Annotated in this window: 46 protein-coding genes, 1 rRNA gene and 1 pseudogene (1 of these 48 running past the window's edge); 27 read left to right on the top strand and 21 right to left on the bottom strand. The window is 63.4% G+C overall.

Features of this window, described 5'->3' with window-relative positions:
- From ACERK3_15615 to ACERK3_15575, 9 genes and pseudogenes are all read right to left on the bottom strand, one after another.
- Positions 1-1,051 carry the 5' end (the start) of a TIGR04283 family arsenosugar biosynthesis glycosyltransferase gene (locus ACERK3_15615; protein MFA9479714.1) on the bottom strand. 1,100 nt of this gene lie to the left of the window's left edge, so the window shows 1,051 of its 2,151 coding nt (coding positions 1-1,051); its start codon is at positions 1,049-1,051; the stop codon falls past the left edge of the window.
- Between the two features lies 1 nt (position 1,052).
- Positions 1,053-2,165 carry an FAD-dependent oxidoreductase gene (locus ACERK3_15610; GenBank protein MFA9479713.1) on the bottom strand — a complete coding sequence of 371 codons (1,113 nt, stop codon included), beginning with the start codon at positions 2,163-2,165 and terminating at the stop codon, positions 1,053-1,055.
- A 99-nt stretch (positions 2,166-2,264) separates the two neighbouring features.
- Positions 2,265-3,785 carry a mercuric reductase gene (locus tag ACERK3_15605; GenBank protein MFA9479712.1) on the bottom strand — a complete coding sequence of 507 codons (1,521 nt, stop codon included), beginning with the start codon at positions 3,783-3,785 and terminating at the stop codon, positions 2,265-2,267.
- 327 nt (positions 3,786-4,112) lie between these two features.
- Positions 4,113-4,460: pseudogene (locus ACERK3_15600) on the bottom strand (TVP38/TMEM64 family protein).
- A 308-nt stretch (positions 4,461-4,768) separates the two neighbouring features.
- Entirely contained in the window at positions 4,769-5,407 is a 639-nt protein-coding gene (locus tag ACERK3_15595) for a peroxiredoxin-like family protein (GenBank protein MFA9479711.1), read from the bottom strand.
- 56 nt (positions 5,408-5,463) lie between these two features.
- Positions 5,464-6,444 (bottom strand): arsenosugar biosynthesis radical SAM (seleno)protein ArsS, encoded by a 981-nt coding sequence (gene arsS / locus ACERK3_15590; protein ID MFA9479710.1) that lies wholly within the window; start codon positions 6,442-6,444, stop codon positions 5,464-5,466.
- Positions 6,445-6,632: 188 nt separating this feature from the next.
- Positions 6,633-8,156: a hypothetical protein gene (locus ACERK3_15585; protein ID MFA9479709.1), complete on the bottom strand. Its 1,524-nt coding sequence runs from the start codon at positions 8,154-8,156 to the stop codon at positions 6,633-6,635.
- A 9-nt stretch (positions 8,157-8,165) separates the two neighbouring features.
- The gene (locus ACERK3_15580) at positions 8,166-9,440 is read right to left on the bottom strand and encodes an aminotransferase class I/II-fold pyridoxal phosphate-dependent enzyme (protein ID MFA9479708.1); all 1,275 of its coding nucleotides are present in this window, start codon (positions 9,438-9,440) and stop codon (positions 8,166-8,168) included.
- 21 nt (positions 9,441-9,461) lie between these two features.
- Positions 9,462-9,803 (bottom strand): HU family DNA-binding protein, encoded by a 342-nt coding sequence (locus ACERK3_15575; protein ID MFA9479707.1) that lies wholly within the window; start codon positions 9,801-9,803, stop codon positions 9,462-9,464.
- Positions 9,804-10,150: 347 nt separating this feature from the next.
- On the opposite strand from ACERK3_15575, the gene def reads away from it, so the two are divergent.
- Both def and asnB read left to right on the top strand, forming a co-directional pair.
- Positions 10,151-10,663, top strand: coding sequence for a peptide deformylase (def, locus tag ACERK3_15570; protein ID MFA9479706.1), 513 nt, complete (start codon positions 10,151-10,153; stop codon positions 10,661-10,663).
- A 142-nt stretch (positions 10,664-10,805) separates the two neighbouring features.
- Positions 10,806-12,719 carry an asparagine synthase (glutamine-hydrolyzing) gene (asnB, locus tag ACERK3_15565; protein MFA9479705.1) on the top strand — a complete coding sequence of 638 codons (1,914 nt, stop codon included), beginning with the start codon at positions 10,806-10,808 and terminating at the stop codon, positions 12,717-12,719.
- A 338-nt stretch (positions 12,720-13,057) separates the two neighbouring features.
- Here asnB and ACERK3_15560 read toward each other — a convergent pair whose 3' ends face one another.
- Positions 13,058-13,549 carry a hypothetical protein gene (locus ACERK3_15560; protein ID MFA9479704.1) on the bottom strand — a complete coding sequence of 164 codons (492 nt, stop codon included), beginning with the start codon at positions 13,547-13,549 and terminating at the stop codon, positions 13,058-13,060.
- A 240-nt stretch (positions 13,550-13,789) separates the two neighbouring features.
- Positions 13,790-14,065 carry a hypothetical protein gene (locus ACERK3_15555; GenBank protein ID MFA9479703.1) on the bottom strand — a complete coding sequence of 92 codons (276 nt, stop codon included), beginning with the start codon at positions 14,063-14,065 and terminating at the stop codon, positions 13,790-13,792.
- Positions 14,066-14,656: 591 nt separating this feature from the next.
- Here ACERK3_15555 and ACERK3_15550 point away from each other — a divergent pair.
- From ACERK3_15550 to ACERK3_15530, 5 genes are all read left to right on the top strand, one after another.
- On the top strand, positions 14,657-15,304 hold the full coding sequence (locus ACERK3_15550; GenBank protein ID MFA9479702.1) for a redoxin domain-containing protein: 648 nt from the start codon (positions 14,657-14,659) through the stop codon (positions 15,302-15,304).
- Between the two features lie 304 nt (positions 15,305-15,608).
- Positions 15,609-17,492, top strand: coding sequence for a signal peptide peptidase SppA (gene sppA / locus ACERK3_15545; GenBank protein ID MFA9479701.1), 1,884 nt, complete (start codon positions 15,609-15,611; stop codon positions 17,490-17,492).
- A gap of 83 nt (positions 17,493-17,575) precedes the next feature.
- Positions 17,576-18,409 carry a 2-C-methyl-D-erythritol 4-phosphate cytidylyltransferase gene (locus ACERK3_15540; protein MFA9479700.1) on the top strand — a complete coding sequence of 278 codons (834 nt, stop codon included), beginning with the start codon at positions 17,576-17,578 and terminating at the stop codon, positions 18,407-18,409.
- A 313-nt stretch (positions 18,410-18,722) separates the two neighbouring features.
- Positions 18,723-19,376 (top strand): YsnF/AvaK domain-containing protein, encoded by a 654-nt coding sequence (locus ACERK3_15535; GenBank protein ID MFA9479699.1) that lies wholly within the window; start codon positions 18,723-18,725, stop codon positions 19,374-19,376.
- Positions 19,377-19,427: 51 nt separating this feature from the next.
- Positions 19,428-20,375, top strand: coding sequence for a YsnF/AvaK domain-containing protein (locus tag ACERK3_15530; protein MFA9479698.1), 948 nt, complete (start codon positions 19,428-19,430; stop codon positions 20,373-20,375).
- A gap of 76 nt (positions 20,376-20,451) precedes the next feature.
- Here the strand turns inward: ACERK3_15530 and ACERK3_15525 are convergent, their stop codons facing one another.
- The 3 genes from ACERK3_15525 to ACERK3_15515 all read right to left on the bottom strand — a co-directional run bounded on the left by ACERK3_15525 (position 20,452) and on the right by ACERK3_15515 (position 24,778).
- Positions 20,452-22,497, bottom strand: coding sequence for an alpha-amylase family glycosyl hydrolase (locus ACERK3_15525; GenBank protein ID MFA9479697.1), 2,046 nt, complete (start codon positions 22,495-22,497; stop codon positions 20,452-20,454).
- Between the two features lie 69 nt (positions 22,498-22,566).
- Positions 22,567-22,872, bottom strand: a complete 306-nt coding sequence (locus tag ACERK3_15520) for a hypothetical protein (protein MFA9479696.1) — start codon at positions 22,870-22,872, stop codon at positions 22,567-22,569.
- A gap of 395 nt (positions 22,873-23,267) precedes the next feature.
- A 16S ribosomal RNA gene (locus tag ACERK3_15515) occupies positions 23,268-24,778 on the bottom strand.
- An 877-nt stretch (positions 24,779-25,655) separates the two neighbouring features.
- Between ACERK3_15515 and ACERK3_15510 the strand changes: the two genes are divergently transcribed.
- Both ACERK3_15510 and ACERK3_15505 read left to right on the top strand, forming a co-directional pair.
- The gene (locus ACERK3_15510; GenBank protein MFA9479695.1) at positions 25,656-26,747 is read left to right on the top strand and encodes a sugar kinase; all 1,092 of its coding nucleotides are present in this window, start codon (positions 25,656-25,658) and stop codon (positions 26,745-26,747) included.
- 120 nt (positions 26,748-26,867) lie between these two features.
- Positions 26,868-28,388 carry a glycosyltransferase family 39 protein gene (locus ACERK3_15505; protein MFA9479694.1) on the top strand — a complete coding sequence of 507 codons (1,521 nt, stop codon included), beginning with the start codon at positions 26,868-26,870 and terminating at the stop codon, positions 28,386-28,388.
- On the opposite strand, the gene lpxA is transcribed toward ACERK3_15505, so the two are convergent.
- Entirely contained in the window at positions 28,342-29,151 is an 810-nt protein-coding gene (gene lpxA, locus ACERK3_15500; protein MFA9479693.1) for an acyl-ACP--UDP-N-acetylglucosamine O-acyltransferase, read from the bottom strand. The two genes, ACERK3_15505 and lpxA, sit on opposite strands and share 47 nt — an antisense overlap.
- A gap of 62 nt (positions 29,152-29,213) precedes the next feature.
- Here lpxA and lipB point away from each other — a divergent pair, with 62 nt between their 5' ends.
- From lipB to ACERK3_15475, 5 genes are all read left to right on the top strand, one after another.
- Positions 29,214-29,933 (top strand): lipoyl(octanoyl) transferase LipB, encoded by a 720-nt coding sequence (gene lipB, locus ACERK3_15495; protein MFA9479692.1) that lies wholly within the window; start codon positions 29,214-29,216, stop codon positions 29,931-29,933.
- Positions 29,934-30,092: 159 nt separating this feature from the next.
- Entirely contained in the window at positions 30,093-31,787 is a 1,695-nt protein-coding gene (locus ACERK3_15490) for an LptF/LptG family permease (GenBank protein MFA9479691.1), read from the top strand.
- 237 nt (positions 31,788-32,024) lie between these two features.
- Entirely contained in the window at positions 32,025-32,939 is a 915-nt protein-coding gene (gene murB / locus ACERK3_15485; protein MFA9479690.1) for a UDP-N-acetylmuramate dehydrogenase, read from the top strand.
- Positions 32,940-33,055: 116 nt separating this feature from the next.
- A complete protein-coding gene (gene uvrA, locus ACERK3_15480) occupies positions 33,056-36,028 on the top strand; it encodes an excinuclease ABC subunit UvrA (protein MFA9479689.1) in 2,973 nt (990 codons plus the stop codon).
- A gap of 26 nt (positions 36,029-36,054) precedes the next feature.
- Entirely contained in the window at positions 36,055-36,540 is a 486-nt protein-coding gene (locus ACERK3_15475) for a pyridoxamine 5'-phosphate oxidase family protein (protein MFA9479688.1), read from the top strand.
- Between the two features lie 96 nt (positions 36,541-36,636).
- Here ACERK3_15475 and topA read toward each other — a convergent pair whose 3' ends face one another.
- Together topA and miaA are read right to left on the bottom strand one after the other, a co-directional pair.
- Positions 36,637-39,477 carry a type I DNA topoisomerase gene (topA, locus tag ACERK3_15470; protein MFA9479687.1) on the bottom strand — a complete coding sequence of 947 codons (2,841 nt, stop codon included), beginning with the start codon at positions 39,475-39,477 and terminating at the stop codon, positions 36,637-36,639.
- A 349-nt stretch (positions 39,478-39,826) separates the two neighbouring features.
- On the bottom strand, positions 39,827-40,804 hold the full coding sequence (gene miaA, locus ACERK3_15465; GenBank protein MFA9479686.1) for a tRNA (adenosine(37)-N6)-dimethylallyltransferase MiaA: 978 nt from the start codon (positions 40,802-40,804) through the stop codon (positions 39,827-39,829).
- Between the two features lie 250 nt (positions 40,805-41,054).
- Between miaA and ACERK3_15460 the strand changes: the two genes are divergently transcribed.
- The 3 genes from ACERK3_15460 (at position 41,055) to ACERK3_15450 (ending at position 45,209) form a co-directional block, all read left to right on the top strand.
- Positions 41,055-44,015 carry an aconitate hydratase gene (locus tag ACERK3_15460; protein MFA9479685.1) on the top strand — a complete coding sequence of 987 codons (2,961 nt, stop codon included), beginning with the start codon at positions 41,055-41,057 and terminating at the stop codon, positions 44,013-44,015.
- Positions 44,016-44,057: 42 nt separating this feature from the next.
- A complete protein-coding gene (locus tag ACERK3_15455; GenBank protein ID MFA9479684.1) occupies positions 44,058-44,354 on the top strand; it encodes a hypothetical protein in 297 nt (98 codons plus the stop codon).
- Between the two features lie 261 nt (positions 44,355-44,615).
- Positions 44,616-45,209, top strand: coding sequence for a hypothetical protein (locus ACERK3_15450; GenBank protein ID MFA9479683.1), 594 nt, complete (start codon positions 44,616-44,618; stop codon positions 45,207-45,209).
- 8 nt (positions 45,210-45,217) lie between these two features.
- On the opposite strand, the gene pyrF is transcribed toward ACERK3_15450, so the two are convergent.
- A complete protein-coding gene (pyrF, locus tag ACERK3_15445; protein MFA9479682.1) occupies positions 45,218-46,102 on the bottom strand; it encodes an orotidine-5'-phosphate decarboxylase in 885 nt (294 codons plus the stop codon).
- Positions 46,103-46,193: 91 nt separating this feature from the next.
- Positions 46,194-47,255: a FecCD family ABC transporter permease gene (locus ACERK3_15440; protein ID MFA9479681.1), complete on the bottom strand. Its 1,062-nt coding sequence runs from the start codon at positions 47,253-47,255 to the stop codon at positions 46,194-46,196.
- A gap of 254 nt (positions 47,256-47,509) precedes the next feature.
- On the opposite strand from ACERK3_15440, the gene ACERK3_15435 reads away from it, so the two are divergent.
- A complete protein-coding gene (locus tag ACERK3_15435) occupies positions 47,510-49,000 on the top strand; it encodes a flagellin (GenBank protein MFA9479680.1) in 1,491 nt (496 codons plus the stop codon).
- Positions 49,001-49,166: 166 nt separating this feature from the next.
- Here the strand turns inward: ACERK3_15435 and ACERK3_15430 are convergent, their stop codons facing one another.
- On the bottom strand, positions 49,167-49,640 hold the full coding sequence (locus ACERK3_15430) for a TrmH family RNA methyltransferase (GenBank protein ID MFA9479679.1): 474 nt from the start codon (positions 49,638-49,640) through the stop codon (positions 49,167-49,169).
- Between the two features lie 116 nt (positions 49,641-49,756).
- Between ACERK3_15430 and ACERK3_15425 the strand changes: the two genes are divergently transcribed.
- Genes ACERK3_15425 through ACERK3_15385 form a run of 9 tightly spaced genes read left to right on the top strand, consistent with a single transcriptional unit; the run spans position 49,757 to position 57,000 of the window.
- The gene (locus ACERK3_15425) at positions 49,757-50,038 is read left to right on the top strand and encodes a monovalent cation/H+ antiporter complex subunit F (protein ID MFA9479678.1); all 282 of its coding nucleotides are present in this window, start codon (positions 49,757-49,759) and stop codon (positions 50,036-50,038) included.
- 2 nt (positions 50,039-50,040) lie between these two features.
- A complete protein-coding gene (locus tag ACERK3_15420; GenBank protein ID MFA9479677.1) occupies positions 50,041-50,346 on the top strand; it encodes a cation:proton antiporter in 306 nt (101 codons plus the stop codon).
- Between the two features lie 7 nt (positions 50,347-50,353).
- Positions 50,354-50,599 carry a Na(+)/H(+) antiporter subunit B gene (locus ACERK3_15415; protein ID MFA9479676.1) on the top strand — a complete coding sequence of 82 codons (246 nt, stop codon included), beginning with the start codon at positions 50,354-50,356 and terminating at the stop codon, positions 50,597-50,599.
- Positions 50,596-51,363 carry an MnhB domain-containing protein gene (locus tag ACERK3_15410; protein ID MFA9479675.1) on the top strand — a complete coding sequence of 256 codons (768 nt, stop codon included), beginning with the start codon at positions 50,596-50,598 and terminating at the stop codon, positions 51,361-51,363. Before ACERK3_15415 ends, ACERK3_15410 begins: the two co-directional genes overlap by 4 nt.
- On the top strand, positions 51,360-51,671 hold the full coding sequence (locus ACERK3_15405; protein ID MFA9479674.1) for an NADH-quinone oxidoreductase subunit K: 312 nt from the start codon (positions 51,360-51,362) through the stop codon (positions 51,669-51,671). Before ACERK3_15410 ends, ACERK3_15405 begins: the two co-directional genes overlap by 4 nt.
- Positions 51,668-53,188: a complex I subunit 5 family protein gene (locus tag ACERK3_15400; protein ID MFA9479673.1), complete on the top strand. Its 1,521-nt coding sequence runs from the start codon at positions 51,668-51,670 to the stop codon at positions 53,186-53,188. The genes ACERK3_15405 and ACERK3_15400 overlap by 4 nt, the downstream gene beginning before the upstream one ends.
- Positions 53,185-54,684, top strand: coding sequence for a complex I subunit 5 family protein (locus tag ACERK3_15395; protein ID MFA9479672.1), 1,500 nt, complete (start codon positions 53,185-53,187; stop codon positions 54,682-54,684). The genes ACERK3_15400 and ACERK3_15395 overlap by 4 nt, the downstream gene beginning before the upstream one ends.
- Positions 54,685-54,742: 58 nt before the next feature.
- Positions 54,743-56,518, top strand: a complete 1,776-nt coding sequence (locus ACERK3_15390) for a complex I subunit 5 family protein (protein MFA9479671.1) — start codon at positions 54,743-54,745, stop codon at positions 56,516-56,518.
- On the top strand, positions 56,518-57,000 hold the full coding sequence (locus ACERK3_15385) for a Na+/H+ antiporter subunit E (protein MFA9479670.1): 483 nt from the start codon (positions 56,518-56,520) through the stop codon (positions 56,998-57,000). Before ACERK3_15390 ends, ACERK3_15385 begins: the two co-directional genes overlap by 1 nt.
- A 222-nt stretch (positions 57,001-57,222) precedes the next feature.
- Here ACERK3_15385 and ACERK3_15380 read toward each other — a convergent pair.
- A partial coding sequence (locus tag ACERK3_15380) for a tyrosine-type recombinase/integrase (protein MFA9479669.1) occupies positions 57,223-57,671 on the bottom strand: 449 nt, incomplete at its 5' end.

Below are 57,671 nucleotides of genomic sequence, written 5' to 3'. Positions count from 1 at the left end.
CGATCGCATGATGCAGGCGGTCGCCGAGCGTGCCGTCGCATTGCGGGCGATAGTGCAGATCGTGGCCGAACTGTTGAGCCATGCGCTGGCGATCGCCGCCGGCGAAGCAGACCTGCACCGATCGGCCGGGGCGACATGCCCAGCGTCGAGCAGCGTCGAGCGTGCGATGGGTCATCTGCAACTGCAAGCGAGCGGCACGCTCGGGGCCGAGCGCGGGGATCAGCCGCGTCTTGGTCTTGCCAGGCTCGGGGTAGCGTGTGAACACGAGCAGCGTTTCGCGCTGGGCGACCTGCGTACGTCGGCGGCATGCCTCACGGCCGATGGTGGTGAGTATCTTCGTGCCCGCACCGATGATGCCGTGGATCGTGCCGGAGACTTTGGAGGTGCCGATGCGTCTGCGGTAACTCACCGGCACTTCGCGTATGCGGTAGCCCATGCGCAGGGCGCGTGCCTGCATCTGCACGGTCCAGCCGTAGTCGAGGTCGCTCATGTCCAGCGCTTGCAGGGCGTCGAAGCGGATGGCGCGGAACTGGCCAAGATCGGTGCAGGGTGTGTGCCAGAGACGGCGGATCAGCAGGCTTGTCAGGGCGTTGCCGAAGCGCTGCGGCAGCGAGAGCGACTCGGGCCGGGCATTGCTGAGCACGCGTGAGCCGATGACGAGGTCAGCTTCATCGGCCGCGATCGGCTCGACGAGCGTGTTCATCTCGCTCGGGTCATTGCTGCAGTCGGCGTTGAGAAACACTACCACGTCCGGCATACTCACCCCTGGAAGCGCTGCCGGGGACGCTCTCGGAAGTGCCGCCAACCCGCGCAGGCAGGCCGCGCCATAACCGCGACGCGGTTCGCGCACCACCGTCGCACCGTGTTCGCGAGCCACGTCGGCGGTGTCGTCGATCGAGCCGTTGTCCACGACGATGATCTGACTTACCCAATCGGGGATCGCGTCCAGGACGTGACCGATCGCCTCGGCCTCGTTCAGCGCGGGCATGATGACTGCCACGTCGAATAGCGTGAGCCGGTCGTGCAGGTTTTTGCCCTCGGTTCGGCTCATATCACTTCACCCGATAACGCTTGAGAAACTTTTGATCGAGACGGTTTTTCCATCGCATGCACCATCGGCCATGGGCGTAAAACGAGCCCCATCTCGCCAGTGCAGTATCGTCGCCGAGGTTAAGGATCGACAGCCAGCGTCGCTGCGGACGGTAGGGCTGCAGCGGGCTATCTTCGAAACTGGCGATCAGGTTGTGCAGCAGGATCGGAGCTTGTCGCACACCGAACACACCCAGCGGGGGCAGCGGACGGGGCTCAAAGTCGATGCAATCGCCGACACCGAACACATGCGGGTCGGCAGGTGATTGCAGCGATGGCCCGACTTGGAGTCCGCCGCGTTCGCCCAGCGGCAGGCCGAGCGATGCCAGCCACGTGGGGGGCTTTAGTCCCGTAGCAAGCACGGTCAGATCGCTTGGCCAACGGCGGCCGGCGTCATCGCGCACGCAGTCAGGTTGTATGGCAGCAATCCGCGTTCGCAGTTCAAACAATGCACCGTAGCGGGTCAGTACGCATGTCATGCGCCGCGATGCGCCGGCAGGGGCGTCGGGCATCAATCGCGCCGCCGAGCTAAACACATGCAATTGAAGTGTGGTCGAGAGGCGGCGGGCCAGTCCGAGCAGATTGGCTGCGATCTCACACCCGGTTGCGCCACCGCCGACGACCGTTACGCGCAATGGGCGATCACCTGTCAGTCGATGTTCCAGATGGCTGCGCAGCCGCGAAAGGTTTTCGATTGGCTTGACCGTCCATGCATGTTCCGTGCCCACGATTCCGTGGGTCGCCACCTCGCTGCCGACGTTGAATGAGAGTCTGTCGAACGGGACCTGTTTTTCGTCATCCAGCATGACGTGCCGCCGTTGCAGATCGATCGACGTCACGCGGCCGCGGATGAATTGGCCGGTCGGCTCGACCAGCGGTTGCGGGTCGAGCGTGTCTTCGTCGGCCGTGTACTGTCCGCCGAGCATGCCTGTCGCCAGACCGGAGTACCAGAACGCGCCGGGATCAATGAGCGTCAAACGAATGCCACGTTGTGCCAGGGCCGACGCCTGCTCCGCCAGGTGCAGGTGTGCATGGCCCGCGCCGACAGCCACGAGTTGCCTGGTGGGCCTGCTCATGCTCGCACCTCGGTGCTCAACGTTCGAAGCCCCAGGAGATGTCCCCATGCAGAGCCGTCCCCCTTGTTCATAGGGGCCGTAAACAGCCCCACTACCACGTTATCGCCGCCACGATAGCAGCGTTTGGAGCAGGCCATTCACGCGCGGCGTCAATCGTGTGCGGTTGTACGCGTCGGCCGCCTTCTTGATCACCTCCGCCTGCGTCGGATAGCAGTGGATCGTCTTCGCGATCGCGCCCAGGCCCAGCCCGGCGGTCATCGCAAGCGTCAGCTCGCTGATCATCTCGCCGGCATGTCGGGCGACCAGCATCGCACCGAGGATACGGTCGCTGCCTCTTTTCAGATGCACCTTGAGCAGGCCATCGGTTTCACCATCAAGGATGGCGCGGTCGACGTCGCTCATCTCAATCGTGATGGTGTGCACGTCGATGCCCTGTGCCTTCGCTTCGTGCTCGTACAGACCGACGTGGGCGATCTCCGGGTCGGTGTAGGTGCACCAGGGGATGGTCAAGGCACTCGCCTTCGCCCGGCCGAAGAACAGGGCATTCTGAATCACGATGCGGGCCATCGCATCAGCGGCGTGGGTGAACTTGAACTTCGAGCACACGTCGCCAGCGGCGTAGATGTGCTTGTTGGTGGTCTGAAGGTAGTCGTTCACCTCCACGCCTTGTCGCTTGTCGAACTTCACGCCCGCCGCTTCGAGGCCCAGCCCATCGACGTTCGGCTGCCGACCGATGCCCAGCAGAATCTCGTCCACGCGCACGTCATGCTCTTTGCCATCGCAGTTGAGCGTGAGCACCTTGTCCTTGCCATCGCGACGCACCTGCACCGCCTTGCCGCCGCAGATGATTTCGATGCCGTCGGCCCGCAACTGCTTTTCGACAAGCTTTGCCGCATCGGCGTCTTCGCGTGTGAGAATCTGTTTTTCCGCCTCGACGAGCGTGACCCTGCTGCCGAGCCGGGCGAACGCCTGCGCGAGTTCGCAGCCGATGGGTCCGGCGCCGATCACCGCCAGGCGTTTGGGCAACTCGGTCAGTGAAAACACCGTCTCGTTGGTCAGGTAGCCCACGTCGGCGAGGCCTTCGATGGGCAACTCGGCGGCGCGTGCGCCGGTGGCGATCACGGCCCGGGCGAAGGTCAGCGTCTGCTCACCCACACGCACATGGTTGCCATCCTGGAACTCGGCATCGCCAAGATAAACGTCGATGCCCAAGTCGCGGAATCGCTCAGCCGAGTCGGTCGGCGCAATGCCCGCCCGCAGCTTGCGCATGCGCAGCATCACCGCCGCGAAGTCGGCCGTGGGTTCACCGTCTACCTTCACGCCGAACCGATGCGCGTTGCGTGTGTCATGCACCGCACGGGCACAGCGAATCAATGCCTTGCTCGGCACGCAGCCGACGTTCAGACAGTCACCGCCGAGCATGCCACGTTCGATCAACGCTACTTTCGCGCCCATGCCCGCAGCGCCCGCCGCCGTGACCAGGCCAGCCGTGCCCGCGCCGATGACCACAAGGTTGTATCGGCCGCGCCTTCCGGAGGGTGGTGTGGGGTTCACCCAGTCGGTCGGCTGCACATGCGATCGCAGTGCCCGGTTGTGCTCATCCAACGGGCGCAACGGCAGGCTCACGCTCGCGTCGCCGCCGCCTTCGGCGGGCTGCCGTGTCCTGCCCGCCTTCACTGCGGCGGTGTCGTTAACGGCAGGTTCCCCTGATCTTTCAGCGCCGAGTGGTAATGCAGGTATTCGATCCGCGGCGCTGTCTATCTCTACAATCTCCCGCGCCCCGCCTTGCTGCTGGGCAATCGCTCGCCGCGCGATTCTGGTGATGTACACCGTCATCACGACCGTCGCTGCGAGCCCCACCGCCAGCAATAGCCATTGCCCCATGCCACGCTCCGCCCCCGCTCCCGCCGCTGCCTCCAGCCCGGCGCGCCCGGCGTAGCCGAGGTAGACATACAAAAACGTACCCGGCAGCATGGCCAGCCAACTCGCCACCACCGCCGGCCAGAAACGGATCGCCGTCAAGCCATACAGATAGTTCTGCAAGTTGAACGGCACCGCCGGCGACAGTCGCAGCAGCGCCACAATCTTCCACCCGCCTTCGCCCACCGCCCGGTCCACCGCCGCGAACTTGGGATAGCTTTGCACCTTCTTCGCCACCGCGTCGCGAGCCAGATAGCGGGCGATCAGGAATGCCGCCGCCACACCAAGCGTTGAGCCGATCGAGACGCTGACCGTGCCCCACAGCAAACCGAACAGCGCCCCGGCCGTGACGGTGAGTATCCAGCCCGGCAGCATGAACACGGTGAAGACGATGTACAGCGCGATGAACGCGATCGGCCCCCATATGCCCGCGCCTTCGATCCATGGCGAGATCACCTGGACGCCCTGTTCCACCGGCAGCAGCCGGGCCAGCAGCAGCAGGCAGAGCACGATCACTAAGAACGAGCCGAGCTTCAACCAGTTGGTCACGCGCGGCGAGCGCAGCGTTGCGAGCAGGCCTGTGCCGCGATGGTGGGCCACGGCGTTGCGAGATCCGTCATGATCGAGATTAGATGCATGTTCAACCATGCTTTGGGTCTTTGCTGCCAGGCGATGTACTTCAATCAATTGCTCATTCGGCCGGCCGCCTCGATCAGCGCCTCCGGGCTCAGGCGCTCGCGGTAGTCCGCATCCCAGTGTGCGAAGCGAATCATGCCGTCGCGATCGACCAGGTAGATCGCTGGCACGGGCAGCAGGTGATGCGACTGGCCGGACGCGTCCTCCAGATCGATGCCGAAGCCGTGGTATTGTTCGACCGTCTCATCCGCGACGCGGAACGCCACACCGAACGCCTTTGCCAATGCCATGTCGCTGTCGGACAGCAAGCGGTAGCCATGCCCGGCTTCGTTCGGGTTCTCGCGCAGCACGGCCGGCCGATCGGGGCTGATTGCAAGCACCGCAATGCCCATCTCCTCGATTGCCTGTTCCGCTTCCATAAGGTGGCCGAGCTGAACATTGCAGTACGGACACCAGCCGCCGCGATAGAAGATCAACATCGTCGGCTGCTGGCGATACTGCTCCGCCAGATCCACCAGATCATCGTCCGCCGTTCGCAGCACAGCAACGGGGGCCGGTTGGCCTTCGGTCAACGGCTGCACATCCTCCGCCCGCTCAGGTACGGGCGGCGAATCATTCACCGCAACACGCTCCGCGCCGTTCTCGCAGGCCGCCATTGTCATCAACGCCATAATTACCAGTGCCATCGTCATTCTGTGTGTCACACCTATAAGTCCTTTGTGTTTGTTGTGAGTCTGAGGATTCACGCCAGCGCCCCGCCACACGACGAGCCACAGCCGGCCGTGCAGGCGAAGCAGTGCTCGCCGGTGGCGATGCGCCGCTGCATGAAACGCGTCGGCTCGAAGTCCCGCACATGTCGCAGCGTCCCCGTCATCGGCAGGCCCAACGCGTAGTTGAAGTCGCAATCGAACATCGTGCCATCATGTCCCACGTGCAACTGGTGTCGGCACATCAGCCCCTCCAGCGTCTGCGGATTGAACGCATCACGGAGCAGTTGCTGGTACGCCTCGGCCTTGCCGTCGCGAGCCAGGTCGTGCAGGAACCGGCCGATGGCGATGTTGGTGATCGCGTAGAGATTGTTGAAGCGAATGTCGAACTGATCGAACAGCGCCACGCGGTACGCCTTTTCAAGCTTCTTCTGTTCCGGCGGGAGGGTCGGGCCAAGCGGGTTGTAGACCAGGTCGAGCACCTTGTCCGAGTTGCTGCCATAACCGATACGGTTCAACCGCTGAATCACTTCGATACTGTCGCGGTAGACATGCCTGCCCCTTTGCTTGTCCACGTTGTTAGGCAGATAGCAGGGCAACGACGCGACCAGATGCACACCGCGATCTGCGTAGAACTGCGGCAGGTCTTTGTAGCCGTCGACGAGCATGATCGTCAGATTCGTACGCACCATGACGGCCAGCTTCTGTTTGATCGCCGCGTCGACGAAGTCGCAAAACCGCGGGTGCATCTCCGGCGCACCGCCGGTGATGTCCAGCGTCTGCGCTCCGGCCATGCGCGCCGCTGCCAGCACGTCCAGCATCGTCTGCCAGCTCATCTGCTCCGTGCGCTTGGGGGAACTCTCCACGTGACAGTGATGACAGGCGAGGTTGCACTTCAGGCCAACGTTCACCTGCACCGTTTCGATCGATCGCCCCGTCAGCGGCTCGCCCGCGGCCTGGTCGACGTATTGGTCGAAGCCGGTTTGGCCTTGGATTGTCAATGGAATATTTGCCATGGGAATATTTGCTTGCTCATCTCTCATTGCCTTCGCTTACGTGTCGGTTTAGCCCTATTCATCATTTATCGTAGAAGGCACGTTGGTCCGACGCTGCACTATCGCCGAAATGGGGTGTGTGCGGCTCCTCCTCACAAGGTAGTGTCGCAACGCGGCTGATTATTCCCCTCGCTTTGACAGATTCGTGGTCACTGGGCGTTTGCGCCTTCGTTAGCGGCTGGCCAGGCGTCGGCTGAACGGATGAGGTGCAGCAGATGGGCGGCCAGATCGTCGGCCGAGCGGCGTCGACGGGCGCGGGGGAGATCGGTGCGGCCGGCGGCGAAGCTGCGCAGCAGGCGATTGGTCAGGTAGGAATCGAAGTTGACGCTTCGGGCGATGCTGAATTGTTCGATGGCGTCGGAGAGGACGGGGTGGCCTTGTTCGAGCAACTCGATGAGGCGAGCGGCGGGGGGCTCGGTTTCGCTGATCAGGTGTCGGCGGGCGACGGATAGCAGCAGCGGACGATGGGCGCGAAGCAATGTGGAGCGGATGTCGCGGGCGTTGGCGAGGCAGTGGTCGAAGGCGTCGAGGTCGCGGCCGCGCGGTTCGTGGCGGTGCAGCGCGTCGCGGATGCGGCAGGCTTTGTACTTGAGGTAGTTGTAGCGGATCAACAGGGAACGCACGTCGGCAGTGGCCAGCGACGGGTTTGTAAAGTCGGCGTGCAGCGCGGCGGGCAGGTCGGCGAGGTTGGGAGCGAGAGCAGTCGGGGCGGCGATGTGCTTTGCTTCGGCGTGGGAGGGGGGCGTGTCGGCGGTCGGGCGACGGAGGATGACGGCGTCGGCGTCTTCGCGGTCGAAGATGGGCGAGGCGACGTAGTCGAAGTGAAGTCGGCGAAGCTCGGCGGCGCGTTGCTGGTGAATCGCGCGGTAAATGGTGGCGCGCGTGCGGTGGAAGCGGCGAGTGAGCTTGCGGACGGGGACGTTCATGCGATAGGCCCGTGCGATGACGCGGCGCTGGCGTGGTGTGAGTGGGCCGGTGCGGTCGGTGAAGATGGGGTTGTCGGGTTGGGCGCGGTCGTGCTTGTCGAGGATGAGGCGGATGGTTTCGAGTGCTCGGCCGGTGCGGCGGGCGAGGTGGGTAGCGACCTGGTTGAACGAGACATCGCGGGCCTCGGCGAGGCGACGAGCGCGCGTGATGATGGCCTGCCTAGCGTCGGGGTCGATTTGGGTGAAGGCGGCGGCGCGTTCGATGCGGTGGTCGTGGTCTTGTTGGAAGTGGTCGAGCGCGGCGCGGGGGATGACGATCTGCTTGCGGTCGGCCTGGGGGCGGGGCATCCATCGCCAGCGGAGGCCGAGCTTACGCCAGCGCGCGATGGTGCGGGGGTTGACGTTGAGACGGTCGGCTAGCTGGTCGACGGTTTCGCATGGGTCGTTGTCGTCGGCGGGCATGTCGACGGATCGGCTGAGCTGGTCGATGATCAGGCGGAGGTCGGGTTGAATGGCTTCGCCGACGAGGAGCAGCGAATCGTTGTCGGCGCGGGTTTCGGGGCGGTAGCCGGTGAGGCGGTAGATGATGAAATCAAGCGGGTAGGTGCGCTGCGGGGCGAGTTCGTCGTGGAGGCGTTCGGCGCGGCGGACCTGTTCGATGCGACGGTTCGGCGGAGCGAAGGCGAGCTGGCGTGCGAGATCGCTCAACGAGGCGCAGCGGTAGGGCTGGGTGAGGCGACGACTCATGGGGAAAGTTTAACGGGCGAGGGCGGTGATGAGGTTTTCAATGTCCGTGTCGGTAAGGTCGGCGCGGAGGCTGAGGCGGACGCGGGCGGTGTTGGGCGCGACGGTGGGGGGGCGGATGGCGACGGCGAGGTAGCCAGCTTGCTGGAGATGGCTTGCGAGGGCGAGGGCGCGCTCGGCAGTGCCGACCTGGAGGGGGATGATGGGCGTCGGGTAGTCGGTGGTCGGCAGGGGCCAACCTTGGCCTTGCAACGCGGTGCGGAGGCGGGCGGAGAGGTCAGCGAGCCGGTGGCGTCGCTCGGGCTCGTCGCGGATGACATCGAGCGCGGCGGCGATGGTGTCGGCCTGGGCGGGGGGGACGCCGGTGGTGTAGATGAAGGCGCGGGCACGGTTGATGAGGGTGTCGATGATGGGGGCCGGTGCGGTGACAATGCCGCCGAGCGAGCCGAGGGCTTTGCTGGCGGTGGAGATGATGATGGGGATGCGGTGGGCGACGTGCTGGGCTTCGGCGAGGCCTGTGCCGGTCTGGCCGAGGACGCCCGTGCCATGGGCCTCGTCGACGATGAGGATGGCGTCGTAGCGGTCTGCGAGGTCGCAGAGAGCGGGGAGGTCCGCGGTATCGCCGTCCATGGAAAAGACGGAGTCGGTGACGATGAAACGGCGAGGAGGGCGGGGGTGGGAATTTGGAATTTCGGATTTCGGATTTCGGATTTCGGATTTGGGAGTTGGGGTTTGCTGGTGGCGGGCGAGGAGGCGGGTGAGCTTTTCGTGGTGGAGATGAGGGTAGGTGCGGACGTCGGCGGGGGTGGCGCGGGCAGCGTCGATGAGGCTGGCGTGGGTGAGCTTGTCGATGGCGATCAGGTCGCCCTGGCCTGCGAGAGTGGAGAGCACAGCGAGGTTGGCGGTGTAGCCCGTGGGGAAGAGGAGGGAATTGTAATTGCTGATTGCTGATTGCTGATTGCTGATTGAGAAGCCGGGGGGGGCGGTGGGGTGTTTGAAGGCGGAGAAGCGTTGTTCGAGGGATTGGTGGGGGGTGAGGTGGCCGGTGACGAGTCGGCTGGCGGTGGCGCCGGTGCCGTAGCGGTTGATGGCGTCGATGGCGGCTTGCTTGAGGTGCGGGTGCTGGCTGAGTGCGAGATAGTCGTTGGCAGCGAGGTTGATCAGGGGCTTGCCGTCGAGGTGGACGATGCGGCCGACGGCGGGGCGGGGGGTGAGTCGGCGGCGCAAAGATCGCGCGTCGAGTTGATCGAGGTCATCACGCAGTTCGCTTAGCAGTTGTTCGAGCATGAGCAGGCGACGGGCGTGGCGTCACACGCCGGTCTCGGCCTGGCCGTCGAGGGTGGGCGACATACTGGAGGCATCCTCATCGTCGGTGAGGGTCTGCTTCATCAGTCGGCCGACTTTGAACTTGACGGTTCGCTTGGGCGGGACCCAGACTTCCTGCAGGGTCTTGGGGTTCTGGGCTTTGCGGGCACGGCGTTGCTTGACCTCGAAGACGCCGAAGTCTCGGAATTCGAGGCGATTGCCTTTGCCCAACTCGACGATGATGGAGTCGAGAAAGCTTTGGACGACTTTTTTGACCACAACGCGCTTTTCGCCGGTGGCATCGGCGATCTGGTCAATGAGTTCTTTTTTGGTGATTGTGGCCATTCTGAGTGGAGCCCCTCGTTGACGGGTTCAACAGCGAAATTGGTAGGGCGATCCCCCGTGGATCACTCGCATGCAGGCCTGGACTCAAAAATTCGATCAGGCGAACGAAACGGATGCACAACGCGGATCAACACGAATCATGTGGGGCCGCCTCCTCCGGGTGACGACGAATCAGTCATTAAGTATGCCAATCAACCGGGTTGCGGTCAAGCCCCAAATCCTGCTGCAAGACGGAATTAACCCAGACTGGCCGATTAGTGGGCTTGGAGGCATATTGCGGGCGAGACCTGGCAGGACGGCGGCTAGGCTGCTTGTCGGCTCGGCGGTGTGAGCCTAATATTCGCGTTATGCCTGTTGACGCCAGCCAACTTGTGATCGTCCAATATCCGGACCCGGTGCTCCGTTGCAAGGCCAAGCCCATTGCTTCGGTCACGGACGAGGTGCGGGCGGTTGCAACGAAGATGATCGAACTGATGCACGAAGCCCGCGGCGTCGGCCTGGCTGCGCCGCAGGTGGGGCTGAGTTGGCGGATGTTCGTCGCCAACGTCACCGGCGAGCCGGGCGAGGACCAGGTTTTCATCAACCCCGTGCTCCGCGAGCCCGGCCGGGCGAGCGAGCCGCACGACGAAGGCTGCTTGAGCATTCCCAACGTCACCGCCGAGGTCACTCGGCCGACGAGCATCACCATCGACGCGATCAATGAGCAGGGCGAGCCTTTCACCCTCACCGCCGCCGGCCTGCCCGCCCGCGTCTGGCAGCACGAGACCGACCACCTCAACGGCGTCCTCATCCTCGACCGCATGACCCCGGCGGACCGGATGGCCAACAAGCGGGCGATCCGAGAGCTGGAACGAGCTTGATGAAAGGCAGGGTTTCTGGTTTCTCGTTTTTGGTTTCTCGTTTTCGGAACCGGCGTTGCGGGCGTTAAACTGCCCCGGTCCACCGCGATCCGCTGATCGTAAAAACCAGAAACGAGAAACCACAGACCAGAAACCCTTGCTCATGTGCGGCATTGCAGGCATAGTTCAGTTTGATGATCGGCCGACGCCGATGGGGCGCGTCGAAGCGATGCGTCGCCACCTGCGACATCGCGGGCCCGACGGCGACGGTGTGAGCCAGCACGACCGATGCGCGCTGGCTCACACCCGCCTCTCGATCATCGACCTGCTCAGCGGCAGTCAGCCGATGCACCTGCCCGGCCTGCCGAACGCCGACGGCGAGCCGCCGCCCAAACACAGCTCCGCCGGGCCGCTGCACCTGGTGTTCAACGGCGAAATCTACAACCACCGCGACCTGCGTCAAAAGCTTGAACGTCGAGGCCACACCTTCGCCTCCGACCATTCCGACACGGAAGTGCTGCTGCTGGGCTATCGGCAGTGGGGCGATCAACTACCGAAACACCTGCATGGCATGTTCGCGTTCGCCATCTGGGACGAACAGGCACGCACGCTGCTGCTCGCCCGCGACCGTGTGGGGAAGAAGCCACTTTACTTTCAGCAGCAGGGCAAGACGTTCGCGTTCGCCAGTCTCGTCGCCACGCTGCTGGCGGGCGACACCGCCGAGCCGACGATCGACCCGCTGGCGATGCTCACGTTCCTGCGCTTCGGCTACCCGTTCGCGCAGTCGATGATCGCGGGCATCGAAGAACTGCCCCCGGCGCATTGCATGACCGTCGACGCGAAGGGGCGACGTCAACTCGACCGCTACTGGCGTCCGCCGCCCGTGTCGCGAACGAGCACCGCGTTGGGCGCGGTCGACGCACTGGAAGAAGTCATCGACGAAGCGGTGCGCAGTCGCCTCGAAGCAGACGTTCCGCTGGGCTGCTTTCTCTCCGGTGGGATCGACTCGTCCATCATCGCAGCGCTGGGCCAGCGCTGCCTGCAACAGCGCGGCGACGGACCGCTGAAAACCTTCAGCGTCGCGATGCCCGCCATCGGCTATGACGAGTCGTCACACGCCCGCACGGTGGCCGAGCATCTCGGCACGGAACATACCGTGCTTCAGGCGAAGGCCGACGACGCGATGGCCGACCTCGAACGCCTCATGGCCGTCGCGGGCGAGCCCACTGCCGACAGTTCCATCCTGCCCACGCACTGGCTTTGCCGTGTCACACGCGAACACGTCAAGGCGGCGTTGTCCGGCGACGGCGGTGACGAACTGTTCGGCGGCTATGACCGCTATCGCGCGCTGCGCCTGCTCGCAACGCATCGGCCCTGGTTGCGTGCGTTGCCGACGTCACTGTTGCATACCACGAATGCGAAGAGTCGACGTACTGCATTGCGTCGGCTCATCGAGGCCGGGCGTGCGGGGGCGAGCCCGGCTACGCAGTATCAGCAAATGGTGCATCTGTTCACCGAAGCGCAGATTCGCGAATTGGGCATGGTCGGTGTAAGCGAACTGGCCAGTGCCGGGACACCTGCCGTGCCTGATTGGACGAACGAAGGCGACGCCGTGCACGCGGCGATGCGCTGGGACCTGACGCATTACCTGCCGTTTGAAGTGTTGCGGAAGGTGGACCGCGCGTCGATGGCGGTGGCGTTGGAAGTGCGTTGCCCCTTGCTGGATACGCAGGTGTGCGATCTGGCCGGGCATCTGCCGCCGCGCGTGCTGATGCCCGGCGGTCAACCCAAGGGGTTGTTGCGTCAACTGGCGCGGTGGTATCTGCCCGCGTCGATCGTGGGTCGGCGGAAGCAGGGCTTCGCTGTGCCGATCGGCAACTGGTTCCGCACGCACTTGCGCGACGCGTTGGCCGACCGGCTGACGGCCGGCGACCTCAGTCGGCTTGGCGTCAGCGAAACGGAGGCTCGGCGGTACTTTGATGAGCACCTCGCCGAGCGTGCCGATCATACGCATCGCCTGTTCGCGCTGCTTCAGTTGGCGTTGTGGCGTCGCTGGCTTGATGCGGAAAAAATTTGACTCGGCGAAGCGGTCAATGGTGTTTTCACCTATCGCGAAAACGTCCTTCGAGTCGATGAAGCGGTCAATGGTGTTTTCACCTATCGCGAAAACGTCCTTCGAGTCGATATAGTTGAATAAGAACAACCCGCGACCTGTCAACACTTTCTACGAGCAGGCCTGATGCCGGGGTAGGCCATACCTGCGAGTCGACTTCGGGCAGCGCGTCGCGGGTTATTTTATTGCCTTCATCTGCTTGTGTGCAGAAGCAGCGGCTACAGGTCAGATTAAGAGCGCAAAGAAAAACGGCGGACCGTTGCCGGCCCGCCGTCGGTAGATTCACATTGTCGTCGACAGGTTTACTGGCCAACGCCCATGTCAGGCACCATCGGCTCAGGTGCTTCTTCACCGTCGTTAAGCTTCTCAAGAAGGTTTTCGGTCACGTCCTGCGGCTCGATGCCCTCGGCCGTGTACACGACTTCCAAAGCGATCACGTCCACGCCGGTTTCCTCGGCGACCTCGGGCAGCGCTTCGTCGAGCGCCGACTCGTACGTGCCGATGATGTTCTGCTGCGCCTCCTGAAGCCGCTGCTGAAGCTGCATCATCTGCTCCTGGTTGCCCTCCTGCTGGGCCTGCTGAGCTTCCATCTGCAGTTCCTGGAATTCCTGCATCAGCTCCCCGAGAGCATGGTAGCCGCTGAAGACCAGATCCTGCTGGTATGTGCCGATGCGCAGGCCTTCGCCTTCCTGGGCCTGGCTATGGTTGGCTGTGGTCATTACCGTGGCGCCAGCTGCCAGTGCGACAGCCACCATGCCACCAAACAGACCACGCCGAATCTTTGAGCTTGTCATAACGATTCATCCTTTCCGAGACGATAAAAAAAACGGGAACATGGCCGTGCCGTGACGACCTTCGCGATGCACGTGCCCGGCTGATGAGACATCGCACTGGCGACCCCTCTGCACGCCGGGCATGTTGGACCATAGGTTCGTCAACCGGCCTAAGCAAGCAAAATGCCCAGCGACCGACGTGGCCCGTCAACGCCGAGCCCCGTGCGACAGGCCCGACAGACGTCCATTCATCGACGGGCCTCAGTAGGCGCCGCCACCAGCGTTGTCACCGTCGTCACCCTCTTCGGGGTCCGGCAGAGCGGGCTGATCGTTCATGCCCTGATCCTGCGTCGCCGGCTCTTCCGCGGGCGGTGCGCCGAGCGGATCGGGATCTTGAGCCCCGTTCTGCTCTTCAACCGCTGGCGGCGGCGGCAGATCCGGCTCGCCCATGCCCTCGTCGCAGCCAGACAAAGCCCCGGCTGCGCCGAACAACATGGCTACGGCGCCACCCGCGAATAGTTTGCTAACCTTCATCATCAACACTCCTTGCGATCACCGCCCGAGTCATTCGAAACCCACGCGGCTTCGAAATCCCGGGCCTACCCTCAAATTCGACGGCCGAATCATGGCACTGCCAGAAGCGGTGGGCTTCATACGCGAACACTCCCCGCCGCACCGCTCCGAGTTTCAGCCGCCCTTGTTCAACCCATACCCATACGAGTCGAGGAGGTTCGGCCGATTTATAAAAAGTCGGACTAATCGCCGGTATTAAGGAATAAGTCTGCAAACATCCCCCTGACAAACAACCGCGCCCGGCACATCGACGTCAATGATCACTATGGAGAAAAACGCCCATTGTCACCCCAATCCGCCCAAAGCATCATCCGACAGGCCTGCTCACGGCGTACTTTTATGTCGGCCCATGCGGCCGAGCGCGATACCATAGAGATTCTCAACGGGGAACGTAATCACGCAAAGTCCGGAATAACGCTCGGCGGGCGCGGGTTGGCCATTACAGACAGGCGGGGCGTTCCCACCACTCTCGTGTTGATGTCGGCCGTATTGTTACGGTCGACGATTTCAGAACAAGGTTGCTTCGGCAGCCATGCAGCCAAGGAGATCTCGGCAATGCTAAGCAAGACCAAGACATGGACAGGCCTCACAGCAATCGCAGCAGCAACCGCGCTGGCCTTCAGCGCAGCGCCCGCCTTCGCGGAAGACGGACCCAAGGCCGTCGTCGGCGAAAGCGCACCGCAATTCGAACTGCCTGACCTCGACGGCGAACATCACAGCCTCAGCGACTACGAAGGGCAGATCGTCGTGCTTCATTGGCAGGGCATCGAATGCCCGTGGGAGATTGACCAGTATCAGACGATCCTGTCGGGCATCTACCGCGACTACCAGTCGCACACCGATGACGAAGGCAATCAGCGCATCGTCTTCCTCAGCATCAACTCCAACCACACCGAGCCGGTCGAAGCCATCCGCGAGTACGTCGAACAATGGGACGTGCCTTACCCCACGCTCAAGGATGAAGGTAACGAAATCGCTGACATCTACGGCGCTCGCACGACGCCGCACATCTTCATCATCGATGAAGAGCAGACCCTTCGCTACAAGGGCCACCCCGAAACCACCCCCGTCGCCCTCGCCGACGTCGGCCAGGGTGAAGATCAGTATCTCGTCGATGCCCTCGACGCACTGCTCGCCGGCGAAGAAATCGAAGTGACCGATACGGTCAGCCGAGGTTGCAGCATCAAGCGCGTGAGTCGCTGACACGCAGCGATGCCGCTTGATCGCAAAGCATGACACATTGACTCAGGGCCCGCGACACACGTCGCGGGCCCTGTTTTATGCGCCGCCCTATGACGGCAACACGGATTGAGACGTGCAACATTTAGCCGCGGTGCTCGCACCGCGCTCTTCCTCGCTCTCCCGCACGCAGGTGGGAGCGCACTCGTCACAATAAAACACGCGACAGATCATGCCGTCGCGCTTATGCTTGTATGAGCTTCCGTCGGCTGTACAACCGTTGACCTGCCGGACCAATTTCGCCCGCAAGCACCATGGGATTGCGAACATGATGACATACCACTTTGCCTACCCACGCCCGAGCGTCCGCCGTCTGTCCGGTTCATTGGCATGGCTCGCCTTGTGCCTGCTCGCGTTTACGCCGACGTTTGCCGACGACGCTCCCGACGCACCTGCACCGGACGCCGTGCCTGAGGCAGCGCCCGACGAAGCGCCCGAGGCAGTGCAAAGTCGAGAACTGGTCGGCTGGCTGGAACTGTCCGGCCAACTGCGTGACGGCCCGCCGCCATTCGCCTGGGTTGGCGAAGATGAAGCAGGCCCATCGCTCCAACGCGTGCTTCGTCAACTCGAACGCGTCACCACGCAAGACAACTACCAGGGACTGGTGATCTACTTCGACCGCCCCGAACTGTCGCTGACGCAGATCAATGCGATCAGCCAGGGCATTCGTCGCGTGCGTGAAGCGGGTAAGCAGGTGCTCACCTTTGCCGAGTCCTACACGATGCTCGACTACCTGCTCGCTGCGCAGGCGGACATGGTGTTGTTGCAGCATCGCGGCGCGGTCGAGTTGTCCGGCCTGTCGATGGAAGAGATCTACCTCGCCGGCCTGCTGGACAAGGTCGGCGTCAAGGCCGACGTGATGCAGGTCGGCCAGTTCAAAGGCGCGGACGAGCCGCTCACCCGCCAGGCGCCCAGTGAAGCGTGGGATGAAAACATCAGTTCGCTGCTCGACGACCTTTACGACCAGTTGCTTGATCGCATCGCGACCGGCCGCGAGTTGGATCGCGATGAGGTCGAAGCGATCCTCCGTGACTCGTGGGCGCTGTCCGACCGCGACTACGTCGAACGCGGCGTGGTTGACCGCCTGACCGACCGCGACCTGCTCGACGTCACCGAAGCGCAGTTCGGCGAGCAGTTCGCTTACGACGACCTCATGGGTCGGCGGTCGCAGACGTCGCGACAGGCAGACAACCCGTTCGCGTTCTTCCGCATGTTGCTTCAAGAGCGTCGGCCAACGACGCGTCGCGACGCGATCGCCGTCGTGCGAGCCGTGGGCCCGGTGACCAGCGGCGAGTCGAGCTATGGCAGCGGCCTGTTCAGCTCTGACGCGATCGGTAGCCGAACGATTGTCAAAACACTTGGCGAAATTCGAGACAACGACGACATTAAGGCGGCCGTGGTGCACATCAACTCGCCCGGCGGCTCGGCGCTGGCCAGCGAGGTGATCTGGCAGGCGATGCGCGACCTGGCCGAGCATAAGCCTGTGTTCGCCAGCATCGACGGTCTCGCCGCGTCGGGCGGTTACTACATCGCCGCCGGTGCGGACGAGGTATACGTTGCGCCGCAATCAATCCTCGGCTCGATCGGTGTGGTCGGCGGCAAGATCGTGCTCGGCGATCTCTATGAAAAAGTGGGGCTGGACGTGCACCGCCGCAGTCGCGGGCCGTTGGCGGACATGTTCAATAGTGTCGAGCCGTTTACCGATGAGCAGCGCGACGCGGTGCGATCGGGGCTGGAGCGGATCTACGATCAGTTCATCGACCGCGTTGAGATCGGCCGGGGCGATCGCCTGGCCGACGTCGAAGCGGTCGCGGAAGGTCGGCTGTTCACGGGTCGACAGTCGGTCGACAACGGCCTGGCTGACGAGCTTGGCGGGCTCGGCGACGCCATCGCCGCCGCTGCGCAACGGGCCGGGCTCGACGAAGGGCAGTACGACATCATTCACCTGCCGCCGCCGATGAGCCTTGGCCAGTTCATCGACGATCTGTTCGGCGTGACCGCGCCGACGCAGCAGGCCGCGCTAATGCGACTCGGCCAGCAACTGCTCGGCCCCGAGGCGTGGGGCTCGGTGCAGTCGGTGATGCAGGGGCTCATGCTGTTGCGCGACGAGCCGGCGGTGACGCTGATGCCCTACGTCATCATCATTCGTTAAAATCCTTCAGCGAAAATCAGTGACGCAGCGCGCCGCTTCCGCCGCCGCGCGGTACAGCCAACGTTGTCCGAGATGGAGTCTCCATGAAAACGGCAGTCATACTTCCGGCCGCGGGGGCGGGCCGACGGTTTAACGACGACACGCAGGCCGGGCAAGCTTCGAAGGTCGAGCTGGAATTGGCGGGTAAGCCGGTGTTCTTGCGGTCGATCGACCTGTTCCTGCGACGGGACGAGGTCAGTGACGTGTTGCTGGCGGTCGCACCAGACAAGGTGGACGCGTTCACAGCGCGGTGGGGCGATACGCTGCGGTTTCATGGCGTGCGGATCGTGCCCGGCGGCACGGTCGAGCGGTGGGAGACGGTCACGAAAGCGCTGGCGGAAGTGCCGGCCCATTGCACGCATGTTGCGGTGCACGACGCGGCTCGGCCGATGGCCAGCGATGCGCTGATTGATCGCATCTTCACCGCCGCGGCGAAGCATGACGCCGTCGTGCCGGGGCTGGCGGTGACGAGCACGCTCAAGCGTGTTGAGGCGGCGGCGGTCGATGACGAGCCGGAGGCCGACCCGTTGGACGCGATCTTCGGCGATGTTGGCAAGCCGACGCAGCCCACCTTGCAACAGGTCGTTGAGACCGTGCCACGGGCGGGGCTTGTCGCGGTGCAGACGCCGCAGGTTTTTACGGTCGACCTCCTCCGGCGGGCCTACGCGCCGATCATCGACGGCAAGCTCGACCCGGCCGGCGTGACGGACGACGCGAGCCTCGTCGAAGCATTGGGCGAGCGGGTGTACGTCGTCGAGGGCGACGCCGGCAACATGAAGCTGACGCGGCGGGAAGACGTGCCGCTGTTCGAAGCGATCATTGCCAGGCGTGACGCCGACGAACAGGCGGAGCGCAGCCGACGGGCGCTGCGCGGGTAAGCACGACGTTTAGCACGACAACGCGGCTTTGATCCCGCCCCCTCATTTAGCCGCGGGCCTTGGCCCGCGCGTTTGGTCCACAGAGCCGAAGAACGCGGTGCGAGCACCGCGGCTAAATGTTGCAAGTGTGAAACGCGTTGTCGAGTTAGCGTCCATGTCTGCAATTGATTTGGAAAACCCCATCGCGGGTGGGGTGTTCACCCGGTCCAAAACCAGCCATACCACGGCGAAAGGTGAAACCTTCGGGTGGTGGCGTTGTCCTAGACTTCTCAAAGCAGCCATCAGGTTGTTTGACGTCTTCAGGTGAACTGCCATGACGCAGCATGATCCCATTATCGTGGTCGGCCGAGGCAACATGCGAGGGCGCATCGTCGCCGAGCACGTCGGCCAGCGGCCGGCTGACGATCGGGTGATGGTGCGACTCGACCGCGGCGGGCAGTTGAGTGTGCACCCGCACGAGCTTCGTCGGCAGGCGGACGGCACGTACCGATTGGGCATGGCGGACGAGCCATCGTCAACGTTGGCAGGCGAACCGCACGGCGAACGCGATCAGCAGCGCATCGAACTGGCAGAGGAACGGCTACACGTCGGCAAACGGCGGGTCGAGGGCAAGGTTCGCGTGCATGTGAGTGTGGAGGAGCGGGAAGAAACGGTGGACGTACCGCTACGACAGGATGTGGTGCGCGTTGAACGTGTGCCGATCAATCGCGAGGTGGAAAGCCCGCCGAGCGTGCGGGAAGAGGAAGGCGTGTTGATCGTGCCGGTGGTGGAAGAAGTGGTGGAAGTGAACAAGAAACTGATGCTGCGCGAAGAGGTTCGTTTGATCCGCGAGCAGACGCAGTCACACCAGCCGCAGGAGGTGACGTTGCGCCGCGAACAGGCGCATGTACATCGCGAGGACGACCGGGGCGAGCGATCGCCCGGCGACGGCGAACGGTCGGCCTCGCGTCCGGAACACGACCATTAACCCCGAACGGCCCGGCGGCGCTCTGGCGCTGTCGAGCGGGAGCAGAAGACCATGGCGATTAACATTATTGGATTGTTTGACTCGGCCGACCGTGCCCGGACCGTGCGCGACGAATTGTTGCAGGCCGGCTTTGACCGCAGCGAAGTGACGCTGTCGCAGCAAGGCGGCGAAGCGGGCCGAGCGGCGGAAGAGCCGAGCTTCTGGGACCAGGTCAAGGAAATGCTCGGCATGGAGGAAGCCTCCTATTACGAGGAAGGCTCGCGGCGAGGCGGGACGATCGTGTCAGTGAATACGAGCGAAGACCGCGAACAGGCCGCGGTGGACATTATCGAACGCCATCGGCCGATGGATGTGGATGTTGAAGCGGAGCGTTGGCGTCAGGAAGGCTGGGCCGGCTCGCCGCCGTCCGGACAGGGTCAACAACAGACGGGCAAACACAAACAGCAGAGCAAGGAGCAGGGCGAACAGAGCGTGCCGCTGCCCGAGGAAGAGCTTCGCGTGGGCAAGCGTCGCGTGACCAAGGGTGGTGTGCGCGTCTACACGCGTGTGACGGAGCATCCGGTGCAGAAGGATGTGGAGTTGACGGACGAGAATGTCGACGTGCATCGCCGGGAGGTGGACAAGCCGGCTGGTAAAGATGCGTTCCGCGAACGAACGATCGAAGCGGAAGAAACGCGCGAAGAGCCCGTGGTCGAAAAGGAAGCTCGCACGCGTGAGGAGATCGTGCTGGACAAAGATAAGAAGAAGCACACGGAGACGGTGGAGGACACGGTCCGCCGAACTGAGGCGGAAATCGAAGGCGGTGGGGTCGGCGAGGGCGCGTCGGACCAGGCGTATCAGTTCGGCAAGGAACTGGCGAACGATACGCGTTACAGCGGCCGAGCGTTTGAGACAATTGAGCCGGAAGCCCGCGAAGCGTTCGAGCGTCGCAACATCGGCGACTGGTCGCGCGACCGCGACAAGGTACGCCAGGCCTACGAGCGATCGCGCGCGGCGTGATGTGATTGATCGTGTGTGTGAACGACGAAGCCCACGGCTTGAATCCGTGGGCTTCTTTTTTTGGGAGGGACGATCCTCAGGTCACCGGGGCGATCACCTGGGCGGTGCGGGTCGGCAGATAGAGTTGGACCGACTGCGATCGGCCGAACATCTCGACGTCCTGCTTCGGATAGACCGCGTCGGCTTGGAGGCGAGCATGGCCGCCGAAGGCTGACGCATCCGTGTCGAGCACGAGCTTGTAGTCGGCCGAGTCGGGCACGGGGATGCGGTAGTCTGTGTACGACCGCGTCGGATGCAGATTCACCGCGAACACCAGCGGGCCGCGACGATAAATGAGGACTTTGTCGTCTTCGTTGACAGCGAGCTGTTCGATGAACTTGTCAGGCAGGATGGCGAACTGCTTGTCGAGCTGCTGCATCGCACGATCGAATTCGTTGAGGTCGCTATAGCGCAGCTCTTCATTGTCCGCGAGCGACCACTGCCGGCGGGCATGCTGGTAGGAAAAGCCGTTGCCTTCGCGGGGGAAGTCGACCCACTCGGGGTGGCCGAACTCGTTGCCGATGAAATTCAGCCAGGCTTCGCCGGCGAGGGAAAAGCTCAGCAAGCGGATGATCTTGTGCAGCGCGATGCCGCGGTCGATGACGATGTTGTCGCTGGCCTTGCCCATATGCCAGTACATCTCTTTGTCCATGAGCCAGAAGGCGATCGTCTTGTCGCCGACGAGTGCCTGGTCATGACTTTCCGCGTAGCCGACGTGTTTTTCGTCGTGTCGGCGGTTCATGAGGATGTGGTAAATCTGGTTGAGATTCCAGTCCTCATCCTGCTTTTCTTTCAGCAGCTTGATCCAGTTGTCGGGCACGCCCATGGCCAGGCGGTAGTCGAAGCCGAGGCCGCCTTCTTTGACGGGGCGAGCCATGCCCACCATGCCGGAGACGTCTTCAGAGATGGTGATGACGTCGGGGCGCAGCTTCTGGGCGAGCTGGTTGGCGATCTGGAGGTAAGCGACAGCGTCGTCGTCGATGTTGTCGCCGAAGTAGTCGTCGTAGCTGTTGAAGTCAGCGCCGAGGCCGTGGTCGAGGTAAATCATGCTCGTGACGCCGTCGAAGCGGAAGCCATCGAACTTGAATTCGTCGAGCCAGTAGCGGACGTTGGAAAGGAGGAATCGATTGACTTCGTACTTGTTGTAGTCGAAGAGCTTGGAGTCCCATGCGGGGTGTTCACCGCGCGGCCCGCCGTGGAAATACTGGTGGTCCGTGCCGTCGAAGCGGTTGAGCCCTTCGTTGATGTTTTTGACGGCGTGGGAATGGACGACGTCGAGCAGGACGCGGATGCCAAGGCCGTGTGCGGTGTCGATGAGTTTTTTCAGGTCGTCTGGCGTGCCGAATCGTGACGAGACCGCGAAGAAGCTGGAGACGTGGTAGCCGAACGAGCCGTAGTAGGGGTGCTCCTGGATCGCCATGAGCTGGATGGCGTTGTAGCCGAGGTTGGCGATGCGGGGCAGGACGTTTTCTGTGAATTCGTTGAACGAGCCGACGCGTGATTCTTCGGTGGCCATGCCGATATGTGCTTCGTAGATGCGCAGGCCGGCGTCGAGCTTGGGGGTTTTGTTTTTGAAGCGGTAGGGGGTGGGCGGTTGCCAGTATTGGGCGGTGAAGCCGTGCGTTTCGGGGTCCTGGATGACACGGCGGACGTAGGCGGGGATGCGGTCGTGCTCGCCGGCCTCGGAGACGACGTGGACCTTGAGCAGGCTTTCGTGGGTGAGGCGGTCAGCGTATTCGCTGTCAGGCAGAAAAAGATGCCAGACGCCGTATTCGTCGCGCTGCATCGGGTTGGCGTCGCGGTCCCAGTTGTTGAAATCGCCGATGAGGGCGAGATGTTGTGCGCCGGGCGCCCACTCGCGATACCAGACGCCGGGCTTGCCTTCATGCTCGCCGCGGTTGAGGCCGAAGTAGGTATGACCCTTGCTGACTTCGTCGCGGATATTGTTCATCCCGCCGAGCTGTTCGAGGCGGCGCTGGAGGTGTTGATAGCGTTGGTGGAGCTTTTCGCGATGCGGCTCCAGCCAGGGATCGCGGTCGGCGAGGCCGGTGCCGGCGAGTTTGCGCTTGGTGGTGCGTGACAAAGATGGCCCCTTGGGAGAAACGTGAAAGGTTGGGAAAAAGGCGACAGCGAGCGAGGAAAGCGGCAATGGTCAGTCGCGCATCTGCTCGGGGGGCGGGGGGCCCTGGTGCCAGTGGCCGTGGCCGGGGGCGGTTTCGTGCCAGTAGCGATTGTTTTCTTCGTCGTGGTAGTAGGGTTCGGGTGTTTCGCCCCCGGGAAAGGTGGAGGCTTCGTGGCCGGTATTGTCGTGGCGTTGGGGAGTGGGCCCGGACTGGCCGAGGTTCCAGCCGACAAAGATGAGCACAAGGATGGCGACGACGGCGAGGATCTGTGCGCCGCGTCTGGACCAGTCGGTCTGCGGCGTCTGTCTGGACGAATCGGAATCGCGTTGACTCATGTAGAACGGCTCGTTTCGTTTGGCAAAGGAGTGTTTGCAGTTGGCGAAAGGCATAGTAGACGCGTTGGTTGTGTCGCGTCAACGGGAATTACATGAAGCTGGGAGTCGCGTTGATCAAATAAAAAAGCCCCATGCGTGTGCATGGGGCTTTCGTAAAGTCATGATCAGCCGGTGATCGTTGACATGTGAACAGTTGGGTTGTGAGCACTTCACGCCGTGTTACCACGCCGTTATTACCCGGTGCTAAATTTTCCAAGCCGCCCTTGGCTCTTAATGGAAGATTCAACGTTGGGCACGAGGTTGTGTTGACGGACACGTTAGAGATCTCTCTCCTGACCGGGGTTAATTCGTTCGTGAAAACGATCCGGCGTTACGTGTTCTAAGTAATCCCTTAGAAAGGAGGTGATCCAGCCGCAGGTTCCCCTACGGCTACCTTGTTACGACTTCGTCCCAGTCACCGAGCTCACCGTCGGCACCACTGAATCGTGGCGACTTCGGGTGCTCCCGGCTTCCATGACGTGACGGGCGGTGTGTACAAGGCTCAGGAACACATTCACCGCGGCATTGCTGATCCGCGATTACTAGCGATTCCACCTTCATGTGGTCGAGTTGCAGACCACAATCCGAACTGGGGCACGGTTTTTGCGATTTGCTCCACCTTACGGTATCGCTTCGCTTTGTCCGTACCATTGTAGCACGTGTGCAGCCCAGGGCATAAAGGCCATGATGACTTGACGTCGTCCCCACCTTCCTCCGGTTTGACACCGGCAGTCCCGTTAGAGTCCTCAGCATAACCTGTTAGCAACTAACGGCAAGGGTTTCGCTCGTTAAGGGACTTAACCCGACACTTCACAGCACGAGCTGACGACAGCCATGCAGCACCTGTGTACGTTCCACGCAAGCGCGTCACTTCCTTTTCGGGAAGCTAATCCGTACATGTCAAGCCCTGGATAAGGTTCTTCGCGTTGCTTCGAATTAAGCCACATGCTCCACCGCTTGTGTGAGCCCCCGTCAATTCCTTTGAGTTTTAGCCTTGCGACCGTACTCCCCAGGCGGTGTGCTTAATGCTTTCGCTGCGGCCGAGATGGCGTCAAAACCTCCTCGACCTAGCACACATCGTTTAGGGCATGGACTACCGGGGTATCTAATCCCGTTCGCTACCCATGCTTTCGTGCCTGAGCGTCAGCGCCGACCCAGTCGCCTGTCTTCACCTTTGGCGTTCCGCTAGATATCTACGCATTTCACCGCTCCACCTAGCGTTCCGACGACCTCTGTCGGGCTCAAGACCTGTAGTTTGCCAAGCAATTCCACGGTTGAGCCGTGGGATTTCACAAGACACTTACAGGTCCGCCTGCGCACCCTTTAAGCCCAGTGATTCCGATTAACGCTCGGGCCCTTCGTATTACCGCGGCTGCTGGCACGAAGTTAGCCGGCCCTTCCTTTGGAACCGATCATATCTTTCTAGTTCCTGACAGAAGTTTACACTCCGAGGAGCTTCATCCTTCACGCGGCATTGCTCCCTCAAGCTTTCGCTCATTGGGGAATATTCGTTGCTGCAGCCTCCCGTAGGAGTCCGGGCAGTGTCTCAGTCCCGATGCGGCGGGTCATGCTCTCACACCCGCTACCCGTCTTAGCCTTGGTAAGCCGTTACCTTACCAACAAGCTGATAGGACGTTTCCCGATCCCAAGGCGCCGGAACTTTGCCCACAGAGCCATGCGGCTTAGTGGGATCATCAGGTATTAATCCAGGTTTCCCTGGGCTATCCCTGGCCTCGGGGCACGTTAGAAACGCATTACTCGCCCGTTCGCCACTCTACTCCTGGCCGAAGCCAGTTTCGCGTTCGACTTGCATGCTTTAACCATGCCGCCAGCGTTCAATCTGAGCCAGGATCAAACTCTTCAATTGAGTATTGGTGATTCGGGCCGCAAGCGACCCGTCTCTTTCAATAGAAGGTTGACCTGTTACCTCGACTTACGTCGAGGCCGGTCACGACCATCAAAACAGCAAGCTGCTTTCATGGCCGCCTCCGTGGTCGGCTAAGATCCACGGAGTTTTAGTAGGCTCTCATCCATCGATTGGTTTAATTTGGGCAATTCCAATCTTCACAAGGATGCTAACCAATCGCCGGGCTGTGAAAACCGGCGATGTGGATTTTACGCACCCACCATCTGTGAAAACGGTGGAGTGCGAGCACATCCTCGCGTGCTCCCAACTGTTCACATGTCAAAGATCAGCCGGCTTCAAACAAAACGCCGGTCGGCCTTATCGGGCCGGCCTCACTCCGTTGCGGTTGCCCGCCGTTGTGAGGGCCGCGTATCGTAGACACCTTATTTTCGGTGTCAACCCTGTGAGCCGCTTTCGCGACATTTTTTTGCAGGGGGTGAGTTGCCGTCTGGGACGGCCCTCGTTCAACGCGAAGAGCCAATGTATCTGGACCCCGCTCTCCCGTCAAGCCGGGGGGGCGGCAATCCGCTCGAATCCACCTGCTTTTACCCGCTTTTCACCTCCGTCAGACGAGTCTGCGGGAGGTTCGGCGGTTATTAAGCCAATACTAAAACGCAGGTTAAATTAATACGCTGTCAGGGGGCGAAGGGTCGCTAAAAAATTAGAGAGGTTCACAAGTTTTCCACATTCGGGGCGGGGCGGTGCCGAAAGGTGGTGGAATAAGGTTTGTCAGGAGTGGCAAGGTTTCGGGGGCGTTTTGACGGGATGCGGCGAATCGGCACAATGACGGGTCGATTTCCCCCTTTTACAACTTGTGCCCGAAGGAGGCCGTAGGAAGATGGCGCTGAACATTCGCAATGCATCGGACTGTGAACTGGACCTGGTGTCGCTTGGTGAGTGCATGGTGCGTCTGAGCCCGCCTGGGGCGGGGCGTATCGAGTTCGCCAACCTCATGGAGGTGTGGGTCGGCGGGGGCGAGTACAACGTCGCCTACGCGCTGTCGCGGCTGGGGCTGCGGACCGGGTGGGTCGGCGGGCTGGTGGACAACCCGGTGGGCAAGATCATCCTCAACCACGCCAATTCGCAGAATCTGGATACGCAGCATGTGGTGACGCTGCCTTACGACGGCGTCGGCCGGGACGCCCGCATCGGGCTGAACTTCACCGAGGTGGGCGTGGGCCCGCGGTCGGCGGTGACGCTATACGACCGCGGCCACTCGGCGACAAGCAAGATGAAGCCCGGCGATGTCGACTGGAAAAAGCTGTTCAAAGACCGCGGCGTTCGCTGGCTGCACTCCGGCGGCATCTTCACCTGCCTCAGCGACTCGACCCGCCAGGTCGCGGCGGAGGCGCTCAAGGCCGCACACGATGCGGGCACGATCGTCTCCTACGACCTGAACTTCCGCGGCAAGCTGTGGTCCAGCGAAGAAGCGATCAAGACCACGAAGCCTCTCGTGCAGTACATCGACTGCCTCATCGGCAACGAGGAAGATTTCCAGAAAGTGCTCGGCTACGAGATCGAGGGCACGGACGAAAACCTCAAAGAATTGCCCATCGAAAGCTACAAAAAGATGGTCCGCCAGGTCGCGAAAGACTACCCGAACCTCAAGGTCATCGGCACGACCTTGCGCGAAGTCGTCTCGGCCAGCGAAAACAACTGGTCCGCCATCCTGTACTGGGCGGAAGACGACAAGTTCTATCACGGCCCGGACTTTGAACGGCTGATCCTCGAAGACCGCGTCGGCGGCGGCGACGGCTTCGCATCGGGCTTCGCCTACGCGTTCCTCGCTGGCAAGAGCCCGCAGGAAGCGGTGAACCTGGGCACGGCCCACGGTGCACTGCTGCAGAGCACACGCGGCGACACCAGCCAGATCACGCTCAAAGAACTCGAGCACGTCGCCGCCGGCGGCGGTGCACGCATCGTGCGGTGAAACGCACGGTCGTGGCGATGACAAAGTGATGCTTGCATGAACAGCCCCCGGCGAATCGCCGGGGGTTTTTGTTGGGCGGAGCGGTGGCGCGCCCTCCGGGGCGGGCGCTAAACGTGGGTGATGCTTGACCGGGCGCGGCTGCGCACGCTAGAACCCCCGGCGTGGGCGTTGTGGGGTGTGTTGATGATTGGGTTGTTGACGAAGTGGACGCGCTCGCCGTTGGCGTGGGTGGTTGTGCTGGTGGCGCTGGCTACGCTGGCAGACCTATGGGTGCTCAGCGGACGGTGGATGTACGTGCGGGGCTACGAGGTGGAGTGGATCGCCCGCGGACTTGCAGGCGGGCATGGGTTCAGCTTCCCTGGCAATCATCAGTGGTTGTTTGCTCACGAGACGGGGGACCCGGAGCAGTATTTTGCGACGGCCTGGCAAGCGCCGCTGTATCCGGCGTGGGTGGCGTTGTGGCTGCGGTTGCTGGGCGAAGGCGGGTTGCTGGTGGTGATGGTGGGGCAGGTGCTCGCGGTGCGGGCGACGTGTGTGCTGGTGTATGTGCTGGGGCGTCGGCTGTTCACGCCGACGGTGGGGCTGGCGGGGGCGGCGGTGCTGACGCTGCTGCCGCATTCGCATGTGATGGGCACGGGGCAGGTCGGCAGCGCGGCGGCGGCGGGGTTGCTGGTGACGTTGTCGGCGTTGATGGGGTTGTGGTGCATGGATCGGCCGAGCGTTCGGCGGGCGGCGGTGTGGGGGGCGCTGCTGGGGGTGACGGCGCTGGTGTATGCGGGAACGCAGCTGCTCGCGCCCGCGGCGGCGGTGGTGTTGCTGTGGCGTGGGTGGGGCGGGGGGCGAGCGGGTGAGCGAGGCGATGGCGATCGCAGTCGGTGGGCGTGGCGGCCGGCGTTTGCGCTGGCGGCGGCGACGGTGCTGGTGGTGTCGCCTTGGACATTGCGGAACTACGCGACGTTCGGCGAGCTGGTACCGGTGCGCAATGGGCTGGGGCAGATCGTGCACATGGGCAATCCGATGGTGGTGCAGACCTATCGGCCGGGCGTGCGGTTTACAGACGCACCGACGGCCGCGCCGCCTTGGCGTGCCGCGTCGCTGGCGGAGGCGCTGGATCGCGTGCGTCGTGACGAGCAGGCTCGGGCTGAATTGACGGCCCATGCCCGGGCGGTGGTGGAGCAGGAAGCGCCGCCTGAGTATGCGACGATGAACGAAGCGCAGCGAGACGCGCTGTACACCGCGCAGAGCAAGCGGTTCATGCTCAGCTATCCGCTGCTGACGGCCGAGCTGAGCGTGCGGAAGTTGACGGGGTTTTTCTGGAGCAACTGGCGGCTGCCGGGGGCGGTCATGGTGCTGGCGCTGGCGGGGCTGCTGCTCGTGCGGTGGGATGCGCGGGTGTGGTTGATGGTGGCGTGGGTGGCGGTGTTTGCGTTGCCTTACGCGGTGACGTTTCCGTGGTTTTACCGCTATCGCTATCCGGTGGAACCGTTGGTGGCGGTGTTCGCGGGGGTGGCGGTGGTGGCGGCGGTGTGGGGTGTGGCGGCATGGACGGCGGCGGCGCTGGATCGGCTTGAGGGTGAGCGGGCAGCGCGGCCGACTACTGCAGTTCCGGGTCGTCTTTCCGCCAGTAGCCGTAGGGCGTGATGCCGCGTTTGCTGGCTTTGATGAAGTCGGCGAACTCGCGGACGAGCGGATCGTCGGCGATTGTCATCTCGATTTTTTCGATGGCGACGGGTTTGGTGTGACCCTGTCGGTAGAAGATGCGGAAGGCTTCGCGGAGCGGCGCGACGTGTTCGCGGAGGCCCGCCCGTCGGAGGCCGACGATGTTGAGTCCGCCGACGCGTTTGCGGTGTGAGACGGTGCAGAAGGGGGGGATGTCGTGTGAGATGCCGGTGTTGCCTGCGATCATGGTCAGGCGGCCGATGCGGGAGAACTGGTGGACGCCGACGTTGCCTGAGATGATGGCGTGGTCGTGGACTTCGACGTGTCCGCCGAGCATCGAGCCGTTGACGATCATGACATGGTCGTCGACGCGGCAGTCGTGGCCGACGTGTGCGTGGACCATGAAGAAGGCGTGGTTGCCGATGGTGGTGGGGTGGTCGTCGTTGGTGGCGCGGTGGATGGTGACGTGTTCGCGGATGATGTTGTCATCGCCGAGGCGGACGCCCGCGCCGGGGTGGTCGGGGTTGTACTTGAGGTCCTGCCCCGGATAGCCGAGGCAGGCGCCGGGGTAGATGATGTTGCGTTCGCCTGCGATGAACGGGCCCTGGATGTAGACGCCTGCGACGAGGCGCGTGCCCGCACCGAGGCGGACGTCGCCGTTGAGCACGCAGCCTGGGCCGACGACCACGTCGTCAGCGAGTTGGGCCTGTGGGTCAACATGAGCGGTCGGGTGGATGTCGGGCAAGGGTGCACTCCGGGGGCCTGGGGCTGGCTGCCAATTTGTGCAGCTATGATAGGGTTTCGCTCATGACATGCGACGCCGGTCCAACTTCGATGCAGGTGCGCGACCTCGGGCAGATCAGCTACGCCGAGGCGCTTTCGCTGCAGCGCGAGCTGAATGAGGCGGTCATCGCGGGCGACGCCCCCCCGACGTTGCTGCTGCTGGAACATGATCCGGTGATCACGATAAGTCGGCGAAAGTCGGCCCGCGAGCACCTGCTCGCCTCGCCCGACCGTCTGGCGGCCATGGGCATCGACGTGCAGGAAACCGACCGCGGCGGCGACATCACCTACCACGGCCCGGGGCAACTGGTCGCCTACCCCATCCTCCCGCTTCAGCGATACAACCTGAATCTCAGCCGATACATGCGGCTGCTCGAACAGATTGTCATCGACACGCTGCTTCGCTTCAACATCGCCGCCCACCGCGTCCCCGGCGACACCGGCGTATGGGTCCCCACAACCCCCAAGCCCCAAGCCCCACCCCCGCCCATGGAGGCCAAAATCTGCGCCCTCGGCGTCCGCATCCGCAAGCACGTCACCATGCACGGCCTCGCCCTGAACGTCACCGCCAACCTCGACCACTTCGCCACCATCGTCCCCTGCGGCCTGGTCGGTCGACCCGTCACCAGCCTCCACCAACTGCTCGCCGACGCCACACCGCCCATGGCCGAAGTCAAAGCCGCGCTGACCCAAACCTTCCACCACCACCTTGCCGAGCCAATCGAGCCAACCGCGCCAAAGTAGGGCAGGGCTCGCCCTGCCTTGGTCGCGTGCCATGACAACGGCAGGGCAAGCCCTGCCCTACAAACTCGAAACCAGAATCGTGAAACTCGAACGTCGAAGCCAGAAACGCGAAACTTCTCCGCGTGTTCGGCAGTAAGTAGATAAACTGGCCACCTTGCCATGCCCTGGACGTTGTACCGTTACATCCTCGTTGAGCTGTTGAAGCTGCTGGCGATCACCACGGCTGTGCTGGTGACGGTCATCAGCTTCGCCGCGGCGGTCAAGCCGTTGTCGGAGGGGTTGCTGAGCCCGGCGGCGCTGGTGCGGTTCGTGGGCTTCTCCGCGCCGACGATGATCGTGTTCGCCCTGCCCTTCGCGGCCGCGTTTGCCAGTACGCTGACGTTTATCCGCATGGCGGCGGACAACGAAGTGCTCGCCTGCTCCGCCAGCGGGCTCAGCTACCGCTCGGTGCTCCTGCCGCCGATCATCCTCGGCGTCGCGATGACGATGGGCCTGTTTTTCACCGCCAACTACGTCATTCCCTACTTCTACGCCCAGGCTCGCCAGACCATCGAGCACGACATCGTCACCCTGCTGGTCAACGACCTGAACTCCGGCAAGGCGTTTGACCGCTTTCCCGATCGCGATCTGGTCGTCTTCGCCGACCGCGCCGGCGAGCGCCCGCCGCCCGTGTTGCCCGAAGCGGACATCCAGCCGACGCGCCTTATCGAGCTCGCCGGCGTCGCGGTGGGGCAGCTCGACCACGCCAGCCGACTGCGCATGGACATCACCGCACAGCGGGCCAACATCCTCCTCTTCCATCAGTCCGACCAGAGTTGGGCGACGATCGCCCTGCGCGACGCCCGCTACTTCGACCCGACACGCGGTACGCTCGGCGAAGACGAGGCGGTCAACATCGGCCCGCTCAAGCTGCCCAACCCCTTCCGCGATCGCCCGAAGATGTTCTCCCTGCCGCAGCTGCGACAGATCGAGCAGCAGCCCGCCCTCTACGACCGCGTCCGCGAAGAGCGCGACAGCCTCATCAACGCTCTCTCGGGTGAACGACTGCGCCAACTGGTCCGCAGCTCGCTCGAAAACGACCACACGGGCAACACCGTCATCCTCGCCTCCACCGGCTACGGCGGGTACTTCGCCCTCCGCGCCCCCGACGTGCGGCCCGGCGGCACGACAATCCGCATGCGAGCCGACGGCGACGATCCAGTCACCGTCGAGTTCGCGCCCGCCTACGAGCCCGGCGGCGTGTGGGCGCCCACCCGCCGATACGAAGCGCAGCAGGCCACGCTCGGCGTCGAGCAGATCTCGCCCGAGCGCGATCCGAACCTGCGCGTCGAGCTCACCGAGGTTCGCGTGTACGACGCCCGGCTGGGCGGCCGAAGTACGGAACACTCGGCCATGACGCTGCCACGCCTGCTCTGGCCCGAGCCCGTACTGGCAGACGACCCGCGACAGATCGGCCTCGAACCGCTGATCAACCTCGCCCGCCAGCCCGGCTACCGTGACGCGCCCGGCGTCGAAACCGCCTCGGACAATCTGCAAAACCGCACCGTTCGGCTGATGTACCAGATCACCGCGCTCATCCACGACCGCGCCGCCTCGGCGGTGGCCTGCCTGCTGCTCACCGTGCTCGGCTCGGTGCTCAGCATCCACCTCAAGGGGCAGATGACGCTGGTGGTCTACTTCTGGAGCTTCCTGCTCGCGATCATCACGATCCTGCTGATTTACGCCGGCGAAAACGTCGCCACCTCCCGCCCGAGCCCCGCCTACCTCTACATGGGCCTCGGCCTGCTCTGGAGCGGCAACGTCCTCCTCGCGGTCATCACCGGCTGGGTCTACTGCCGACTCGCACGCAACTGAGATTTCGCTCGTCCCCAGTAGCCCCCGGCGGAAGCCGGGGGTTGGTTTGGAGTGGGAAGCAGGGGCGCGTACGACCTCGGCATGCAAACCCCGGCTTCCGCCGGGGGCTATGGGACGCTCACGTGATCGACGCGGTGGCTTCGAAGTTAACGAGGCGATTCAACGTGGTACGTCCCGGCAGCCGATAGCAATTCAGATGCCCTTCCTTGTCGTGCCCGCCCAAAGGACCTGCTCGTAATGACCAAGCTCGTGACCGACGATCTGCTGGCAGACCTCAACATCGCCCACGAACGCAACGTGCCGCTGGGCCCGAAGACGTGGTACGGCGTAGGCGGCCCCGCCGAGGTGCTCGCCACCCCCGCGTCCATCGCCCAACTCGGCGAACTGGCGGTCCGTTGCCATGAGGCAAACGTGCCGCTGCGCGTGCTCGGCAGCGGTGCGAACCTGCTCGTGTCCGATGAAGGCGTGCCCGGCGTGGTCGTGCAACTCAGTGAGCCGGCGTTTACGAACGTCGAGCGCGAGGGCACGATGCTCCGCGTCGGTGCGGGGGCCGACCTGTTCAAGCTCGTGCTCGACTCGACCCGGGAGGGGCTCGCCGGCCTGGAAACCGTGGCGGGCATCCCGGCGAGCGTCGGCGGAGCGGTTCGGATGAACGCCGGGGGAGCCTACGGCGACATCGGCTCCAGCGTCAGCCGAGTGCAGGTCATGTCAGGCAACGGACAGGTCTACTACCGCGACCGCGCCGACCTGGTGTTCAGCTATCGCAAGACGAACATCGTCGCGCCGCTAATCCTTCAGGTCGAGTTCGCGTTGGAAGAGGACGACCCTGAAACGCTGATGAAGCGGGTGAAGGAAATTTTCTTCTACAAGAAAAACAGTCAGCCGATGGGCGCTGCCTCCGCCGGCTGCGCGTTCAAGAATCCGCCCGCCGAGGCCGCCGACGGCGCGGGGGCCGGCAAGCTCATCGACCAGGCCGGGCTCAAGGGCTACCGCCACGGCCGGGCTCACGTTTCCGAGGTGCACGCCAATTTCATCGCCGCTGACGAGGGCGCTACCGCCGCCGACGTGCTCGCGGTGATCAGCCACGTCCAGCAGACGGTTCGCGAGCGTTTCGACGTCGAGCTCGAACGCGAAGTCGTCGTGTGGCCGTGAGACGAAGGGCGATTCGCGGATTAAACCGGCGGGCCTGTTGCCGCTGATTTCATCGGCTATCATACTCGTACGAAACCCTAACCGACCTACCCCACCCCCGGTTGCGTACGACTGCCATGGCCCTGACAACGATCTCCATCCGCAATGCCCGTGAGCACAACCTCAAGGGCATGGACATTGACATTCCGCGCGACAAACTCGTGGTCATCACGGGGCTGTCCGGCAGCGGCAAATCCACCCTCGCCTTCGACACGATCTACGCCGAGGGACAGCGCAAGTACATCGAATCGCTGTCGGCGTACGCGCGGCAGTTTCTCGATCAACTGCAAAAGCCCGACGTCGAATCGATCGAAGGCCTCCCGCCGACGATCGCCATCGAGCAGCGCTCCGCCAGCCACAACCCGCGCTCCACCGTCGCGACGACGACAGAGATCTACGACTACCTCCGCCTGCTGTTCGCTCGCGTCGGCCAGCCTCGCTGCTGGCATGTCGACGAAAAGGGCAAGACCTGCGGCCAGCCCATCGCCAGCCAGTCGGCCACGCAGATCGTCGACCAGGTGCTCAGCCTGCCCGAGGGTACGAAGCTCATGGTCATGGCCCCGCTGGTCCGCGGCAAGAAAGGCCACCACAAAGAAGTCTTCGAGGCCATGACCCGCCAGGGCTTCGTCCGCGCTCGCGTCGACGGCGAGGTGATGGACCTGCGCGAAATCAGCCAGAGCAAAGCCGGCACGCCCTTCACCACGAAAAAAGCACGCTACCAGGCGCATACCATCGAAGCCGTGATCGACCGCATCGTCGTCCGCGAAGAAGGCCCCGCCGAGGGCAACGGCGAGCCATCGGGCCTGCGATCGCGCATCGCCGACTCAGTCGAGCTTGCCTTGAAGCTTGCCGAAGGCCTCGTGCTCATCAGCTCTCAACCACCGTCGGGGGCCGGCAACGCGAAGGCCGGTTCGTGGCAGGATCAACTCTTCAGCGAAAAGTACGCCTGCCCGGAGCATCCTGAATGCAGTCTGGAAGACCTTGAGCCGAGGCTGTTCTCGTTCAACTCGCCTTACGGCGCATGCCCGAGTTGCGGCGGGTTGGGCACGATTCTTGAGTTCGACCCCGAGTTGATCGTCGCGAACGGCGAGCTGTCGCTGGCCGACGGCGCGATCGAAGCCTGGCGGAAGAACGGCAAGCGGATGAACATCTACTACAACCGCGTCATCCGCCAGTTCTGCCGCGATTTCGATGTCAGCCCGCAGACCCCGTTCAAGAAGCTCGGCAAGGCCGTGACACGCATCCTCATGCACGGCACGTCGCCGCGCGATGAAGCGAAATATGACGCGCACTTCGAGGGCGTCGTGCCCAGCCTTCAGCGGCGCTTCGAAAACACCGACAGCGAATTCGTCAAGGCCCGCCTGCACAACTACCTCTCCGAAGCACCTTGCGAAACATGTCACGGCGCCCGCCTGCGCACCGAAGCGCTGCATGTGTTCATCGAGGGCGACGCCCACGGCGTGACGCCGTGGGCGTCAAAGGGCTATTACAACATTCACGACGTCACCTCGATGACCATCGAGCAGGCCGGCGCGTTCTTTGACGCGCTCAAACTCAACAAAGAGCACACCACCATCGCAGCGCCGATCCTCAAGGAAATCCGCGCCCGCCTCGGCTTCATGCTCTCCGTCGGGCTCGGCTACCTCAACCTCAACCGCGCGACCGGCACTCTCTCCGGCGGCGAGGGCCAACGCATCCGACTCGCCACGCAAGTCGGCTCGGGCCTCGTCGGCTGCTGCTACGTGCTCGACGAGCCAACCATCGGACTGCACCAGCGCGACAACGACCGACTTATCGCTACGCTCCGACACCTCACCGACATCGGCAACACCGTCATCGTCGTCGAGCACGACGAAGACACCATCCGCGCAGCCGACCACCTGATCGACATCGGCCCCGGCCCCGGCAGGCACGGCGGCGAAGTCGTCGCCCAGGGCACGCTTGCCCAGGTCATGAAGCACCGCACATCGCTCACCGCCGCCTACCTCAGCGGCCGCACTGAGATCGTCGTGCCCGAACCACGGCGTGAGCTGAACCACGACAACCCGCTGAGCATCAAAGGCGCTCGCGAGAACAATCTAAAAAACGTCGACATCGACTTCCCGCTCGGCGGCCTCGTGCTCGTCACCGGCGTGTCCGGCTCGGGCAAGTCCACCCTCGTTAATCAGATTCTCTTCCGCGCCGCCCGCCGTGCGTTGCTCGCCTCACGCGACAAGCCCGGTGCACACGACAAGCTCGACGGCATTGAAAACATCGAGCGCATTATTGATGTCGATCAATCGCCCATCGGCCGAACGCCGCGCTCTAACCCTGCCACCTACACCGGCGTGTTCGATCTCATCCGCGACTTGTTCACCAAGACGAAAGAATCCAAGATCCGCGGCTACAAGCCCGGCCGATTCTCCTTCAACGTCAAGGGCGGCCGCTGCGAATCCTGCCAGGGGCAGGGCACGAAAAAAATCGAGATGCACTTCCTCCCCGACGTTTATGTCGAATGCGAAGTGTGCAAAGGCAAACGCTACAACCGCGAAACGCTCGAAATCACCTACCGCGGCAAAAACATCTCCGACGTGCTCGACATGACCGTCGAAGATGCGCTCGCGTTCTTCGAGAACTTCCCCGACGTGAAGCGACTGCTCACGGCATTAAATGACGTCGGCCTCAGCTATGTGCAACTCGGACAGGCGTCCACCACCCTCTCCGGCGGCGAGGCGCAGCGCGTCAAGCTCGCCACCGAGCTGGGCAAGCGATCCACCGGCCACACGCTCTACATCCTCGACGAACCCACGACCGGCCTGCACTTCGCCGACGTTGAAAAGTTGCTCACCGTGCTGCACCGCCTCGCCGACGCGGGCAACACCATCGTCGTCATCGAACACAACATCGACGTCATCAAATGTGCCGACTGGGTCATCGACCTCGGCCCCGAAGGCGGCGACCGCGGCGGCGAGATCGTCGTCGCCGGCACGCCCGAACAGCTTGCCGACCATGAAGCTTCTTACACCGGCGCGTTTCTGCGCAAGTACCTCCCGCAGTCGGCCAAGGTGTGATAAGCTTTCAGCCAGGGTCCAAAATCATGGTTGAAACACAATTGTCGTTGCATTTTCCACCGGCCATCGCACGCCAGGTGGCTACGTTCCTACACCACGCCCGTACCGCCAGCCTCGCCACCGTTGGCGAGCAGGGCGACCCGCACGCCGCCAATGTCCAGTTCGCACATGATGATGACTTGCGGTTTTACTGGGTCTCCAGCCCGAAGTCGGGCCATAGTCGCAACCTTGCCGCTCGGCCGAACGTCGCGGTAACGGTCTACGGCCACGACGATCGGCCGATGAATATTCACGGCCTTCAAATGCGCGGCCGAGCCGTGCTCGTCGAAGCCGATCTTGATCGTCATCGTGCCTGGAACGCATTTGTAGACAAGTTCGCCGACCTCGCGGAAAACCCGCGCTTCCGCGAGTTGATTGAGTCGCAACAGTTCTATCGTTTTCAGCCAACGTGGGTCCGCTGGATCGACAACCGCCGCGGCTTCGGCTTCAAGGTTGAGGCAGAACTCAAATAATTAGCCGCGAAGCACAGCGGAGCGTGCCACGTAGATATACACTCACGAACCGCGCTCCGCTTTGCTTCGCGGCTAACTTAATCTGCATTGGTGCTGTCACGCCGCGTCGGAACTGGGCGCGTCTTCGAGTTGGCCGTCACTACTTGAGTCGTCTTCGCCTTCGCCGGCGATCTTCGGCAGGTAGCCTTCCGGTACCACTTCACCATTGACCGTGCGAATGACGGGGCGCGGGTTCTGCTTTTCGTGCTCGGCCCAGATTTTTTCCAGCTCGGCCTGCTTGTCTTCCTCAAGCGTGCTGAAGCCCACACGACCGCGACATTTCGGGAACGTCGAGCAGCTTAGCCACAGCCCGCGCTTCGACTCGCGAAGGTACAGGGGCGAGTCGCACTTCGGGCAGGGCACGTCGGTCGTGTAAGGCTCGGTCTTGGGCAGGATGACCGTCTGCTTCTTCGGGTCGAGCTTGACGATGCCTTTGCACTGCGGGTAGTTGACGCAGCCGAGGAACGCGCCGAATCGGCCGGTGCGCTTGGTCATCTCGCCGCCACACTCAGGGCAGGCGATGTCGGAAAGCTGCGGCTCCATCGGCTTGCCGTCGCGGTCGATCGGCGCGGCGTAGTCGCAGGTTTCCATCTCGTCGCTGATCTGCTGAAACTTCTTCTTCTCTTCCGCGTTGAGCTTGGTCCAGCCGATCTTTGTGCTGCCGTCTTCGCTGACGATCTTCGGCCGAGCTTTGCCCTTGGCTTTATAGAGCAGGTACTTGCCCGGCTGATCGTGCACCTTCACTTCGACGGGCGGCACGTTGAAACGCGTGCACGAGAGGAATCGACCGTTCTTGCCGAAGCGGTACTCCGTCGCCGCGCCGCACTTGGGGCATTTGTAGGGCGCGGGCATCGACGCGGCCTTGGCGTGTTGCAGTTGATCGTGGGCTTTTTCGAGTTTCTCGCGGAACGGGCCATAGAACTCGCGAAGCATTTTCCGCCAGTCGTGGCGTTCATCTTCGATATGGTCGAGCTCGGCTTCCATCTCGCGGGTGTACGCGACGTCCATCACTTTGGGGAACGCTTCAACGAGCATGTCGGTGACGACCATGCCCAGGTCGGTGGCCATGAGTCGCCGATCGCGCGGCGCGACCGAGGTGACGTACTCGCGGTCCTGGATTGTCTGGATGATCGCGGCGTAAGTCGACGGCCGACCGATGCCCTCTTCTTCGAGCTTCTTTTGAAGCGAGGCTTCGGTGTAGCGGGCCGGCGGGCTGGTGAAGTGCTGCGTCGGGTCGATGACGATCGGCGCGAGCGGCTGCTGCTCTTCCAGCTCCGGCAGCACGACGTCATCGCCAGTGGGCACGCCCATGACTTTATAGAAGCCGTCGAAGACGAGCTTGCGGCCGGTGGCTTTGAAGCGGGCGAGGTCCGAGGCGTCACTCTTCGCCTTGGCGGCGATCATGATGGTGGTCGAGTCCCACTGCGCGGGCGTCATCTGGCAGGCGACGAAGCGACGCCAGATGAGGTCGTAGAGCTTGTACTGCTCATCGTTGAGCGCGCTGCGGATCGACTGCGGTGTGAGCGTGACGTCGGTGGGGCGGATGGCTTCGTGAGCTTCCTGTGCCGACTTGTTGCTGGAGCTGTAGAAGTTGGGCTTTTCGGGAAGGTATTGCTCGCCGTGCGTATCGCTGACGAACTTGCGGGCCATGTTCAGCGCGTCGCCTGACAGGTGTGTCGAGTCGGTACGCATGTAGGTGATCAGGCCCGTCTGCCCGCGAGCGCCGCCAAGGTTGATGCCTTCATAAAGCTGTTGGGCGAGGCGCATCGTGCGCTGCAACTGGAAGCCGAGCCGGTTGGCCGCGGCCTGCTGCATGGTGCTGGTGATAAATGGTGCACCGGGCTTGCTGGTGCTGCGCTTGGTCTGGATGGACTCGATGGCGTAGTCGGGGCGATCGTCGCCGACGTGGCCGAGGTAGCGGACGATGTTTTTCGCGGAGCCTTTGGCTTTGTCGTCGGTCTTTTCTTCCGCGTTGTCGAGCACGAAGCCGAGCAACTCGGCGGCCTTGCGTGCATCGTCGCGGTTGTCGGTCTCGAAGGGCTTGCCCTGCAACTCGGTCAACTCGGCGCGGAGGCAGTCATGCTCGCTCAGCCAGGCGTTCTGCTCGCGGACGGTGCGCGGCTTTTCTTCGTAGCTGGTGAGAAATTCCTGCCACTGGGGGGCGAGCTTGTCGGCGTCGTCGAGGCGAGTGGCGAAGAGGCCGGTGATCCGCCAGTACTCGTCGGGCACGAACGCTTCGATCTCTCGCTCGCGTTCGACGACGAGGCGGGTCGCGACCGACTGCACACGGCCGGCGCTCAGTCCGCCTGCCACCTTCTTCCAGAGCAGCGGCGAGACCTGGTAGCCGACGATGCGGTCGAGGATACGGCGGGCCTGCTGCGCGTCGACCATGGCCTGGTCGATGTTGCGCGGCTCGTGGAAGGCTCGGTCGATTTCGCCCTTGGTGATCGCGTTGAAGACGACGCGCTTGGCGTGCTCAGTATTGATGCCCAACGCCTCGGCGAGGTGCCAGGCAATGGCTTCGCCCTCACGGTCGAGGTCGGTCGCGAACCAGATGTCAGTGGCGTTTTTCGCGGCTTTGCGAAGTTCGGTGACGGTCTTCTTTTTATCCGGGAGGATGTCGTAGGTCGGCTCGAAATCGTGTTCGAGGTCGACGCCGGGCACTTCCTGCTTCTCACCCTTGGGGGCCCGGCTGGGCAGATCGCGGACGTGGCCGACGCTGGCCATGACGACATAGTCGGGCCCGAGATAGCGGTTGATGGTGCGGGCCTTCGTCGGGCTTTCGACGATGACCAGGTGCTTGCCGGTGGCGTCGGGCGCCTTCTGGCTGCGCGAAGACTTGCCGCTGCCGTTGGCGCGGCTCTTCGTGGAACGGGTTGTGGAACGTTTTTTGGCCATCGGTTGCCCGCGGTTCTCATCGGTCATTTACGGGCCGACGTTTGTGACTTTCGGCCCGGTAGGGTGGCGTGACACTTGAGCAGCGGATTGGGCGATTGTCAAGCCGGATTTGCGGTTTCGTTTATAAGTTATTATTTGGATTATGTTTGCGTATCATGGCGAAGCCCGGTGGTATGCCGCGTCACTTGGCGGCTGGGCTTGCGCTGCATACGACAGGCCTGCCGTCGGCGTTCGGATTCGCCTCAGATCGCCGATCGGAAGCCCCCCGGAGCCCCCCCCCCCGGAACCCCACCTCCCGGAACCGTCCACGCGTGGGCGCGTGGGCTAAACATGGCTGGCGATGCTCTGATTATTGCCGTGACGCGGCCAGGGCTCGCTCGGTCAGGGCGGACATGGTCAGTTCGGTCGCGGGCAGCCAGTGGACGTTCTCGTATCGTCGAAGCCAGGTGCGCTGCTGCTTCGCAAAGCGGCGGGTGAGCACCTTTGTCTGCTCGAAGGCGTCGTCCATCGTGTGGATGCGGCGGTCGATCGCGTTGCCTTGCTCAGCGGCAAGCGCGGCGAGCACCTGCTTGTAGCCCAGCGCTTCGCGCGCCTGCGGCCCGAGCAAGCCGTCGGCTTCGAGTCGGCGGACCTCGTCGGGCAGCGGCTCACCGACGTCGGGCGCGAACATCACCTTCACCCGCTGGTTGATGCGCTGGTTGATCGCCTCGCGTGGCCAGTCGAGGCCGACGAGGGTGAAGTTTCGAGTTTCAAGTTTCGCGTTTTGAGCTTGGCCCCATTGCGTCTGCAGGGTGCTGATGGGTTGGCCGGTGAGGTGGTGGACTTCGAGCGCGCGGACGAGGCGTTTGCGGTCGTTGAGATGGATGCGGTCAGCGGCGACGGGGTCGACCTGTTGCAGGCGGGCGTGCAGGTCCGCAGCGGCGATCGGCTCGAGTGTGGCGCGGAAGGCGGGCGATTCGCCGGGCGTGCCGGGGGCGGGCGCGTCGAACATGCCTTCGAGCAGGAGTTTGAGATAGAGGTTCGTGCCGCCGACGACGATGGCGCGCTTGCCACGCGCGTGCAGGTCGGCGATGGTCGTGCGGGCGCGTTCCAGCCAGTCGGCGGCGGTGAAGCGGTCGGTCGGCTCGACGATGTCGATCAGGTGATGCGGCACGCGGCCGCGCAGCTCGGGCTCAGGCTTGGCGGTGCCGGCGTCGAGGTGGCGGTAGACCTGCATGGAGTCCGCGCCGAGGACCTCGCCGTCGAGTTGCTCGGCAAGGGCCACGGCCAACTCGCTCTTGCCGCCAGCGGTCGGGCCGAGGATCACGATGGTGCGACGATCATTCATGCAGGGGGATTGTACGGTCAATAACGAATAGCCTCCGGCGGAAGCCGGAGGTTTTGGACGCTGTGCGGTCGTCGTTTTCGCGACCAACCCCCGGCTTCCGCCGAGGGCTATTGGTTCTTAACGCACGTTTGCTCAGATGCCGTAGCCGGGGCGTACTTGAGTTTGGGTTCGAACCGCCGGGCCTGCGATGCTAGAATGCCGTTCTTAACTGTCCAACCCAACCGCATAAGCAGACGAAAGAGGCCCACCCTTGCCAGAGAATCGCCCCGTACAGGACCCGTTCAAGGCTCGCCAGACCATTGATACTCCGCTGGGCAAGCGGGCGATTTACAAGCTTGACGCCGTGCGGGGCGTGGGCGAGGTGGATCGGCTGCCTTACTCGATCAAGGTGCTGCTGGAGGCCTGCCTGCGGAACGTCGACGGCTTCATCGTGACGGAAGACCACGTTAAGGCGTTGGCGGGCTATGACGCGACCGTCGCGGGCAAGCAGGAGATTCCGTTCAAGCCCGGCCGAGTGGTGTTGCAGGACTTCACCGGCGTGCCGGCGGTGGTTGACCTTGCCGCCATGCGCGAAGGCATCGTCAAGATGACCGGCGACAAGGCGAACGCGAAGAAGGTCAACCCGCTCGTACCCTGCGACCTGGTCATCGACCACTCGGTGCAGGTGGACGCGTTCGCGTCGGGCATGGCGTTGACGATCAACAGCCAGAAAGAGTTCGAGCGCAACAACGAACGCTACCAGTTCCTCAAGTGGGGCCAGCAGGCGTTCGACAACTTCCGCGTCGTGCCCCCGGCCACGGGCATCGTGCACCAGGTCAACCTTGAATATCTCGCTAAGGTCGTCTGGGACGGCGACGCGGTGCCCGGCCAGGACGCGGTGCTCTACCCCGACTCGCTTGTCGGCACGGACAGCCACACGACGATGATCAACGGCCTGGGTGTGGTCGGCTGGGGCGTGGGCGGCATCGAAGCCGAGGCCGTCATGCTCGGCCAGCCGGTCTACATGCTCGTGCCCGAAGTGGTCGGCTTCAAGCTCACCGGCAAACTGCCGGAAGGCGCGACCGCCACCGACCTCGTGCTCCGCGTGACGCAGATGCTCCGTGCTCACGGCGTGGTCGGCAAGTTCGTCGAGTTCTTCGGCCCCGGTCTGGCGGACATGCCGCTGGCCAACCGCGCGACGATCGCCAACATGGCGCCGGAGTATGGCGCGACGATGGGCTTCTTCCCCGTCGACGAGCAGACGATCAAGTACATGGAACTGACCGGCCGGGACCGCAAGCTCATCGACACGGTCGAGCAGTACTGCAAGCTGCAAGGCCTTTGGCGGGACGAGTCGCATGACATTGCGTATCTCGATCAGCTTGAGTTGGATATGGGGACGGTCGAGCCGTCGCTCGCCGGCCCACGTCGGCCGCAGGATCGCATCAGCCTGTCGGACATGAAACGGCAGTGGTGGTCGGACCTGGCGAAGACGTTTGACGTCGACACGACGACGCTGATGCATAACCCCGTCGGCGGCTGGGTGGAAGACGGCGGCGAGCCGGCGGGACAGGTGGGCAACATGCCCAACCCCGAAGCGAACCATCGCGGCTCGGGTGTGTCGGAGGATGACCCGGATGAGGCGGCAGCGTCGAAGGTTGCCGTCGCGTCGCCGCAGCTTCGGCCGGACGCGGGCGTGGATGTGCAGTTCGAAGGTCAGTCATTCAAGCTGGCGCATGGCGCGGTGGTGATCGCAGCGATCACCAGCTGCACAAACACGAGCAACCCGGAAGTGATGATCGCCGCAGGGCTGGTCGCACGGAAGGCCCGGCAGCTCGGGCTCAACCGCAAGCCCTGGGTGAAGACGTCGCTCGCGCCGGGCTCGAAGGTCGTGACCGAGTACTACAACAAGGCGGGCCTGACCGAAGACCTCAACGCGTTGGGGTTCAACCTCGTGGGCTATGGTTGCACGACGTGCATCGGCAACTCCGGGCCGCTGCCGGAGACGATCAGCAAAGCGATTCAGCAGGGCGACATCGTCGCGTCGAGCGTGCTGTCGGGCAATCGCAACTTCGAGGGTCGTATCAACCCGGACGTGAAGGCGAACTACCTCGCCAGCCCGCCGCTGGTCGTCGCGTACGCGATCGCCGGCACGGTCGATATCGATTTGCTGAACGAGCCGATCGGCACGAGCAAAGACGGCAAGCCGGTGTACCTGCGCGACATCTGGCCGACGCAGAACGAAGTGCAACAGACGGTGGAGGCGGCGCTGACGCGCGAGCAGTTCATCGAGCAGTACGCCGACGTGTTCAAGGGCTCTGAAGAATGGCAAAACGTTGAGACGTCTACGGGCGAGTTGTATGACTGGGACGAGAAGTCGACTTACGTGCAAAGCCCGCCATTTTTCGTGGGCCTTGGTCCGGACATCAAGCCGATCGCGTCGGTGCATGGGGCGCGCTGCCTGGCGAAGCTGGGCGATTCGGTCACGACCGACCACATCAGCCCCGCGGGTGCGATCAAGACCGACGCGCCCGCAGGACAGTACCTCACTGCCAACGGCGTGCCGGTGAGCATGTTCAACAGCTACGGCTCGCGGCGCGGCAATGACCGCGTGATGGTTCGTGGCACGTTCGCCAACGTACGCGTTCGCAACCAGCTCGCTCCGGGTACGGAAGGCGGGGTGACGACGTTCCAGGGCGACGGCGGCGCTGCCGTGCCGAGCGTGGCCGGTGTGACCCCGGTGAAGAAGGGCGAAGTGACGAGCATCTTCAACGCTTCGGTGCATTATGGCGCTTGTCAGACGAGTGAGTCGGAGGTGAACCGCCGCCCCGACGGGACGCCGCTGATCGTGCTCGCCGGCAAGGACTACGGTATGGGCTCATCGCGCGACTGGGCGGCGAAGGGCACGTACCTGCTCGGGGTGAAGGCGGTCATCGCTGAGAGCTATGAGCGCATTCATCGCAGCAATCTCGTGGGCATGGGGGTGTTGCCGTTGCAGTATGCCCAGGGGCAGACCGCTGACACGCTGGGGCTTGATGGGACGGAGACGTTTGACATTGCTGTCGACCCCGACCTTAAGCCCGGCCAGGCCGTGCCTGTGATTGCGACGAAGGCCGACGGCAAGGCGATTAAGTTCGAAGCGATTTGCCGCATCGACACGCCGGTCGAGGTGGAGTATTACCGCAACGGCGGCATTCTTCACACCGTGCTGCGGCGGATGGCGCAAGACTGATCTTATTTTCAACAGTCACCACGAAGCCCACGGATTCAATCCGTGGGCTTCTTACATGACGACGACCCACTCATGAGCAAAGACGGCTACTTTGACGATGAAGGTCCGGGCGAGCACGACGCTCACCTGTTCGATCGCGACGACGGCGAAAATGACACGACGCCATGCCCTAAGTGTGGCACGGAATTGCTTGCGTTCGCTGACCGCTGCTACCACTGCGGCGAACTGTTTCCGACGGAAGCGTGGCAAGCCCACAGCGAAACCCGCTGGAGCCGAGTGGGTATTGCGGTGTGTATTCTTATCATGCTCGCATTCTTGTTTCTTGTGGTGTTGCCATGAACGGCATTATCGACACAGCCGCAAATTCGGTATCAGACGCGTCTTCGCTTACTATCGTATTGGCGACATCTTGATAATTGGTTCGGCCTTGCCTGAGGGCGCCGCTATACTCGTTTCAATACATGAGGCAGAAATCGCCCACGATTTGTCGCTGCTCGACCGTTATTTGCATGGAACTCGTTCAATTGGCATTTGTAAGTAAACCAATCTATTCTTTAGATAAAACAACCTTCAACAATAATTTGAATTGGATGATTAAATATGAGTAGACAGCCTGCTACCGATACAGCCAGTATTCAGAACAAGATCGGCGACGCTTTGCGTAAAGCGATTGAGCCTTTGCTTGAACAGCCTGCCACCGTGTTTGATGATCAGATTAAGAGTCTGGAAGAGTTGTTGGCCAAGTCAGATCAATTGCCCAAGTCGAGCCTGCAATCGGTGAAGGATGGCCTTCGCTCGCTGGAAGAAGCGAGGGAGCAGGCCAATCAGGATTATCTCGGACAGGTGCGGAGTAATATCGCGACGGCTGTGCTTTCAGCGGTTCGTGCGGTTGATCCGAAGGTTCCGCTTGCCATTCGCCAGACACAACAGCAGCCACTGCCCGCGATCCCTGAGAAAAAGCCGGTTCGTAAACAGCGAATGAGCAGGGCGCAGTCGGAACAGTATGCGGATCAGGTGGAAAAGGCTTTGCCCACAACCAAGTCAGGTAATTGGGTCAGCCGATCTGAAATTGTCGAAAAAAGCGGTGTACCCGAAGAAGCGATTCAGTCCATCTTACTGAAGCTTCAGCGATCCGGCCGTGCGGAAAGCAATGGGCAACGTGGTTCCGCTGGCGGCTGGCGACGGACGGAATAAACGAAAGTTTACTTGAGGATGTCGGCGATCTGCTGATTGAGGTCGCCGGCGGCTGTGGCGATGGCGGTCTGCCAGTCGGCGACGTCTGACTTTTCATATGCATAGAGAACGCTGCGACTGGCGGTGACGATTGCGCCGGTGCGGTCGGGCTTGAAGCAGGCGCGGACATCGTCGGCGGTGCCGCCTTGCGCGCCGAAGCCGGGAACGAGGAACAGTTGCTCCGGCATACGATCACGAAGTGATTTGGCGTCGGCGGGCTTGGTTGCGCCCACGACCGCGCCGAGGAGGCTGTAGCCACGATCGCCGATGTAGGTATCGCGTTTGCCGAGATCGGCGACGACGTCGGCAACGGCTTCGCCGACGGTTCGGCCGTCGGTGAGGGTGAGGCCTTGGATGGCGTCGCCGCCGGGGTTGGAGGTGCGGACGAGTGCGAAGAGGCCCTTGCCTTCGACGGCGGCGAGATCGGTGAACGGTTCGAGGCCGTCTGCGCCGAGGTATGCGTTGACGGTCAGGGCGTCGGGGCCTTGCGGGTCGGCGAGGAGGCCGACGGCGTAGTGGGCGCTGCTCGTGCCGATGTCGCCGCGCTTCGCGTCGAGGATGACGATCAGGCCAAGCTCTCTTGCCTGCTGGATGAGTTCGAACAGGACAGCGAAGCCGGGCGCGCGGTAGCGCTCGAAGCAGGCGGCCTGGAATTTCACAGCGGGGACGTGGTCAGCGACGGCTTCCAGCACGCCCTGGCAGAAACTGTGGATGGCGTGGACGCGTGCGCCGGCGTCGGCGGCGCGTTGCTGGAGCGAAGCGGGGAGGCGTTCGTAAACGGGATCGAGGCCGACGCAGACGGGGGCGCCTTTGTCGTCGGCGGCGGCGAGGAAGCGGTCGGTGAAGGCGTTGATGGTGAGGTCTCCGGGGTTGCGTGAGGGGTTGGTGGTTGGTGTGCGGGCGGTACAGCTAAAGCTGCGCCGCCTTTTTCAGGTTGGTGGGATTTTACTCGACGCCGCGGCCTAGGTGGGGGCGGAGCATCCAGAGGAAGACGGGGCCGCCGATGATGGCGGTGAAGATGCCGATGGGCATGAGTCCGATGCCCGGGCCGACGAGCGCGATGAGCGCGGCGGCGACGTCGGCGGCGATGATGAGTGTTGCGCCGAGGATGGCGGAGGCGATGATCAGCGGGCCGTGTCGGGGTCCGAGCAGGATTCGGCCGAGGTGCGGGCAGATCAGGCCGACGAAGGCGATCGGGCCCGCGAGGACGACCGCGCCGGCGGCGAGGACGCTGGCGGTGAGGAACAGGAGTGTGCGCAGGCCTGGCAGGGGCACGCCGAGGCTGCGTGCTTCGCTTTCGGAGAGTGTGGCGACGTCCATGGCGCGGTGCATGGCGAGCAGGCTCGCGATGCCGACGAGGGTGACGACGGCGACGATCGCGAGGCTGAGTCCGCCGGTGCTTTCGTTGAGGTAGCCCATCATCCAGCGCATGAGGTCGTCGCGGATGCCGCCGGGGCCGGCGAGGTAGTTCAGGAGCATGATGATGGCGCCGTTGATCGTGCCGAGCACGACGCCTGTGAGCAGGAGGCCGAGCGGGTCGAGGACGCCGTGGCGTCGGCTGGCGAGGAAGACGATGAGCATGCTGGCAGTCGCGCCGACGAGCGCACCGAGGTGGCTTGCGCCCAGCGCGATGCCCATGTAGTAAAAGAGGAGCGATTGGGCCATGACCCCCGCTGCGGCACCGGTGGAAAGGCCGAGGATGTAAGGCTCGGCGAGGGGGTTTCGCAGAAGCGTCTGGAGGGCGACGCCTGCAACGGCGAGGGCAGCGCCGACGGTGGCGGCGATGGCGACGCGGTAGAGGCGGATCTGCCAGATGAGGGCGGCGTCTTCGCCGGCGGGCAGGCCCAGCGACGACCAGCCGACGGCGAGGCGGAACAGTGCGACGGCGGCCAGGGCGGTCAGCAAGGTGATGAGGATGATGGCGCGTCGGCGAGCGGCCAGCCGTGTGACGAGGCGGTGGTCGTGGGGGGCATGGTTCGTGTTGTTGGGGAGGAGGCCCTGGCTCATATCTGGCTCGGATTGCGAGCGGTTCAGCGTACCGCAAGTAAGGCAGGCTTGCCCGGGGGGGTGTGAAACCGTACCGATTATGCGGCGTGTGCGGTTTACTGCGACCGGATAACCGGCAAGTGTGTGAAAAAGTGCGCACTGGCTTGAATTTGCCGTGTTGTGCGGACGATGTTCATGCCTGACGAGCGGGGACGCCGTGTGGCAAAGCTCGAATTGAACAGATGCCTTTTATTGGCTTTGGGGAGAAAACCAGGATGAGTCGAATCAACACCAACGTCGGTTCCATGCTCGCTCAGCGGGTGATGAACCAGCAGAACACGAGCCTGAATCAGTCGCTTGAACGGCTGAGCACAGGCTTGCGGATCAACCGCGGCGGGGACGACCCGGCGGGCCTGATCGCCAGCGAAAACCTTCGTTCGGAGCAGGCGGCGTTGAACGCTGCGATCTCCAACGCGGAACGCGCGGACCAGGTCGTGAACGTCGCTGAGGGCGGCTTGCAGGAAATTAACGCGATGCTGCTGGAGATGCAGAGCCTCATTGGTGAGAGCGCCAATGATGCGGGCCTCTCCCGTGAAGAGAAGGAAGCGAACCAGCAGCAGATCGATGCCATCATGCAGAGCATCGACCGAATTGCTTCGACGACGAGCTTCCAGGGCACGAAGCTGCTCAACGGAAGCTTTGACTTCCAGGTTGATAACCTCAACGCCGGCGTGGACGAACTGAAGGTTCACGGTGCGAAGCTCGGCTCGAACGAGATGGACATCAACGTGATCATCAATCAGTCGGCCCAGCGCGGCGGACTGGTGCTGGACTTTGACGGCGGCTTGGCGCTGGGCAGCGGTGCCGGGCAGGATCGCTTTGCCATTGAACTTGGCGGTGCGGACGGCTCGCGGCTGTTCGAGTTCGCCAGCGGCCAGTCGACGGCCGACATGGCCACTCAGATCAACAGCTTTACGGGCGTGACCGGTGTGTCGGCAGTGGCCAGCGGTAACGCGGTCGTCATCCGTGCGACCGAGTTCGGCTCGAGCAACTTCGTGTCGGCCCGCGTTGTCAACGACGGCGGCGCGGATGGCTCGATCTCCGTGCTCAGTGGTACGGAAGTGGACGCCGGCAGCGAAGTCGACTTCAGTGCCGCCAACAGCATCGTCCGCGGCGATGGTCAGGACGTCGGCGGTTTCGTCAACGGCCAGGCCGCACGCGGCGACGGGCTGAACCTTCAGATCAACAGCGATATGCTCAACGCGAGCATCACGCTGTCCGAAGATGCGGCAGGCACGCTGGGCAACCTGGCGGTGGGCACGATCACCGGCGGCGGTGCGAAGTTCAACCTCGGCCCGTCGGTCGACATGAACAACGAAGTGCGTCTGGGCATCGGCAACGTCGCAGCCCGGAACCTGGGCAACTCGTCGGTGGGCTTCCTGAGCGACCTCGGCTCCGGCCGAGATGCGAACGTCGTGGACGGCGACCTGGGCAAGGCACAGGACGTGGTCAACGCGGCAATCAAGGAAGTGTCGACGCTGCGTGGTCGGCTGGGCTCGTTCCAGAGCAACGTCGTGCGATCAACGATCAACTCGCTGGGCGTGACGCTGGAGAACGTCAGCGCCGCGGAGAGCGCGATCCGCGACACGGACTTCGCTGCCGAGACGGCGGAGATGACGCGGTCGCAGATTCTCGCGGCGGCGGCGACGCAGACGCTTGGCATGGCCAACGCTCAGCCGCAGTCGGTGCTGCAGTTGCTCGGCTGATCGATGACGAGCGAATCGTGAGCGTGGAACGTTCACACCCCCAAAACCAATAGGACAGGGCGATGATCGGAGGGGATCATCGCCCTGTTTTTTTGCGCGCGTGGGTGGGTCACGGGGGAGAAGCGCGGGGGAGCCGGGGGGAGCCCAGGCATGCGATGCCTGGGCTTTATGGGTGGGGCGGGGGGTAGAGGGCGGCGGTGGAGGTTGCCTGGGCGAGGACGATGGCGACGGTGTTGGCGAGGTTGTAGCTGCGGATCTGGCCGAGGATGGGCACGCTGATACGGCGGTCGGGCCAACGGTCATGCCAAGCCTGGGGGATGCCTTCCTTTTCGTTGCCGAAGACCAGGACGTCTTCGTCGGCGTAAGGGGCGCGGTCGTAACGATGCTCGCCGAGTTTGGTGACGAGCCAGGGCGATTTGTTTTCGCGGGCGAGCCAGTCGACGAAGTCGTCGGGTGTGGGGTGTTTGGTGAGGATGAGGTGCGGCCAGTAGTCGAGGCCTGCGCGTTTGACGGCATGGTCGGAGAGGTCGAGGCGGTGGGGGCCGACGAGGTGAAGGTGGGCGTTCATGCCGACGCACTGGCGGGCAGTAGCGCCGGTGTTGGGCGGGATCATCGGCTGGTAGAGGGCGACGTGGAGCATGGGGGGATTTTAGTGAGTGAAGGCGAGGGGCGTGGGGGAGCCCGGGCATGGCCATGCCCGGGCTTTAAGGGGCGCGGAGTGTGGGGGTGTGGGCGTGGTGGTTTATGATGGGGGTGATGAACTGGTTTTACCTTGCAGCGACGGCGTGGCTGTTGATCAATGTGGCGGGGGGGATGGTGCGTGTGTTGCGTGGGCCGACGGCGGCGGACCGGATGCTGTCGGCTCAACTGTTCGGGACGACGGGGGTGGCGGTGCTGCTGCTGCTCAGCGAGGCGATGGCGATCGGGGCGGTGCGCGATGTGGCGCTGGTGCTGGCGATGCTGGCGGCGGTGGCGACGATCGCGTTTACGCAGCGGGCGTGGGGCGGTGGGTCGGCGTCGGAGGGTGAAGAATCATGACAATGCTGCTCAACGGGCTGACGGTGCTGTTCGTGATAGTGGGGCTGGTGTTTTTTACGCTGGGCACGGTGGGGTTGCTGCGCTTTGCGGATGTGCACAGTCGGCTGCACGCGCTGACGAAGGCGGACAACCTCGGGCTGGGGTTTGTCGTGCTGGGGTTGATGTTTCAAGTTGAGAGTGTGCCCGTGGGGGTGAAGCTGGCGATGATCTGGTTGCTGGTGCTGCTGGCGTCGACGAGCGCGTGTTACCTTGTGGCGGAGCAGGGGCTAAGGGGATTGAGTGGGTTGCGGTCGCGTGGTGAGCGGTGAGTGTGTCATGGTGTTGCTTGATTTGTTGCTGGGTTTGATGGTGGTGCTGCTGGCGGTGGCGGCGCTGTCGGTGCGCGGGGCGTTTGCGGCGGTGGTGCTGTTTATTGTGTATGGCATGATGGTGGCGGTGGGGTGGGTGCGGATGGGCTCGCCGGACGTTGCGTTGGCGGAGGCGGCGATCGGCGCGGGGATCACGGGGGCGCTGTTGCTGGAAGCGGTCGGTGCGGTTCAGCGGGGAAACGGTGAGCGATGAGACAGGAGCAGACGAGCACGAGGCGGGCGGAGTTATCGCGGCACGCGGGTTGGACGACGCTGGTGGTCGGTCGTCCGCCGCGGGTGATCTCGCTGGTGCTGGCGATGGTGCTTGCGGGGGCGATGGGCGTGGTGGTGTTTTCGTTGACGGGGCAGCCAGTGGTGAACCTGACGGCCGAGGCGGAGGCGGCGCTGGACGACAGCGGCGTGACCAACCCGGTGACCGCGGTGCTGCTGAACTACCGCGCGATGGATACATGGCTGGAACTGGTCATTCTGTGGTTGGCGATGGTGGGGGCGATGGTGCTACTGCGGGCGGATGATCTGAGCGGGTTTGGCAATACGACGGGGCATGGCGAGATGCTGCCGAGGCTGGCGGGGGTGTTGATTCCGCTGATGGCGATGACGGGCGGGTACTTGCTGTGGCGGGGGACGCATGGTCCGGGCGGTGCGTTTCAGGCGGGGGCGTTGTGGGCGGCCGGGGGCGTGGTCGCGCGGCTGTCGGGGGTGGACTGCCTGCATCGCGTGCCGGGTTGGTTGTTGCGAAGCGTGTACACGTTGGCGCTGGTGCTGTTTATGTGGGTGGGGTTGATGATGTTGGATGATGGTGGGGCGTTTATGCAGTGGCCGACGGCTTGGGCGGGTGAGCTGATCTTTGTGTTGGAGGTGGCGGCGACGGTGTCGATTGCGGCGGCGTTGTGGTCGCTGGTGGTGGTGGCTTCGCCGGGCGATGAGGCGGTGACGGTGGAGGGGGATGACAGATGATGGACCAGGCGACGATCTACGCGATGGCGGCGGTCATCGTGTTCTGTTTTGCGCTGTGGGGTTTGATTTCGTATGCGCACCTGATCCGGAAGATCATGGCGTTGAACATCATGGGCTCGGCGGTGTTTCTTTTCTTCGGCGCGATGACGCGACGGGGTGAGCCGGAGACGACGGACCCGGTGCCGCAGGCGATGGTGATTACGGGGATCGTGGTGGCGGTGGCGGCGACGGCGTTTGCGATCAGCCTTGCGAAGGCGATCCATCGGCGGACCGGGCAGTTGCGTTTGCCGGAGGAGCGAGACGCGTGAGCGACCTGGTGGTGTGGTCAATCTGCCTGCCGTTGCTCGGCGCTGCGGCGACGTTCGTGGGGCCGGGTCGGCTTGCGCCGGCGGTGGGGGGCGCGTTTGCGCTGGCGACCGCAGTGACGGGGGCGATGGTCACGTGGCTGGTGTATGACGGGGGGGTGATGCGGCATGAGCTTGGCGGGTGGGGCGCGCCGCTGGGCGTCGAGCTTTACGTCGACGGGTTGAACGTGTTCATGCTGGGGATGACCGCGGTGGTGGCGCTGGCGATCAGCGTGGCGTCGCTGACCTACTTCGGCGTGCGCGATCATGCAGCCAGCGGGCCGGGGCGGTGGTCGTCGGCGGGCGGGTACTGGCCGGTGTGGTTGACGTTGTGGGCGTCGATGAACCTGGCGTTCGCGTCGGCGGACTTGTTCAATCTATACATCGCGTTGGAACTGGTGGGGCTGTCGGCGGTGGCGCTGATGCTCATCGGCCGCGACACGCAAGTGCTCACCGCCGCGATGCGCTACCTGCTCGCCTCGCTGATGGCGTCGCTGGGTTACTTGCTCGGCGTGGCGATGCTGTACGCGCGGTATGGCACGCTGGACCTGTACCTGATCGGCGCGCAGTTGACGGGTGAGCCTGCGACGTGGATGGCGATGGCGCTGATGAGTGTGGGGCTGTTTGTGAAGACGGCGTTGTTTCCGTTGCACTTCTGGCTGCCGCCTGCACATTCGAGCGCACCGGGGCCGGTGAGCGCGATCCTTTCGGCGCTGGTGGTGAAGGTGTCGTTCTACCTGCTGCTGCGATTGTGGTTTGTGGTGTTTGCGGATCTGCTTTCGCCGACGTTCGGGCAGGTGGTTGGCGTGCTGGCGGCGGGGGCGATCGTCGGCGGATCGGTGCAGGCGATTCTGCAACGCCGACTGAAGCTGTTGATCGCCTACTCGACGGTGGCGCAACTGGGCTACATGTTCCTGCTCGTGCCGTTGACGATTCCGTACGGCGGGAGCGAGGCCTGGCATGGTGGTGCGTGGTCGGGCGGGATGTATCACATGCTATCGCATGCGCTGGCGAAGTCGGCGATGTTCCTCGCGGCGGCGGCGGTGCTGCTGAGTGTAGGCAGCGATCGGATTCGACATTTTCGGGGGATGGCGCACGAACTGCCGGTGGCGACGTTTGCTTTCGCGCTGGCGGGGGTGAGCTTGATGGGGCTGCCGCCAAGCGGGGGGTTCGTGGCGAAGTGGTTTCTGGTCAGTGCAGCGATCGAGACGGGGCAGTGGTGGTGGGCGGTGGTGATTCTCGGTGGCGGGTTGCTGACGGCGGCTTATATTTTCATGGTGATACGGTATGCGTTTTTGCCGCCGAGCCCGCCGGCGTTCAAGCCCGTGCCGAAGCTGTTGCAAGCGACGGCGATGGTGCTTGCGTTGCTGGCGGTATTGATTGGCTTGCGCGCGGTCGAGCCGTTCGCGTTGCTGGAGATGGGCACGCCGTTCGTTGAGGCGGCGCATGTCGGGACGCATCAGGGGGAGGTGGCCGAGTGAACTGGGCGTACTGGCTGCCTTTGTTGATTCTGTTCAGCTCGCTGGGCACGGGCATCGCGATCTTCTTCCTGGATGAGGATCAGGTGCTGGTGCGGACGGTGCTCAACCTTGCGGGCGCGGTGGTGAAGCTGTTGCTGACGGTGCTGGTGTTTGTGGGGATGCTTACGGGGGTGGCGTATGAGACGCGACTGCCGATCGTGCCGGGCTTTGAGCTGCTGCTGCGCGTGGACGCGATCTCGATTTTGTTCATGTCGCTGTCAGCGGTGTTGTGGCTGGTGACGACGGTGTATGCGGTGGGGTACTTGGAGGGGTCGCCGTACCGTAGCCGCTTTTTCGGGTTTTTCAGTTTGTGCGTCACCGCGACGATGGGCATTGCGCTGGCGGGCAACCTGCTGACGTTTTTCATTTTCTACGAGATGCTGACGCTGGCGACGTATCCGCTGGTGGTGCATCGCGGGACGCGGTCGGCGTTGCTGGCGGGCCGGAACTATCTGTTCTACACGCTGACGGGCGGGGCGCTGTTTCTGGCGGGCATCATCTGGCTGAAGCTGCTGACGGGTGAGACGGACTTTGCGGTTGGCGGCATTTTGAGCGACTTTGTTGATTCGCATGCGTGGTCGTTGCGGGTGATGTTCGTGTTGATGATGGCCGGGCTGGGTGTGAAGGCGGCGCTGGTGCCGTTGCATGGCTGGCTGCCGCAGGCGATGGTCGCGCCGGCGCCGGTGAGCGCGCTGCTGCACGCGGTGGCGGTGGTGAAGGCGGGGGCGTACGGGATCGTGCGGGTGGTGTATGAGATTTTCAGCACGCCGGTGGCGTACGAGTTGGGGCTGCTGGGGCCGTTGGCGGTGCTGGCGTCGGTGACGATTGTGTATGGCTCGGTGCGGGCGCTGATGCAGGATGACCTGAAGCGTCGGTTGGCGTTTTCGACGGTGAGCCAACTGGCGTATATCACGTTGGGCACGGCGATCGTGGGGCCGCTGGCGAGCGTGGGGGCGCTGGTGCACCTCGTGCACCAGGGGCTGATGAAGATCACGCTGTTTTTCTGCGCGGGCAATTTCGCGGAAACGTTGCACGTGCACAAGGTCAGCGAGATGCATGGCATTGGTCGGCGGATGCCCTGGACGATGGCGGCGTTTACGGTTGGTGCGCTGGGGATGATCGGCCTGCCGCCGATGGCGGGGTTCGTGAGCAAGTGGTACCTGGGGTTGGGGGCGCTCGCGGCGGAGCAGGGTTGGGTGGTGGGGGTGTTGATCGTCAGCAGTTTGCTCAACGCAATGTATTTTCTGCCAATCGTGCATGTGGCATGGTTCCGTTCGCCCGCGGGGCCTTGGGATGAGCGGATGCCGGAGGCGCGGTGGGAGACGCGGATGATGCTGCTGGCGCCGGCGGTGACGACGGCGTTGCTGTCGGTGGCGGCGGGTGTGTTTGCGGCGTCGCCGATCAGTCCGCTGGCGGTGGCGGAGATTATTGCGGGACGGTTGTATGAAGGGTTGTGATGGGAGTTTCGAGTTTCTGGTTTCGAGTTTTGAGTTGAGGCTTGGATAAGGTGAGGTGATGGCGAGTTTGTGGTTGCTGATTTTGGGGCTGCCGGTGGTGGTGGCGTTGATGCTCAGCGCGGATGAGCCGACGCGTCGGCTTGCGCGGGTGTTGGCGCCGTGGGTGGCGTGGCCGGCGGTGGTGTTGTCGCTGGCTTGGCCGACGGATCTGTTTGCGCGGGCCGATTGGTGGTTGCTGGGCGGGGCGTTCGGGCTTGATGGCGTGGGGCGGTTGTTTGCGCTGCTGGTGTCGACGTTGTGGTTGATCGCGGGGTTTTATGCGTCGGCGTACATGCGCGACAACCCGAAACACGACGTGTTCTGGATGTGGTTTCTGCTGGCAATGACGGGCAACCTCGGGCTGGTGGTGAGTTTTGATGTTGCGAGCTTCTACCTGTTTTTCACGTTGATGACGTTCGCGGCGTTCGGGCTGGTGGCATTGCAGGGCGATTCGCCCTCGCTGTTCGCGGGCAAGGTTTACATCGCGATGTCGGTGGCGGGCGAGGCGGTGTTGCTGGTGGGGTTGCTGCGGTTGGCGGCGACGCTGCCGGACCTGTCGATGGAGGGCATGGCGGAGCATGTGCTGGTCCAGCCGGGCGCGACGTTGACGATGGTGCTGCTGCTGGTGGGCTTCGGCGTGAAGGCGGGCCTGTTTACGTTGCATATGTGGCTGCCTTTGGCACACCCGGCTGCGCCGACGCCGGCAAGCGCGGTACTCAGCGGGGCGATGATCAAAGCGGGGGTGTTGGGCTGGTTGCGGTTTTTCCCGGGCGGGGTTGAGCCGATGGTCGCGTTCGGGGCGGTGATGGTCGGCTTCGGCCTTGCGGGGGCGATCGTCGGCGTGCTGTTCGGGTTGGTGCAGCGTGATCCGAAGAGCAACCTGGCGTATTCGTCGGTGAGTCAGGTGGGGTTCATGACGGTAGGGGTGGGGTTGGGATTGATGGAGCCGACGCTTTGGCCGACGGCGGTGGTGGTGGTGGCGTTGTATGCGATGCATCACGGGCTCGCGAAGGCGGCGCTGTTTCTGGCGGTGGGGGTGGCGATGCATGGCGGGCGTGGTGGGTGGCGGACGGTGGGGTTGTACGCGGGGGTGGTGGTGGCGGCGCTGAGCCTGGCGGGGATGCCGCTGAGCAGTGGTTACCTGGCAAAGATGTGGCTGAAAGACCTTGGCGGCGATCTGCCTCACGCGTGGCTGGGTTGGGTGGAGTTGCTGTTGCCGATCGCGGCGGTGGGGACGACACTGTTGATGGGCCGTCTGTTCTGGTTGTTGAGGCGTGAGCATCGTAACGAGGAGCATGATTACAAGCAGGGGTTGTGGGGGCCTTGGCTGGTGTTGCTGGCGTTGGTGGTGGGGATGACGTGGGTGACGCCGACGGTGTTGCGACTGGAGCCGACGGGGGTGGCGGCGCGGCCTGAGTTTGCTTGGGACGCGATGTGGGCGGCGTTCTGGCCGGTGGGCTTGGGGCTGTTGTTGTTGATGGCGATGGTGTGGCGAGGGGTGACGATTGCGTGGTGGATGCGCGTGCCGCCGGGGGATGCGCTGGTGATCGTGCGGTGGGGGATTGATCTGATGCGTCGGCCATGGGAGGGTGTGGTGATCCCGGCGTCGACACGATTAAGTGAGTCGGCGTTTGCGATGCGGAACTATCTGCTGCTGAAAGTCAGCAAGACGATGGCAGTGGGCGAGATCGTGCTCGTCCGATGGGGCGCGGGGGGGATCATGTTTATTCTGTTGATCCTCGTGTTGGCGCTGGCGGTGGTGATGGGGCGGGGTGTGGGAAGTGGAGGCTTGTGATGATGGGACAGTGGTTGCTGGCAGTCGTGGTGCGGTTTGTGGTGTTCGCGGTGTTGTGGTGGGTGCTGGCGGAGGGGGGGATGTATCAGTGGTGGTTCGGTGTGGCGATGGCGGCAGTGGGGGCGGGGCTGAGTTTGGCGTTGCTGCGGCCGACGGGGGTGTGGGTGAATCCGCTGGCGGTGATGCGGTTCGTGCCGTTTTTTTTAAGGCAGGCGTTGCTTGGCGGGGTGGATGTGGGGCGTCGGGCGGTGCGTCGGCCGTTGGATGTTCAGCCGACGTTTATCGATTACACGCTGAAGATGGAGTCGATGGCGGCGCGGGTTTTATTCGTGTGCATGGTGAGCCTCGTGCCGGGGACAGTGTCGTGCGAGCTGCGCGGGGGCGAAGTGGCGGTGCATGTACTGGACGGGCGGATGGATGCGCGGGGGGCGCTGGATGAGTTGGAGCGGCATGTGGGGGCGATGTTTGGTGCGCGCGGGTGAGGGAGCCCACGGATGCAATCCGTGGGCTTTTTCTTGTTGCTGTGCTTAGCCATCTGTAATACGGTTTCGAGTTATTCCCAGCGCGTTTTCCCACTCCCTCTCCCTCCCAGGGAGAGGGAACCGGACGCGCTGGGATTAACTTCAAGCCGTATAAATGCCTTTGTGTGAGTTCGTTAACGTAATCTGAAAGTTACTGTCCGACGTTCGACCGCTGATGGTTCGCTAAGTGGCCTTTTCCTCTTTTCCGGCCAAGCGGGAGAAGTCGACCCGCTTGAGCGAGGCGGCCAAGTCCTCGGTCGACGGGTGCAGGTAACGCTGGGTCTCGGCCAAGCGCTCATGGCCAAGGAACTTCTGGAGTTGCGCCACGGGCATGCCAGCATCATTCGCATAGAAGGTGGCCCCCGTGTGACGCAGCACGTGCAGGCTGCGCCGCTTCGCCTGCATCTCACGCAGCCGGAGATGCAGCCGTCGCCGCAGCGGGCTGTACGTCCACTTGCCTTTCTGTAGACCTCGGCTGTCTGGCGACTGGAAAGCCCAAGGCGAACTCGACTGCTTCATCGCCTTGGTTAGGATGTCCGAGGCCCGTGCCGTCAATGGCACGATGCGGCATTTGCCGTGCTTCGGCGTCCACTTTTCGCCCGTGGAGGGGCAGGTCTTTAGCCGGATGCGGA

The organism is Phycisphaerales bacterium AB-hyl4 (genome assembly GCA_041821185.1).
Lineage (GTDB): Bacteria > Planctomycetota > Phycisphaerae > Phycisphaerales > Phycisphaeraceae > Natronomicrosphaera > Natronomicrosphaera hydrolytica.
This window is presented reverse-complemented; position numbering and strand designations above follow the sequence as displayed.

Bases quoted from the DNA above. Each gene is read 5' to 3' on its own strand.
- ACERK3_15610 (MFA9479713.1), bottom strand. From the start codon at position 2,165: ATGAGCAGGCCCACCAGGCAACTCGTGGCTGTCGGCGCGGGCCATGCA.
- ACERK3_15595 (MFA9479711.1), bottom strand. From the start codon at position 5,407: ATGGCACTGGTAATTATGGCGTTGATGACAATGGCGGCCTGCGAGAAC.
- arsS (MFA9479710.1), bottom strand. From the start codon at position 6,444: ATGGCAAATATTCCATTGACAATCCAAGGCCAAACCGGCTTCGACCAA.
- ACERK3_15585 (MFA9479709.1), bottom strand. From the start codon at position 8,156: ATGAGTCGTCGCCTCACCCAGCCCTACCGCTGCGCCTCGTTGAGCGAT.
- ACERK3_15580 (MFA9479708.1), bottom strand. From the start codon at position 9,440: ATGCTCGAACAACTGCTAAGCGAACTGCGTGATGACCTCGATCAACTC.
- ACERK3_15575 (MFA9479707.1), bottom strand. From the start codon at position 9,803: ATGGCCACAATCACCAAAAAAGAACTCATTGACCAGATCGCCGATGCC.
- def (MFA9479706.1), top strand. From the start codon at position 10,151: ATGCCTGTTGACGCCAGCCAACTTGTGATCGTCCAATATCCGGACCCG.
- asnB (MFA9479705.1), top strand. From the start codon at position 10,806: ATGTGCGGCATTGCAGGCATAGTTCAGTTTGATGATCGGCCGACGCCG.
- ACERK3_15560 (MFA9479704.1), bottom strand. From the start codon at position 13,549: ATGACAAGCTCAAAGATTCGGCGTGGTCTGTTTGGTGGCATGGTGGCT.
- ACERK3_15555 (MFA9479703.1), bottom strand. From the start codon at position 14,065: ATGATGAAGGTTAGCAAACTATTCGCGGGTGGCGCCGTAGCCATGTTG.
- ACERK3_15550 (MFA9479702.1), top strand. From the start codon at position 14,657: ATGCTAAGCAAGACCAAGACATGGACAGGCCTCACAGCAATCGCAGCA.
- sppA (MFA9479701.1), top strand. From the start codon at position 15,609: ATGATGACATACCACTTTGCCTACCCACGCCCGAGCGTCCGCCGTCTG.
- ACERK3_15540 (MFA9479700.1), top strand. From the start codon at position 17,576: ATGAAAACGGCAGTCATACTTCCGGCCGCGGGGGCGGGCCGACGGTTT.
- ACERK3_15535 (MFA9479699.1), top strand. From the start codon at position 18,723: ATGACGCAGCATGATCCCATTATCGTGGTCGGCCGAGGCAACATGCGA.
- ACERK3_15530 (MFA9479698.1), top strand. From the start codon at position 19,428: ATGGCGATTAACATTATTGGATTGTTTGACTCGGCCGACCGTGCCCGG.
- ACERK3_15520 (MFA9479696.1), bottom strand. From the start codon at position 22,872: ATGAGTCAACGCGATTCCGATTCGTCCAGACAGACGCCGCAGACCGAC.
- ACERK3_15510 (MFA9479695.1), top strand. From the start codon at position 25,656: ATGGCGCTGAACATTCGCAATGCATCGGACTGTGAACTGGACCTGGTG.
- ACERK3_15505 (MFA9479694.1), top strand. From the start codon at position 26,868: ATGCTTGACCGGGCGCGGCTGCGCACGCTAGAACCCCCGGCGTGGGCG.
- lipB (MFA9479692.1), top strand. From the start codon at position 29,214: ATGACATGCGACGCCGGTCCAACTTCGATGCAGGTGCGCGACCTCGGG.
- ACERK3_15490 (MFA9479691.1), top strand. From the start codon at position 30,093: ATGCCCTGGACGTTGTACCGTTACATCCTCGTTGAGCTGTTGAAGCTG.
- murB (MFA9479690.1), top strand. From the start codon at position 32,025: ATGACCAAGCTCGTGACCGACGATCTGCTGGCAGACCTCAACATCGCC.
- uvrA (MFA9479689.1), top strand. From the start codon at position 33,056: ATGGCCCTGACAACGATCTCCATCCGCAATGCCCGTGAGCACAACCTC.
- ACERK3_15475 (MFA9479688.1), top strand. From the start codon at position 36,055: ATGGTTGAAACACAATTGTCGTTGCATTTTCCACCGGCCATCGCACGC.
- topA (MFA9479687.1), bottom strand. From the start codon at position 39,477: ATGGCCAAAAAACGTTCCACAACCCGTTCCACGAAGAGCCGCGCCAAC.
- miaA (MFA9479686.1), bottom strand. From the start codon at position 40,804: ATGAATGATCGTCGCACCATCGTGATCCTCGGCCCGACCGCTGGCGGC.
- ACERK3_15450 (MFA9479683.1), top strand. From the start codon at position 44,616: ATGAGTAGACAGCCTGCTACCGATACAGCCAGTATTCAGAACAAGATC.
- ACERK3_15440 (MFA9479681.1), bottom strand. From the start codon at position 47,255: ATGAGCCAGGGCCTCCTCCCCAACAACACGAACCATGCCCCCCACGAC.
- ACERK3_15435 (MFA9479680.1), top strand. From the start codon at position 47,510: ATGAGTCGAATCAACACCAACGTCGGTTCCATGCTCGCTCAGCGGGTG.
- ACERK3_15430 (MFA9479679.1), bottom strand. From the start codon at position 49,640: ATGCTCCACGTCGCCCTCTACCAGCCGATGATCCCGCCCAACACCGGC.
- ACERK3_15425 (MFA9479678.1), top strand. From the start codon at position 49,757: ATGAACTGGTTTTACCTTGCAGCGACGGCGTGGCTGTTGATCAATGTG.
- ACERK3_15420 (MFA9479677.1), top strand. From the start codon at position 50,041: ATGCTGCTCAACGGGCTGACGGTGCTGTTCGTGATAGTGGGGCTGGTG.
- ACERK3_15415 (MFA9479676.1), top strand. From the start codon at position 50,354: ATGGTGTTGCTTGATTTGTTGCTGGGTTTGATGGTGGTGCTGCTGGCG.
- ACERK3_15410 (MFA9479675.1), top strand. From the start codon at position 50,596: ATGAGACAGGAGCAGACGAGCACGAGGCGGGCGGAGTTATCGCGGCAC.
- ACERK3_15405 (MFA9479674.1), top strand. From the start codon at position 51,360: ATGATGGACCAGGCGACGATCTACGCGATGGCGGCGGTCATCGTGTTC.
- ACERK3_15390 (MFA9479671.1), top strand. From the start codon at position 54,743: ATGGCGAGTTTGTGGTTGCTGATTTTGGGGCTGCCGGTGGTGGTGGCG.
- ACERK3_15385 (MFA9479670.1), top strand. From the start codon at position 56,518: ATGATGGGACAGTGGTTGCTGGCAGTCGTGGTGCGGTTTGTGGTGTTC.